This is a genomic window from uncultured Bacteroides sp. (genome assembly GCF_910585845.1).
Classification (GTDB): domain Bacteria; phylum Bacteroidota; class Bacteroidia; order Bacteroidales; family Bacteroidaceae; genus Bacteroides.
This window is the reverse complement of the sequence record NZ_CAJUHF010000001.1, coordinates 115343-168877: the sequence shown is the minus strand read 5'-3', so window position 1 is coordinate 168877 and position 53535 is coordinate 115343. Positions and strand designations below refer to the sequence as shown.

43 protein-coding genes and 4 tRNA genes (1 of these 47 running past the window's edge) are annotated in these 53535 nt (G+C 48.9%); 22 read left to right on the top strand and 25 right to left on the bottom strand.

What is annotated here, in order from left to right:
• Window positions 1-100: 100 nt before the first annotated feature.
• Window positions 101-976 (bottom strand): hypothetical protein, encoded by an 876-nt coding sequence (locus QZ323_RS00795; protein ID WP_294632004.1) that lies wholly within the window; start codon window positions 974-976, stop codon window positions 101-103.
• 236 nt (window positions 977-1212) lie between these two features.
• A tRNA-Leu gene (locus tag QZ323_RS00790) sits at window positions 1213-1296 on the bottom strand.
• A gap of 157 nt (window positions 1297-1453) precedes the next feature.
• On the opposite strand from QZ323_RS00790, the gene QZ323_RS00785 reads away from it, so the two are divergent.
• Window positions 1454-2539, top strand: coding sequence for a mannose-1-phosphate guanylyltransferase (locus tag QZ323_RS00785; RefSeq protein ID WP_294632002.1), 1086 nt, complete (start codon window positions 1454-1456; stop codon window positions 2537-2539).
• 239 nt (window positions 2540-2778) lie between these two features.
• Here the strand turns inward: QZ323_RS00785 and QZ323_RS00780 are convergent, their stop codons facing one another.
• The 3 genes from QZ323_RS00780 to QZ323_RS00770 all read right to left on the bottom strand — a co-directional run bounded on the left by QZ323_RS00780 (window position 2779) and on the right by QZ323_RS00770 (window position 5113).
• Window positions 2779-3171, bottom strand: coding sequence for an HIT family protein (locus QZ323_RS00780; RefSeq protein WP_294632000.1), 393 nt, complete (start codon window positions 3169-3171; stop codon window positions 2779-2781).
• A gap of 94 nt (window positions 3172-3265) precedes the next feature.
• Window positions 3266-3730, bottom strand: coding sequence for a transcription elongation factor GreA (greA, locus tag QZ323_RS00775; RefSeq protein WP_294631999.1), 465 nt, complete (start codon window positions 3728-3730; stop codon window positions 3266-3268).
• Window positions 3731-3961: 231 nt separating this feature from the next.
• Window positions 3962-5113: a TlpA disulfide reductase family protein gene (locus tag QZ323_RS00770; protein ID WP_294631997.1), complete on the bottom strand. Its 1152-nt coding sequence runs from the start codon at window positions 5111-5113 to the stop codon at window positions 3962-3964.
• A 204-nt stretch (window positions 5114-5317) separates the two neighbouring features.
• Between QZ323_RS00770 and pnp the strand changes: the two genes are divergently transcribed.
• On the top strand, window positions 5318-7489 hold the full coding sequence (gene pnp, locus QZ323_RS00765) for a polyribonucleotide nucleotidyltransferase (protein WP_294631995.1): 2172 nt from the start codon (window positions 5318-5320) through the stop codon (window positions 7487-7489).
• An 872-nt stretch (window positions 7490-8361) separates the two neighbouring features.
• On the opposite strand, the gene buk is transcribed toward pnp, so the two are convergent.
• Window positions 8362-9447: a butyrate kinase gene (gene buk / locus QZ323_RS00760; RefSeq protein WP_294631993.1), complete on the bottom strand. Its 1086-nt coding sequence runs from the start codon at window positions 9445-9447 to the stop codon at window positions 8362-8364.
• A gap of 53 nt (window positions 9448-9500) precedes the next feature.
• Entirely contained in the window at window positions 9501-10433 is a 933-nt protein-coding gene (locus tag QZ323_RS00755) for a phosphate acyltransferase (RefSeq protein ID WP_294631991.1), read from the bottom strand.
• A gap of 99 nt (window positions 10434-10532) precedes the next feature.
• Here QZ323_RS00755 and QZ323_RS00750 point away from each other — a divergent pair, with 99 nt between their 5' ends.
• From QZ323_RS00750 to QZ323_RS00740, 3 genes are all read left to right on the top strand, one after another.
• Entirely contained in the window at window positions 10533-11498 is a 966-nt protein-coding gene (locus QZ323_RS00750; protein ID WP_294631989.1) for an LD-carboxypeptidase, read from the top strand.
• A 141-nt stretch (window positions 11499-11639) separates the two neighbouring features.
• A complete protein-coding gene (locus tag QZ323_RS00745) occupies window positions 11640-12644 on the top strand; it encodes a M28 family peptidase (protein ID WP_294631987.1) in 1005 nt (334 codons plus the stop codon).
• Window positions 12645-12878: 234 nt separating this feature from the next.
• Window positions 12879-13307: a SufE family protein gene (locus QZ323_RS00740; RefSeq protein WP_294631986.1), complete on the top strand. Its 429-nt coding sequence runs from the start codon at window positions 12879-12881 to the stop codon at window positions 13305-13307.
• Window positions 13308-13454: 147 nt separating this feature from the next.
• On the opposite strand, the gene QZ323_RS00735 is transcribed toward QZ323_RS00740, so the two are convergent.
• The 9 genes from QZ323_RS00735 to QZ323_RS00695 all read right to left on the bottom strand — a co-directional run bounded on the left by QZ323_RS00735 (window position 13455) and on the right by QZ323_RS00695 (window position 22243).
• On the bottom strand, window positions 13455-14513 hold the full coding sequence (locus tag QZ323_RS00735; protein WP_294631984.1) for a 6-bladed beta-propeller: 1059 nt from the start codon (window positions 14511-14513) through the stop codon (window positions 13455-13457).
• A gap of 130 nt (window positions 14514-14643) precedes the next feature.
• A complete protein-coding gene (locus QZ323_RS00730; RefSeq protein ID WP_294631982.1) occupies window positions 14644-14931 on the bottom strand; it encodes a hypothetical protein in 288 nt (95 codons plus the stop codon).
• 19 nt (window positions 14932-14950) lie between these two features.
• Window positions 14951-15538, bottom strand: coding sequence for a hypothetical protein (locus QZ323_RS00725; RefSeq protein WP_294631980.1), 588 nt, complete (start codon window positions 15536-15538; stop codon window positions 14951-14953).
• 279 nt (window positions 15539-15817) lie between these two features.
• The gene (locus QZ323_RS00720) at window positions 15818-16027 is read right to left on the bottom strand and encodes a helix-turn-helix transcriptional regulator (protein WP_294631978.1); all 210 of its coding nucleotides are present in this window, start codon (window positions 16025-16027) and stop codon (window positions 15818-15820) included.
• 40 nt (window positions 16028-16067) lie between these two features.
• A complete protein-coding gene (locus QZ323_RS00715) occupies window positions 16068-16724 on the bottom strand; it encodes a DUF2975 domain-containing protein (protein ID WP_294631976.1) in 657 nt (218 codons plus the stop codon).
• 2 nt (window positions 16725-16726) lie between these two features.
• Entirely contained in the window at window positions 16727-17500 is a 774-nt protein-coding gene (locus QZ323_RS00710; protein ID WP_294631974.1) for a type II CAAX endopeptidase family protein, read from the bottom strand.
• Between the two features lie 403 nt (window positions 17501-17903).
• Complete coding sequence (locus QZ323_RS00705; protein ID WP_294631973.1) at window positions 17904-18857, bottom strand: bifunctional riboflavin kinase/FAD synthetase; 954 nt, start codon at window positions 18855-18857, stop codon at window positions 17904-17906.
• Between the two features lie 82 nt (window positions 18858-18939).
• The gene (locus QZ323_RS00700) at window positions 18940-19557 is read right to left on the bottom strand and encodes an HAD family phosphatase (protein WP_294631971.1); all 618 of its coding nucleotides are present in this window, start codon (window positions 19555-19557) and stop codon (window positions 18940-18942) included.
• A gap of 1 nt (window position 19558) precedes the next feature.
• Window positions 19559-22243: a calcium-translocating P-type ATPase, PMCA-type gene (locus QZ323_RS00695; protein WP_294631969.1), complete on the bottom strand. Its 2685-nt coding sequence runs from the start codon at window positions 22241-22243 to the stop codon at window positions 19559-19561.
• Between the two features lie 242 nt (window positions 22244-22485).
• Between QZ323_RS00695 and rd the strand changes: the two genes are divergently transcribed.
• On the top strand, window positions 22486-22647 hold the full coding sequence (gene rd / locus QZ323_RS00690) for a rubredoxin (RefSeq protein ID WP_294631968.1): 162 nt from the start codon (window positions 22486-22488) through the stop codon (window positions 22645-22647).
• Here the strand turns inward: rd and QZ323_RS00685 are convergent.
• Window positions 22644-24341, bottom strand: a complete 1698-nt coding sequence (locus tag QZ323_RS00685; protein ID WP_294631966.1) for a Na/Pi cotransporter family protein — start codon at window positions 24339-24341, stop codon at window positions 22644-22646. The two genes, rd and QZ323_RS00685, sit on opposite strands and share 4 nt — an antisense overlap.
• A 100-nt stretch (window positions 24342-24441) precedes the next feature.
• Complete coding sequence (locus tag QZ323_RS00680) at window positions 24442-26133, bottom strand: Na/Pi cotransporter family protein (RefSeq protein ID WP_294631964.1); 1692 nt, start codon at window positions 26131-26133, stop codon at window positions 24442-24444.
• Window positions 26134-26215: 82 nt separating this feature from the next.
• Between QZ323_RS00680 and QZ323_RS00675 the strand changes: the two genes are divergently transcribed.
• The 4 genes from QZ323_RS00675 to QZ323_RS00660 all read left to right on the top strand — a co-directional run bounded on the left by QZ323_RS00675 (window position 26216) and on the right by QZ323_RS00660 (window position 31295).
• Window positions 26216-27889, top strand: a complete 1674-nt coding sequence (locus QZ323_RS00675; protein ID WP_294631963.1) for a nucleoside kinase — start codon at window positions 26216-26218, stop codon at window positions 27887-27889.
• Window positions 27890-28107: 218 nt separating this feature from the next.
• Window positions 28108-29613, top strand: a complete 1506-nt coding sequence (locus QZ323_RS00670) for a HAMP domain-containing sensor histidine kinase (protein ID WP_294631961.1) — start codon at window positions 28108-28110, stop codon at window positions 29611-29613.
• A gap of 131 nt (window positions 29614-29744) precedes the next feature.
• Complete coding sequence (locus tag QZ323_RS00665) at window positions 29745-29870, top strand: hypothetical protein (protein ID WP_294631960.1); 126 nt, start codon at window positions 29745-29747, stop codon at window positions 29868-29870.
• A gap of 774 nt (window positions 29871-30644) precedes the next feature.
• A complete protein-coding gene (locus QZ323_RS00660) occupies window positions 30645-31295 on the top strand; it encodes a hypothetical protein (RefSeq protein WP_294631958.1) in 651 nt (216 codons plus the stop codon).
• Between the two features lie 264 nt (window positions 31296-31559).
• On the opposite strand, the gene QZ323_RS00655 is transcribed toward QZ323_RS00660, so the two are convergent.
• Window positions 31560-32729 carry a DUF418 domain-containing protein gene (locus QZ323_RS00655; RefSeq protein WP_294631957.1) on the bottom strand — a complete coding sequence of 390 codons (1170 nt, stop codon included), beginning with the start codon at window positions 32727-32729 and terminating at the stop codon, window positions 31560-31562.
• 85 nt (window positions 32730-32814) lie between these two features.
• Entirely contained in the window at window positions 32815-34188 is a 1374-nt protein-coding gene (locus tag QZ323_RS00650; RefSeq protein WP_294631956.1) for an aminopeptidase P family protein, read from the bottom strand.
• Window positions 34189-34357: 169 nt separating this feature from the next.
• Here QZ323_RS00650 and rpoN point away from each other — a divergent pair, with 169 nt between their 5' ends.
• From rpoN to QZ323_RS00625, 5 genes are all read left to right on the top strand, one after another.
• Window positions 34358-35842, top strand: coding sequence for an RNA polymerase factor sigma-54 (gene rpoN / locus QZ323_RS00645; protein WP_294631955.1), 1485 nt, complete (start codon window positions 34358-34360; stop codon window positions 35840-35842).
• Window positions 35843-35900: 58 nt separating this feature from the next.
• Window positions 35901-36563, top strand: coding sequence for a hypothetical protein (locus QZ323_RS00640; RefSeq protein ID WP_294631954.1), 663 nt, complete (start codon window positions 35901-35903; stop codon window positions 36561-36563).
• 60 nt (window positions 36564-36623) lie between these two features.
• The gene (gcvH, locus tag QZ323_RS00635) at window positions 36624-37007 is read left to right on the top strand and encodes a glycine cleavage system protein GcvH (protein ID WP_294631952.1); all 384 of its coding nucleotides are present in this window, start codon (window positions 36624-36626) and stop codon (window positions 37005-37007) included.
• A gap of 198 nt (window positions 37008-37205) precedes the next feature.
• Window positions 37206-37715, top strand: coding sequence for a 5-(carboxyamino)imidazole ribonucleotide mutase (purE, locus tag QZ323_RS00630; protein ID WP_294631950.1), 510 nt, complete (start codon window positions 37206-37208; stop codon window positions 37713-37715).
• A gap of 4 nt (window positions 37716-37719) precedes the next feature.
• Entirely contained in the window at window positions 37720-39567 is a 1848-nt protein-coding gene (locus QZ323_RS00625) for a 4-hydroxy-3-methylbut-2-en-1-yl diphosphate synthase (protein WP_294631948.1), read from the top strand.
• 167 nt (window positions 39568-39734) lie between these two features.
• On the opposite strand, the gene QZ323_RS00620 is transcribed toward QZ323_RS00625, so the two are convergent.
• Together QZ323_RS00620 and QZ323_RS00615 are read right to left on the bottom strand one after the other, a co-directional pair.
• On the bottom strand, window positions 39735-41408 hold the full coding sequence (locus QZ323_RS00620) for a S41 family peptidase (protein ID WP_294631946.1): 1674 nt from the start codon (window positions 41406-41408) through the stop codon (window positions 39735-39737).
• Between the two features lie 34 nt (window positions 41409-41442).
• On the bottom strand, window positions 41443-42423 hold the full coding sequence (locus QZ323_RS00615; RefSeq protein WP_294631944.1) for an adenosine kinase: 981 nt from the start codon (window positions 42421-42423) through the stop codon (window positions 41443-41445).
• A gap of 81 nt (window positions 42424-42504) precedes the next feature.
• On the opposite strand from QZ323_RS00615, the gene QZ323_RS00610 reads away from it, so the two are divergent.
• The 3 genes from QZ323_RS00610 to QZ323_RS00600 all read left to right on the top strand — a co-directional run bounded on the left by QZ323_RS00610 (window position 42505) and on the right by QZ323_RS00600 (window position 42768).
• A tRNA-Asn gene (locus QZ323_RS00610) sits at window positions 42505-42578 on the top strand.
• Window positions 42579-42599: 21 nt separating this feature from the next.
• Window positions 42600-42673, top strand: a tRNA-Asn gene (locus QZ323_RS00605).
• A 21-nt stretch (window positions 42674-42694) separates the two neighbouring features.
• Window positions 42695-42768, top strand: a tRNA-Asn gene (locus QZ323_RS00600).
• 468 nt (window positions 42769-43236) lie between these two features.
• Here the strand turns inward: QZ323_RS00600 and QZ323_RS00595 are convergent.
• The 3 genes from QZ323_RS00595 to QZ323_RS00585 form a co-directional block, all read right to left on the bottom strand.
• Window positions 43237-43941, bottom strand: coding sequence for a ComF family protein (locus QZ323_RS00595; protein WP_294631942.1), 705 nt, complete (start codon window positions 43939-43941; stop codon window positions 43237-43239).
• A gap of 55 nt (window positions 43942-43996) precedes the next feature.
• Window positions 43997-44797: an inositol monophosphatase family protein gene (locus QZ323_RS00590; RefSeq protein ID WP_294632008.1), complete on the bottom strand. Its 801-nt coding sequence runs from the start codon at window positions 44795-44797 to the stop codon at window positions 43997-43999.
• A gap of 163 nt (window positions 44798-44960) precedes the next feature.
• Complete coding sequence (locus QZ323_RS00585) at window positions 44961-45458, bottom strand: 3'-5' exonuclease (RefSeq protein WP_294631940.1); 498 nt, start codon at window positions 45456-45458, stop codon at window positions 44961-44963.
• A gap of 379 nt (window positions 45459-45837) precedes the next feature.
• Here QZ323_RS00585 and QZ323_RS00580 point away from each other — a divergent pair, with 379 nt between their 5' ends.
• The 4 genes from QZ323_RS00580 to topA form a co-directional block, all read left to right on the top strand.
• Entirely contained in the window at window positions 45838-46401 is a 564-nt protein-coding gene (locus QZ323_RS00580; RefSeq protein ID WP_294631938.1) for an NUDIX domain-containing protein, read from the top strand.
• Window positions 46402-46599: 198 nt separating this feature from the next.
• Window positions 46600-49644, top strand: a complete 3045-nt coding sequence (locus QZ323_RS00575) for a tetratricopeptide repeat protein (RefSeq protein WP_294631937.1) — start codon at window positions 46600-46602, stop codon at window positions 49642-49644.
• Window positions 49645-49676: 32 nt separating this feature from the next.
• Window positions 49677-51350 carry a TonB-dependent receptor gene (locus QZ323_RS00570; protein WP_294631935.1) on the top strand — a complete coding sequence of 558 codons (1674 nt, stop codon included), beginning with the start codon at window positions 49677-49679 and terminating at the stop codon, window positions 51348-51350.
• Between the two features lie 131 nt (window positions 51351-51481).
• Window positions 51482-53535: the 5' portion of a type I DNA topoisomerase gene (topA, locus tag QZ323_RS00565; protein WP_294631933.1), read on the top strand. Its footprint extends 301 nt past the window's final position; 2054 of the gene's 2355 nt are visible here — the first part of the coding sequence; its start codon is at window positions 51482-51484; the stop codon falls past the right edge of the window.

The window sequence follows — 53535 nt, the reverse complement described above, 5'->3', positions numbered from 1 at the left end:
CTAAACTGACGGGCTAATTCTTCGTATCCTTTGTTCTCGCTGAATAGTTACTAACCTGCATGATTATGCTAATTATCGTTAACCGTATTCAATTTTCTTATTATAGTTCATATCCTTTCGGATAGATGTTTTTCGCTTGGTCTGTCGCACTCGACAGGTCAGTACGTGTAAGCGGTTCACCTTTTATCTTCTTCAATATCAGCTTATTGTTTGCTATGACAGACTGCCATTCATAAACGATGTAATTATAACAGCTAAGTTGCATCATAAGATAGGCTAACAGACGGGTATTATTAACTTTCAATACCCCATTCAGTTTGCAGTTGAAAAAATCGGTAAGTATTTTGGCACTGACGGTAGTAGTAAACATATTCGCTTCATTCACACAGTCGGTCAGAAGTTTGATTTCATTGGCTTTCAACGTGGACTTGAAAGGATTGCTTTTGCCCACAATCTTGGTTGGATTAGTATCTGCACTTTCCTCTTTCTCTTTTGGCAAGGCTTGCTCTTGGATGGCAACCGCATCTGTATGGTAATTGCTTTCCTGTTCTTGCAGATAGCGCAAATACTTGGAAAGCACGACAAGATTAACGATAATAGACAAATAGGGAAGCCGCCCATCATAACAGGACGGTTCATGCAAATATGCGTCCATATCAAAATCAGAGCAGCGGAAACCGATATACTTTTTTCTTTCATAAGAATTCAAGTCCTCAAAATAACCGCTTTCCCACAAAAAATCGGGAATATCCATATCCAATACAATGTTACGCACGACACGGTATTTTTGTTGGATGGCTACAATATTTTCAGTCACACGGAAAATTTCTTGCCGCAAATAATCCTTTAGCTGAGCTTGCGTCAAATATTCACGTTTTAAAAATAGTGCATCTACTTTAGTTTTATAGTCATGCGCTATACAACTATCTAATATCTTCTGTATTTCTCTGAAATTGGTTTCTATATGATTTTCCATAATCGTGTGCCTTTAAACGTTCTTACTACAAATATAAGGTAAGAATCTCACTTTTCCCGAAAACATCGGCAATAATAAGGAAGAAAAGATAAGGTAATAGTTAAGAAATCATAAAGACGCAGGGAGAAAAACTATAAAAGTACACCTTTTCTTTGTATTCGTCATTCAGTACACATTTAGTACGCCCTATGAAAGTAGAAAACCCTGATAATCAAGCGATTATCAGGGTTTATTCGTACCCAGACCCGGGGTCGAACCGGGATGGAAGTGAATCCACTGGTGTTTGAGACCAGCGCGTCTACCGATTCCGCCATCTGGGCATGCTTGATTTCTCAATTGCGTTGCAAAGATACAGCTTTTTTCTAAACCTGCAATACATTTTCCAAAAAAAGGAGAAAAATCTTATAAAACTTATGCCAAACATTCTTTGTTTCCAAAATATAACGTACATTAGCAGAAACTTTAAAAACAAACTATATGACAACAAACAAGAATAATTTTTGCGTTATCATGGGAGGTGGGATCGGCAGCCGCTTCTGGCCTTTCAGCCGCAAAACACTTCCTAAACAATTCCTGGACTTCTTCGGCACAGGAAGGTCGTTGCTGCAACAAACTTTCGACCGCTTCAACAAAGTTATTCCTACTGAAAACATACTTATCGTTACAAACGACATGTATGCCGACCTCGTGAAAGAGCAACTACCCGAACTGAAACCCGAACAAATATTGCTGGAACCTACCCGCAGAAATACCGCTCCGTGCATCGCATGGGCTGCTTATCACATCCGTGCATTGAACCCTAATGCCAACATTGTCGTCGCACCGTCGGATCACCTGATTCTGAAAGAAGGCGAATTTCTTGATACCATCGAAAAAGGTTTGGCATTCGTCGCCCAGTCGGAAAAGTTACTCACCCTCGGAATCAAACCCAACCGCCCCGAAACAGGCTATGGCTACATACAGATAGCCGAACAAATCGGAGACAACTTCTATAAAGTGAAGACCTTCACCGAAAAGCCTGAACTGGAACTGGCAAAGGTGTTCGTAGAAAGCGAAGAGTTCTACTGGAACTCGGGCTTGTTCATGTGGAACGTAAATTCCATCATCAAGTCCATAGAGACACTGTTACCCGAACTCGCCTCCAAACTGGCACCGGGCAAAGACGTATATGGCACCGCCTCCGAGAAAGTCTTCATGGATGAAAACTTCCCCGCCTGCCCCAACGTCTCCGTTGACTTCGGCATCATGGAAAAAGCAGACAATGTATACGTCTCATTGGGAGACTTCGGATGGTCGGACTTGGGCACATGGGGCTCGCTGTACGACTTGTCTCCGAAAGACGAAACGGACAATGTCACTCTGAAATGCCAGTCGCTGCTGTACAACAGCAAGGATAACATTGTTGTTCTGCCACAAAACAAGCTGGCGGTCATCGATGGACTGGAAGGGTATCTCATTGCCGAATCGGACAATGTGCTGCTGATCTGCAAGAAAGACGAAGAACATGCCATACGCAAGTATGTAAACGATGCGCAGATCAAGTTGGGAGAAGACTATATCTAAAGAAATGAGAAGAGGGAAACATGAAAAAAGAGAAACACGATAAGAGAGAAACACGGAAAGAGAAAAGACGCTGATTCTCAATCACCCTGTTTCTTAATTCTGTATAAACTCTAACGGTTACTGATAACTTCTTAAAAAGATAAAATTCCCGTCACGAACATTCATTTGTGACGGGAATTTTTATGCATTGGGAGGACTGAATCACTCCCTGCTATCATTTAAAAGGAAGAATGTTAATTTCAGAGTGAAGCCTGAATCGCTTCGGCAACAGCTTTAAACTCTTCGGCAGAAAGCTTAAGTTTCGGATTGGAGAACAACATGTCCGACTCTTTCTGTATTGGAATCAAATGAATGTGTGCATGAGGCACTTCCAGACCAATCACAGCTTCGCCCACTTTCTTGCAGGGGAAAGCCTTCTCAATAGCACGTGCCACCTTTTTGGCAAAAACATGCATGGCTGCCAGGTCTTCGTCACTCAAATCAAAGATATAATCCACTTCCTGTTTGGGAACGACCAACGTATGACCTTTCACCAACGGATTGATGTCCAGAAATGCAAAGAACTTATCATCCTCTGCCACCTTGTAGCACGGTATCTCACCTGCGATAATTCTACTGAATATTGTTGCCATAGCTTTCTATTATATACAAAAACAACTTTCTATTATATAGAAAAATAACCTATATATAAAATAAGGCAAGCCCGCATGCGAACCTGCCCTTACATTAAAATGATATGTTCACTACTTCAAGGTTGATCATGCCCTGAGGCACTTTGATCTCAGCAATGTCACCTACCTTCTTGCCAAGAAGTCCTTGCGCAATAGGAGTGTTGACTGAGATTTTTCCTTCCTTCAGATTGGCTTCACTTTCCGAAACAATGGTGTAGGTCATCTTCATCCCATTCTTCACGTTCTTCAGTTCCACCTTATTCAATATCTGCACGGTATCTGTCTTCAGCTTGGATTCGTCGATGATCTTGGCATCGCCGATCACCATTTTCAGCTTGTTGATCTTCATCTCGAGCAATCCCTGAGCCTCTTTGGCTGCATCGTACTCTGCATTCTCCGACAAATCGCCTTTGTCGCGCGCCTCGGCTATTGCTGCCGAAATCTTAGGACGCTCTACCGTTTCCAGTTCTTTCAGTTCGGCCAACAATTTCTTGTAGCCTTCTTCTGACATATAAGCCATAGTTTTTTCCTCCTTTTTAAGTTTCTAAATGATATTATATAACAAAAAAGAATTCCAACATGGTCAGCATGCTGGAACCCTCTTTTAAATTTCTTTGCAAAGATAACCTTTTAATCAATGCGTGTCAAGCAAAAAATTACTGCTATGTAACATATTTACATTTTAAAAGGATATTTATGAAGGAGTTACCGGACAATCGCGTTGTTTTGCAGGACCGACTCCTTGAATACACTACAGCAACGCTTTCACCGCAGCATCCAGATCCTTTATCGTCTCTCCGCGTGCACTCAGTTCGCTATTGCGGTTGATCAGGAAGAGTGAAGGTACCGCTTGTACATTGTACATGGCGGCTACACTCGAATAAATTCCACTGGCATCACGCACGCAAATCCAAGGCAGGTTGTCGGCGGTCGTCTTCCAGAAATGCTCGTCAGCATCCAGCGAAATCTGATAGATGACGAGACCTTGGTCTTTATACTTGGTATAGAGGTCGTTCAACAGGAAATTGTGGGGGGCGGAAGCGGCGCTCTGATAGATGGTGAAGTCCAGCAATACGACTTTTCCCTTCAGCTCGCTCAGCTTATGGGTGTTACCCTTCATGTCGCGAAGGCTGATGTCGATGATACCAGTCTCCGATACGACTTCCTTCGGTATCTCCAGCACTTTCTGCTGGGGCGTACGGGTGTTCTTCATGCCCTTTATCACGATGTTATACAGGTTTTTGGAACGGTCGGCATGCGGATAGAGATTGTTCAGACTGGTTGCCACTGCCGCAAAGCACTTGATATCGTCCTTGTTGTTCAGCGGATCGAAGATAAGGTAGTTGTTCAGCTTCTGAAACAGGGCGAAATAAGCGGCGGTCTCGGTAGGAGCGGCGAAGATGTATTTTGCCTTTACCTCATCTTTATAGTCTTTCATCAGCGTGGCCAGTTCTTCATCGAAGACATCGGCGGCTATCTGGTGGGCCTGCATTTTCTTAATCAGCGCGTTCACTTTTGCCTGCAACTGCGCCTGCATCAGGGTCAGTTCCTTAATCTTGGTGCTATTCGCCGAGCCTTCCACCGTGTAGGAAGTGGCGAAATCGGCATACGAGGCTTTCACTCCGATGGTTTCCGTAGAGTCTACTGCCAGATTCACTACCTTGTCTTCTACGCGCAGGCGGTAGAACTCGGGAGTCTCCGGACGGGTTTGCCGGAAACTGAAAGAGCCGTCCCCTTTCAATTTGACAGAGTCCAGCGGCACGATACCTTCCAAAGCGGCGGTTTCCAGATAGAGCATTTTGCCGTCGGCACCGGACACTTCACCCTCTACTTTGAATTTCGGTTCAGAATTGCAAGCACTCAATGCCAAGGCGGCGAGTGCAATAAAACAGATCTTCTTCATATTTTAACGTCTTATATTTCTCTTTGAAAGAACGTGCAAATATAGTTCTTTTCAAGTTTAGTCAAAGCATTTTCGAAGTATCTTCCGCTCGAAAACCCAAAAAAACGGTCATTTTGCAACATTTTTAGCTCATACCCACCTGATTACATGAATAAATCGCTATCTTTGCGGGAATTTTGAAAGAAAATATAGATAAAAGATTTTATGATTAACCCAATTGTTAAGACGATCGAGCTTCCTGATGGCAGAACCATCACGCTCGAAACGGGAAAGCTGGCAAAACAGGCAGACGGTTCTGTAATGCTTCGCATGGGCAACACCATGCTCTTAGCTACTGTTTGTGCCGCCAAGGACGCAGTTCCCGGAACAGATTTCATGCCGCTACAGGTAGAGTACAAAGAAAAATTCTCCGCATTCGGACGTTTTCCCGGAGGTTTCACCAAGCGTGAAGGACGCGCTTCGGATTATGAGATCCTCACTTGCCGCCTCGTAGACCGTGCTCTCCGCCCCCTCTTCCCCGACAATTACCATGCTGAGGTATACGTAAATATCATCCTCTTCTCTGCCGACGGCGTAGACATGCCGGACGCGCTGGCCGGGCTTGCTGCTTCTGCGGCTCTCGCTGTTTCAGACATTCCCTTCAACGGACCGATATCGGAGGTACGCGTAGCGCGCATCGACGGAGAGTTCGTCATCAACCCGACCTTCGAGCAACTGGAAAAAGCGGATATGGACCTTATGGTAGGAGCCACGTACGAGAACATCATGATGGTGGAGGGCGAAATGGACGAGGTGTCCGAGCTCGACCTGCTGAACGCCATGAAGGCTGCCCACGAGGCTATCAAGGTGCAATGTAAGGCGCAGATGGAGCTTGCCGAAGAGGTAGGCTCGACCGTGAAGCGCAAATACTGCCACGAGGTGAACGACGAGGAGTTGCGCCAGGCCGTACACGATGCCTGCTATGAGAAGGCATACGCCATCGCCGCTTCCGGAAACAACAACAAGCACGAACGCATTGCCGCTTTCGAGGCTATCCGCGAAGAGTTCAAGGCTCAATTCAGCGAAGAGGAGCTGGAAGAGAAGGCGCCGCTGATAGACCGTTACTATCACGACGTGGAAAAAGAGGCTATGCGCCGCAGCATCCTCGACGAAGGCAAGCGCCTCGACGGACGTAAGACCAACGAGATCCGCCCCATCTGGAGCGAGGTCAGCTACCTGCCGGGGCCTCACGGCTCGGCCATCTTCACGCGTGGCGAGACGCAGTCGTTGTCTACCGTCACCCTGGGTACGAAGTTGGATGAGAAGATCATCGACGACGTTCTGGTACATGACAAGGAGCGCTTCCTGCTTCACTACAACTTCCCTCCCTTCTCTACGGGCGAGGCTAAGGCACAACGCGGCGTAGGCCGTCGTGAAATCGGCCACGGACACTTGGCTTGGCGTGCCCTGAAGGGACAGATTCCTGCCGACTATCCGTACGTGGTGCGCGTGGTATCCGATATCCTCGAGTCCAACGGTTCTTCTTCGATGGCTACGGTATGCGCCGGAACGCTGGCACTGATGGATGCGGGTGTGAACATCAAGAAGCCGGTGTCGGGTATCGCTATGGGATTGATAAAGAATGCAGGCGAAGACAAATATGCCGTATTGTCCGATATCTTGGGCGATGAAGACCACCTGGGCGATATGGACTTCAAGGTGACGGGTACGAGAGACGGTATCACGGCCACTCAGATGGATATCAAGGTGGACGGTCTGTCGTACGACATCCTCGAACGTGCCCTGAACCAGGCTAAAGAGGGACGCCTCCACATACTGGACAAGATACTGGAGACCATCCAAGAGCCGCGCGAGGATCTGAAACCGCACGCTCCGCGCATCGAGATGATGACGATTCCGAAGGAATTCATCGGTGCCGTGATCGGCCCGGGCGGAAAAATCATCCAGGGTATGCAGGAGGAGACCGGTGCCACGATCACGATCGAAGAGGTGGACAATATCGGACGAATCGAAATCTCCGGAACCAACAAGAAGAGCATCGACGATGCTATGCGCCTGATCAAGGCTATCGTAGCCGTGCCGGAAGTGGGCGAAGTGTACAAAGGCAAGGTGCGTTCCATCATGCCCTACGGTGCATTCGTTGAGTTCTTGCCGGGCAAAGACGGTCTGCTGCATATCTCGGAGATCGACTGGAAGCGTCTGGAGACGGTAGAAGAGGCCGGAATCAAGGAGGGTGACGAGATCGAAGTGAAACTGCTCGACATCGACCCGAAGACCGGAAAGTTCAAACTCTCACGCAAGGTATTGCTGCCCAAACCGGAAAGACCTGAGAGACCGGAAAGAGGCGAAAGAAGAGAAAGACCGGAACGGAGATAAGAAGCAAGCGTCCGCTTATACCTTATTATAGAGTATCGCGCGCGTGATCATATAATATAAGGTGAAGAAGAAGTGCCGGAAACCGAATGGCACGCAGATGGCGCTGACTACATACACGGGTGACCGCAGATTGTCTGTTGACAGATTCAATAAGACACTTCTGCGGTCATCTGTTTTTTTATCCCTTCCGATTCCCTTCCGCTCAAAGATCCCTACAAAAAAAGATCGGAAAGTACCCCCATACTCTCCGATCCGAAACAGTCAAAAATCGACCTTAATCAATTTATTAACTTAACACATCGCAAAGATATGATAAAAAATTCTTTGAACGGGTTTTTCACCGAAAAAAGTTTGACTACTACGTAAGATTGTGATGCAGACAGAAATAAATGGGTCGCCAGACTACGTGTGCGGCATGGCGGAAATGCCCCGTTTCATCCGGTCATCCAATCCGCTCCCGATGCGCGTATCACCCAAGGCTACGGCAAGTCCTTTTTCAGGTTACGACAAGCCCTTTTTCAGGTTACGATAAGTCCTCTTTCAGGCTACGACGCCCTCCTTTTCAGGCCACTGCCCGAAAACCGGTTCACGGAAACCGGTTAAATAAGCTTAATATCTCGGCCGAAATTTCGCCGTTTTTTTGCCACTCTGCCTTCGTTCTGCCTTCGCTCTGCCTCCAGTGTCCCTCCAGTGTCCCTCCAGTACACCTCCACTCCTTATGACTGGAGTTAAAACGGAGCCGTAGCGTTAACACACTGGCGCGATAGTGTTACCGTACGTTAATCAGGTGTTTTTTGCCCCCGTTATACTTGCGTTAGTGAAGTTGCATACTTACACCCCTCCTTTAGCCCGCAACTTCCGCAGCCCGCCGCTCACCTATAGACCTGCACCGGCAACTCTCCGCGCAAGGCGGCAAGGACATTCAGCGCAAGCGCCTCCAGCTCGTCCTCGCCGGGATACACATGCACCGGAGCGAGGAAGGAGACACGCTTCTTCAGGCGCGAGATGACGTAATCGGAATGGGCGATGCCCCCCGTCAGCAAGATAGCGTCCACCTCGCCGTAGAGCGCAACGGCGGCGGCACCCACACTCTTCGCCACCTGATAAATCATCGCCTCCAGCACCAGCTCCGCCTGCCGGTCGTCCGCCTCTATGGAGCGAACAATGGCAGGAATGTCCGTAGTGCCCAAGTGAGCCGCCAGTCCGGCATGTCCGGAGATGCGCTTCTTCAGCTCATCCTTGCGGAAGCGGCGGGAGTAGCAAAGGTCTATCAAGGGTCCGGCAGGCAGCGTCCCCGCCCGTTCGGGCGAGAAAGGCCCCTCGCCGTCGAGGGCATTGTTCACGTCGATGGCACGCCCGTGCCTGTGGGCGCCGACGGATATGCCTCCGCCCAAATGGCAGATGATCAGGTTCAAATCTTCGTAGCGCACAGGCGGCTCCTGCGGAGCGGCAGCCGTGCGCTCGGCAGCATAACGGCGGGCGATAGCACGCTGGTTCAGCGCATGCCAGATGGTGATGCGCGGCATCAGGGGAGAACCCGTGATGCGTGCCACCTCATCCAACTCGTCCACCACCCCGGGGTCGGCAATGAAAGCGCGACAACCGGGCAACAACGCCGCCAGCTCGGCGGCAATCAGGCATCCCAAATTGCAGGCATGGCTGCGCATGGCGTGGGCAATGTCGTCCAGCATGGCATCGTTCACCTCGTACACTCCGCCCGGGATAGGCTTCAGCAGCCCGCCCCGCCCCACGATCGCATCGAACCGGAAGGGGATGCCGTTCTCTTCCAAAGCCTCCAGGACAAGGTTCTTGCGAAACTCGAACTGGTCGATGATGCGCGGAAAATGAGAAAGCTCTTCCACCGAGTGGCGGATGTTGCGCACAAGAAGCGGAGTCTCGTCAGCGTACACCGCAATCTTCGTAGAAGTGGAACCGGGATTGATGGCAAGGAGAAGCATAATTTCAGGATTTAAGGATTACGTAATTAATGAATTAAGTATAGATTCGGAATCTAAAGAACCGGATTGTCACACCTATCGGATGCGGTGAGGCATGCCATGGCGATACTGTAGTACTTGGACAGTCCGGAGTCGCTCCGCGAAGGCAGCACTACGGGACACACGGGCCCCTGCAGCAGTCCCGCCATATCGGCGTGCGAGAACAACGACACCGCCTTATAGAAGGCATTCCCCGACTCGATATTCGGAAAGATCAGCACATCCGCCTCCCCATTGATGGGCGAAGCGATGCCCTTGATGTCGCCACTCGTCTTCTCGCAGGAAGTCTTCACATCCAGCGGCCCGTCGATGATCACGTCGCCGAACTCTCCCGCTTCCGCCAGTTCCACGATGTTGACGTAGTCCAACGAATGGGGGAACTTGGCGCTGACCTTCTCCGTGCAGTGGATGAGCGAGATGCGGGGCTGAAGGATGCCGAAACTACGGCAGGCGCCTATCGCATACCAGATCATCTCGATGCGTTGCTGCAACGTGGGACGCGGAATCACCGCCGCATCCGAGAAGAAGAGCAGCTTGTCATACGTCGGAATCTGCATCACGGCAAGATGCGTCAACACCTTCCCGCGGGGCAATAGCCCACGCTCCTTGTCCAGGATGGCACGCAGCAGGTTATCGGTATTGATGATGCCCTTCATCAGGATGTCCGCCCCACCCTCGCGCACGATGCGCACGGCTTCGCGGGCAGCCTCGTCGGGATCCTCCACATGTATGGTCTGCACATATTGCGGATACTTCTTCAAGGCAGGATATTTCTCCAACACAGCGGCGTCGCCAATCATCAGGAATTCCGCGATTCCTTCTTCCAGCGAACGGGCAATGGCATACTCCGTATTGGGGTCGTTAGCGCAGACCACTGCAATACGTTTCCTATTGTTCAGGGACTTCAAGTGAGAGGTCAGTTGATCAAAACTTCGAATGGGTTCCATAACGTTAGATTTTTAGCAAATATCAGAAAAAATGTCGAAAAAAGCATCATGATGGCAAGGAAATGTGTACTTTTGCCCCATACACCAAATGTAGAATCAATGAGCAGCCTTATTTTTCCGCCATACGTAGAAAAAGGAGATCGCGTCATCATCCTCTCTCCTTCCAGCAAAATAGACAAGTCATTCCTGAAAGGAGCCAAGAAGCGCCTGAAGTCGTGGGGGCTGGAAGGCGTGGTGGAGAAACATGCCGGAAGCGCAAACGGAACCTACGCAGGCAGCATCAAGCAGCGGACAGAAGACCTGCAGAATGCCTTGGACGACGAAAAGGCTAAAGTCATCCTATGCAGCCGCGGCGGGTATGGCGCCGTCCATCTGGTGGACAAACTGGACTTCACGCTCTTCCGCCGGCACCCCAAGTGGCTGATCGGATTCAGCGACATCACAGCGCTGCACAACGTGATCCAGCAGAACGGTTTCGCCTCACTCCATGCCCCCATGGCACGCCATCTGACCGTAGAACCCGACGAAGACTTCTGCACATCCGCCCTCAAAGACATCCTGTTCGGCCACTTCCAACCGGAAACAGCAGACGCCGTACAGACCTCGAAAGAGGGTTTCAGCTACGTCTGCCCGGGACATAAGCTGAACCGTAAAGGCACAGCCAAAGGCATCCTTCGGGGCGGTAATCTCTCCGTCTTCTACGGACTCCGCGGCACCCCCTACGACATCCCCGCCGAGGGCACCATCCTCTTCATCGAAGACGTGGGCGAACGCCCCCATGCCGTAGAGCGCATGATCTACAACCTGAAACTGGGAGGCATACTGGAGCGGCTCTCCGGCCTCATCATCGGGCAATTCACGGAGTACGAAGAAAACCGCTCGCTGGGAAAAGACCTCTACGGCGCCATTGCCGACCTCGTGAAAGAGTATTCCTACCCCGTCTGCTTCGACTTTCCGGTGGGGCACGTCACCATGAACCTGCCCATGATCAACGGCGCGGAAGTCACTCTGGAAACAGGTAGGAAAGAGGTGAAACTAAGTTACACGATTCAAACCTTGACATAGACTTGCATCTATATATGAATTTAGATTTTGATTCAGACTCAGATTTAGATATAGATTATAGATACAGTCATTAGATACAGATATAGATTATAGATACAGACATTAGATTTAAATATTAGATTTAGATATCAGAAAATGAAAATGAAACAGAATTATACGCTCATCCCCTTATGTCTGATGCTGCTCGCCTTCATAGCCTGCAGCAACAACGTCAAGACGACAAGTAAGACAAGCGACGGCAAGACAGAAACCGAAAAAACCGTCATCAACGTCCCGCAATTCAATGCCGACAGCGCCTATCAGTACGTGAAGGCACAAGTGGACTTCGGCCCGCGCGTTCCCAACACGAAAGCCCACATCGACTGTGGAAACTATCTGGCAGACCAACTCGCCCGGTTCGGCGCCCAAGTCACCAACCAATATGTAGACCTCCCCGCCTACAACGGTACCCTGCTGAAAGCACGCAACATCATAGGCTCCTACAAGCCCGACACCCGAAAACGCATCGTCCTCTTCTCCCACTGGGACAGCCGCCCGTGGGCAGATGCCGATCCCGATCCCAAGAAGCACTACACCCCCATCCTCGGTGCCAACGATGGTGCCAGCGGCGTCGGTGTACTGCTGGAAATAGCCCGACACCTGCAACGGCAATCACCGGAAATGGGTATCGACCTCGTCTTCCTGGATGCCGAAGACTACGGTGCACATCGCGAATACAACGGTCCGCACAAAGAAGAATACTGGGCTCTCGGCTCGCAATATTGGGCACGAAACCCGCATGTGCAAGGCTATAATGCCCGCTTCGGCATATTGCTGGACATGGTAGGTGGCAAAGATGCAGAGTTCCGCTACGAAGGCCTGTCGCACGAAGTAGCCCCCGACATCAACAAAAAGATCTGGAAAACAGCCAATGCCTTAGGCTTCGGCCACCACTTCGTACAGAAAAGCGGAGGCTTCGTAACCGACGACCACACGTTCATCAACAAATATGCCAAAATCCCGACCATCGACATCATCCCTTACAACCAGGAAGGCGATTTCTTCGAGTTCTGGCATACCGTGAAGGATGATATGGGCGCCATCGACAAGGCCACCTTGCAGGCGGTCGGGCAGACCGTGATGCAAATCATCTACACGGAGAAGTAGTCCCCTATAGATAAACCTTTTATGCATAACTCTTTATATATGATTTTTTATACAAGCCCTTATATATGATTCTTTATATAAGTCCTCATACATGGTTCTTATATACATGATTCTTAAATACATGGCTCTTATATACATAATCCGTTATATACAGTTCGTTATGCATTTATATACAGTCCATTATGCATTATCTTTCAAACATAATCCTTAACCCTAAAAAATGCTTTATAAATCATGAGTATAAACGAATTACAAGACGAAGTCATCGCTGAATTCAGCGACTTCGACGACTGGATGGACCGTTACCAGCTCCTTATCGACTTAGGTAACGAGCAGGAACCTCTCGACGAAAAATATAAAACGGAGCAGAACCTGATTGAAGGCTGCCAGAGCCGCGTATGGCTACAGGCAGACGAAGAAGATGGGAAAATCGTCTTCAAGGCCGAAAGTGACGCCCTGATCGTGAAAGGCATCATCGCCCTACTGATCAAAGTGCTCTCCGGACACACACCGGACGAGATTCTGGGTGCCGACCTCTACTTCATCGACCGGATAGGTCTGAAAGACCATCTCTCTCCTACCCGTAGCAACGGTCTTCTGTCTATGGTGAAGCAGATACGGATGTATGCCCTTGCCTTCAAAGCAAAGGAATGCGATAAATAAATGCCTACCCAAAGACATAACTCCCATAGATATTGCGGGAATTACACGAATCATCACAGATTATCTTTAAAGCAGACTGATTTTCTTTAAGAAATGAAAGTACAAAGAAGGTAATCTGTGTAATCCGTGGTGTCCAAGTATGGGTAATTAATGCAGACCACCGATCACATTATAGAACGCGATAATCGGATTGTCCGTATCAGGATTATAGTTACGAAATATATCAGGATAGTCTTTCCCAGGTTCTTCTGACAGTGCATAATCAACAGTTTCAGGAGTGATAACTCCCCAGAACCCGTCTTTGTATACTCCATCTATCAATCGGAAAACCGGAACAGCCCTGCCCGCTTTATCTGCCAATCTCCTGCCACAATAGATTTGTTTCTTACGAGCTAAATCATAAAGTCCCAACTGCAAGAAGCCATCTTTAGAAAACTGAAAATAAAGAAGGGAACCACATCTATAGATTTTCTCCAAACCTATGGAATACTCCGACTTTATCAAGTCCCACTCATTCGCTTTATCCTTTATCTTAGAAAACGGCAAAGGGGAGGGCAAGTCTATCTTATACAAGGCATTCACCCGCTCCGGACTCAATTCATAAACCACGTTGTCAAAGGTTCGGCAATAGTACAAAACCGAATCATTATAACTGAACGGCCCCCCCGGAGTAAAATGATAGGAAGACTCTGCTTCACCGTGCGGGAAATAGCGTTGCTGCATGTGGGTTCCATCCTTCGATATCAATAAAGAATAGTGCAAATCCGCATCATTGGGATAATTATTATGGTATCTATTGTCATAATAGTAAACTCCTCTTAGCGAAGCCATTGCTGTGGGATCGGGTTTCCCCAACTTTTGTGTCCTGATATATGCTCCATTATCCGCATTATAATACAAAAGAGATTGCCTGAAGTTATCAAATACAACCAATTCTCTGCTTATTTCATTCACAACAAAAGTATTGACATCTGTATATTCGCCGGGGCCGTTTCCTTTAGCATCTATTTTATAAAGGACATTACCCTGCATATCATAACAGATAACTCTATCAAGTTTATCCTGTACATAAATCTTTTCGTTTTTAATCTGCACTTCCTGTATGGTAGTAAGCAATGGTTCGGCAGCCAGTTGGATATAAGAAGCCGTTTCAAGAAAGTCTCCCAGGTTCTCAAAATCAGAACTTTCCACTTCCACCTTTATCATTTGCAGATTCTCCGTAACAATATTCCCTACTTGAGAAAATTCACATTCTTTCTTACTCTTGCTCTGGCAAGAATAAAAAGAAAGAAAAAGTATTATAATGTAAGAGATATGTTTCATAATAGATCACATGCTAAAAAACTTCTCCACATTCTACAGGGGTACATGAATAAGGAACCGCACAAAATACACAAATCCTCTCTACACTACTTGTAAACCAACCACCTCCCAATTGAAGCATACAGCGCTTCGTTTCAGGTTGTTGCCAACTATCAGCTTCAAACTCATCCTGTGCAAGAGATTCTATACTTGTCAATGCGGAATCAATAATGCATGATAACTCGGAACTCCGTTTAAAATACTGTTGCATAAAGGCAAACATAAAACAAACTACAAATAAGGCAATTACTTTCTTTTTCATAATAACTAATAATCAAACATTAATTCAGATATTTGTCTTGCAAAATTTGACAAAATTCAACGGTCAAATCCGGTAGCCCTGATATTGGAAAAAATAGATCCTTAATATACAATTCTCTATTCGTAACAAAATAGAAAGGCGGTTCTGATTCTTCCAATATTGGTTCCCTTATTTGAAACACTTTGGTTGTGTCAATATGATTAACAGTCACAAAAACTTTAAAATCTCTCAAACTTTGAGTCTCAATAAGAACATTAACAAACTTCATCTTCTCTTTAATACTCTTCAATTCAGACTCAATACAGCTACTGCAATCTGATAGAGAAAACTTATAGAAAAGCCTACATTCATCATTAAGTTCCATACTAAATGGTCGCTTTTGCTTCTTAATTATCAGGTCTAAATCTTCAATTCTCTTGTTAATGTATTTATGACATTGAGTCACTGACCAAATAGCAGAACCCAACATAACATTTTTCTCTAACAGATTCAGATTATCTTCCTTTAACTTGCTACTCATTTGATAGTTACTTTTGATCATTATTATTAATCCTATTGAAAGAACAAACAATAATGTCATTAAAATACCATGCAGTTTTATTCTCATCCATTTATTAATTTATCAATGGCAAATATGAACATTTCTCCTCGACAGACAATCTGTATCAAGATGGATAAATTCAATTTACACTATAGAGACAACATATTATGTATCAAATAGATAAAATACTATACATATATATCAAGTGGACATATACCCTCATATCTGTTTTATGGAACCAGCAGTGATGATAGAATTTACGGTACCAAAAAGAGGGAGGACTTGGAAACTCCCAATCCTCCCTCTCTTTCCAATAGGAACTTAACGATACTCTTGAAAGCCTTCCTATTCCTCTCCTTCCCGATATTCCAGAATATCTCCCGGCTGACACTCCAGCACTTTGCAGATAGCCTCTAATGTAGAAAAACGTATGGCTTTTGCTTTCCCTGTCTTCAGAATGGACAGATTGGCGGGCGTGATGTCCACTTTCTCTGCCAACTCTCCCAAAGATATCTTACGGCGAGCCATCATTATATCAAGATTTACTATAATCATATAATCAAATAAAAATTGAACAATTATTCCTTATCAACAATCAGATGGTCAAGTCCTGCTCCTCCTTCATCCTCAATCCGATAGCAAACACTTCCGCCACAATCAAAGCAGAAAGCCCCAGCACCAGCGAAGTGGTGTGCACCATATCCGTCATGCTCAACGAATAGCCCGGCACGGCAAACACTTTCTCCACACTATGGAGCGTGAGGTATGCCCCAAAGAGGCTACAGCTGAAACTGACCACAAGCAGTGTCCCCATGCTGCGCAGACGGCGGACATTCTTCCAGTTGAATATATCGGAACGGTTGATTGCGGCAATCAGACGGATGAACAAGACTACTGCCCAAATCATCACCACGAAGTTCAGCAACGAAAGAAGTGCCGAAGATATCTTCGAAAGAATATCTTGCGAAGTATCCACGCTTACAATGAGTTGCCCGTATGATGCAGGCACATACGCCCCCGACTTCTTATTATAGACGGAATCCGTGAAGAAAACGTCGCTCAGGTCTTCCGGCATCAACTGCACCACCTGCATGTTACCTAAGTTTTCCTTCTCCTTTTTATTGACCGCCTCATTGAATCCTTTCCGGAATCCGGTCACTACTCCCATGCCTACATAGTAGGTGGTCTCCAAAACCGAATAGCTCAACACAAGCAAGACAATGACACACAGTATATTCAATCTTTTTTTCATACCTAATCAGTTATATCAGACAGTTTATAGACATTCATCATTCTCCAGGATAGAACGAACAGCAGTACGGCAAGCACCAAGCATATCGGATAGGCAGGAGTACCTATCAGCTCAGATGTATACTCTACATCGGGAAACGACCGACTAAGGTAGACCGAAAGGCTGTTGTTCAGTATGTGAATCAGAATGCAAGGCACAAGACTGCGTGTCCTGTAATAGATCCATGCGAGAAGAAAACCAATCAGTGTAGCCCCTACCACCTGCACCGGATTAATGTGGAATATACCAAATACCAAACCGGATATCAGAATAGCCTTCTTCGGGCTATACTCCTCCAGCAGGACCTTGGTGATTGCTCCCCGAAACAACAATTCCTCCAAGACGGGACCTAATATACCCACGCAGACAATCCCCAGCCAACCGGATTGAAGGACATCGAACGTATCATCCAACCAATCAGGTAGAAACGTGAGATAGGACATCAGAAAATCAATCATAAAGATAACAGAAATCCCCATCACACCGCTCCAAAACAGATAAGAGACGGAAACAGAAGAATACAACCGCTTGTCACCGGTCAGGTAACCCTTCCGCCACAAATAAGCTAACATAAAGAGAAAGCCCACCAATAGAGTAGGTGTCGTAGCAAACTCATTCGACCGTTCGATATTACCGTACTCAAGATATGCGTAAATCATGGAAAATGGCATCACCGCCAAAACTGCAAATAGCTGCATGAGAAAATAAATCAGAACCAGTTTTATTGTTGTTTTCATTTTCGACTACTTCTTTTAAAGTTCATCACTCCATTCTCCTCCGGCTTGTTCAGACAGCAGTACCTATGCCACAAAGAACAGCCATCAACATAAAGAGAGAAATCACCAATACCGTGATACTCATAAATGACTTTTTCATACCTAATAAACCTTTATACACTTTGTTATTCAATAATAATTTATCGTTTTTCGATATGCAAATAAAGAAGTATTTTTTGATATGAACAAGAAAAACAGAAAATAATTATCGAAAAACGATAAAAATAGTACGTTTTTCAATAAAACAGCAAGAGAAGAATAAGAAAAAACCGAAGATAAGCAATAAAAAAAGGAGCTGAAAAGAAATTGAAAAGGAGTTGAAAAGAAGCTGAAAAGGAGCTGAAAAGGAGCAAAAAAAATATCACTATAGGTAGCGGGATGCATCTTCCGCATCCTTACGAAGCTGGGCAACCAACCCATCCAACGAATCGAACTTCAGCTCTGGACGAAGGTAACGGACAAAAGAAAGACGAATGGGCTGACCGTAAATATCGGCATGGAATCCGAAGATATGCACTTCGATACTACGGTCTGTACCATTGTCCACCGTAGGGCGGTAACCAATACTAAGCATTCCTCCGTAGACCTGACCAGCCACTCTCACCCGAACAGCATATACGCCATCGGAAGGAATCAGTTTGTCCGGCTCGTTCACACGCAGATTAGCTGTAGGATAACCTATCGTACGACCTACACGATGCCCGCCCACAACTGTGCCATTCAGGAAATAATCGTATCCCAAACCCGCCGCCGCTTCCGAAACATTACCCTGCGACAGCAACCGACGAATGCAAGAGGAACTCACAGCCATTTCTCTGCCTGCTCCGGCAGAAGAACCCGGCACAACATCCTTGCTCATATAGGCATGGGCAAGAATGACCTCCATTCCCAATGCCTGCCCGTAGCGCACGTAGTCGTCGAAACCTTCGCTGCGGTTGTGCCCGAAACGGTGATCGTAGCCCACGACAAGGGCACGTATGTTATAGTGGTCGCGAAGAAAAGCCATGAACTCCCGTGCCGAGAGTCCGGCGATTTCAGGAGTGAAATCGAGCAACAGGCAGCAGTCCAAAGCGGCATCGGAAAGCAGAGAGAGTTTCTCCTCACACGTAGTCAGCAGTTCGGGACGATACTCCGGCTGCACCACCTTGCGCGGATGCACCGGAAAAGTGACCACGCCCGACGCCAATCCACGCACAGCCGCTACCTCGCACACCTGCTCCATCAGACAGCGATGCCCAAGGTGCACCCCATCGAAAAAACCGATAGTAGCCACACAAGCACGAGGCGGATTCTCCGGTATGTCACAAAACACCTGCATCTTTATATTCTCTTTCTGTTTTTATTACGGCTTAACAACCTGTTCTAATTCTTCTGCATCCTGCCGTCTCAATGCTCAATGCTCAATTGAACAGATGACTCCAATCTTCACCTGCCTGTGGCGTATAGGTGGAAATGCCCAGGGTCTCGGCAGCCCGACAGTTTGCGGCAGAATCATCTATGAAGAACGTCTCTTTCGGATCGATGCCGGTATCGTCCAACACTTTTCGGAAGATTGCCACATCAGGCTTCGCCATTTTCATCTCATAAGAGAGGAAAATCTTCTCGAAGAAGTCTTCCACCCGGAACGCCCGATAGCGGAAAGCGTGTTCGCACGACCACCGCCAGTGAATGTCGTTGGTGTTGCTCAGTAAATAGACCACATACCTCTCCCGTAACTTCAGCAAAAGGTCCAGCTTATAAGCAGGGATAGTCACCAAGAAACTGTTCCAAGCAGCATCGATGTCGGCATCCGTCGCCGGTTTCTGCATCCGTTCGCGGATAGCGTTCCTGAACTCCGCGCTGGAAACCATCCCTTGCTCATATTGCAGGAAAATTCCCTGCTGATGGCAGACATCGAGCATAGCCTCCGTATCGGGTACGCCCAACTTTGAAAAATTCTCAATACAACGCTGGCGGTCCAAATCAATCAATACACCGCCAAAGTCAACAATAAGGTTTCTAATTCCTTTTTCTTTCATCTCACTTCTGTATTAAACGCCGGATGAAGCGTATTGCCTCGCCTATCCACAAAACAAGTGACGTAGAGGCTATGATGATTATCCACGTAGACAAATCAAGCGGAGTGGTGCGGAATACGGCACCACCAAACTGTACGATAAGAAACTGCCCGACCAATATAGCAAAGATGATCAGCTCCATGCCATACGACTTGGAAAGCCCCTTGAATGCCGAATCCGTAGTGCCGAACACACGGGCATTGAAAAGATTCCAGAACTGCAACATCACGAAGAAGGTAAAGAATATGGTCAGACGCTCCGTTGTCATGCCGCCATCGGCATGATGGAAACCGTAGAGTATCCCCATCAGCAAGGCCAAGAAAACGCTCCCCACACCCAGTATATGGTAACGCATCGCCTTGGAGATGATAAAGTCATTGCTGCTGCGCGGCCGCTCTTTCATCACGTTTTCACTGGGCGGGATGGAAGCCAATGCCAAGGCGGCAAACGTATCCATGATCAGGTTCACCCACAACATCTGTGTCACCGTGAGCGGTAACTCCGTACCCACCAACGCACCCAGCAACACAATCAGCAGAGCTACAAAATTGATTGTCAACTGGAAGACGATGAAACGCTGGATATTCTTATAGAGCGAACGCCCCCACATCACGGCAGTACCAATACTATTGAACGAATCATCCAGCAGAGTGATGTCGCTTGCCTCTTTTGCCACGGAAGTTCCCGTACCCATCGAAAGCCCCACTTGTGCATGGTTCAGTGCAGGTGCATCGTTGGTTCCATCGCCCGTCACAGCCACAACCTCGCCTTTCCGCTGCAACAACTGCACAAGGCGCTGCTTGTCCGTGGGACGTGCACGAGACATGATTTTCAAGTCTGTCACACGGTCAAGTGCCTCTTCGTCACTCAGTTCCGCAAAAGCAACACCCGTAATGCGGTTGCGCTCCGTATCTTCCGGTTTCCACAGTCCTATCTGGCGGGCGATTTCCGTAGCTGTACCCGGAGTGTCACCTGTCACAATTTTAATATTGATGCCTGCCGACTGGCACTTTGCCACTGCCGCAGGCACATCCTGACGGATAGGGTCACTAATAGCCACCACACCGAGGAAAGACAGGTCTTCATCGGCAACCAGTTCCGAACAGTCACGCATATCCGTATCCTCCACTATCTTGAAGGCAAATCCCAAAGTACGCATCGCCATATTCTGATAGCCCAGCAACTGCCTTTCGACGGTAGGACGATATTCGCCCGCATCCACCCGACTGCCGTCGAGCACTACATCCCGGCACTTACCCAACACGATCTCTGGAGCTCCTTTCACATAAAGCACCTTCTTGCCTATCACTGCCGAATACACCAGTGTAGCCATGAACTTCCGTTCGGTAGAGAATGTCAATTGGCGGACGACCGGAGCTTTCTCGCGCAGCTCCAAGTAATCACAGTGCTGCCCGTTCAACCACAACAGCAACGCCACTTCCGTAGGATTCCCCACACCTTTTGGCTTTTCTGCTTCCGATGTCTCTTCCAGGAAGGCTGTGGAGTTGGCGCTGATACCTTCTGCTACCAGCTTACTGATGTCATCGTCACCAATCTTCCCCCCATTCTTCAAGGCATAGAAACTGGGTTCATACACCTGCATCAAGTTCTGCGTCAGTGTACCGGTCTTATCCGTACAGATTACGGTGATGGCACCCATCGTTTCGCAGGCATGCATCTTGCGCACCAGGTTGTTGGTGGAAAGCATGCGGCGCATATTCAGTGCAAGACTTAACGTCACACTCATCGGAAGCCCCTCGGGTACAGCGACTACAATCAGCGTCACTGCCATCATGAAATAGCGCAATATGGCTTTCAGCGCCGGAAGCCAATCGGCAAAAGTATGGAAAGAGGAGAAAGAATAGACAAACAGCACATCCTTGACAAAAAAGATGGCAAATGCCAATCCGGCTACCGTGAAACCGACTTTGCCAATCAGGTCGGCAAGTCTGGAAAGCTGTATGTTGAGCGGAGTAGGCTCCACGTTCTGTTCTGTGCTCTGGCGTGCCACCTTACCGATTTCCGTTTCATCGCCCACAGCAAGCACACGCATGACGCCATGTCCGTCAACAACCGTCGTACCGCGCATCACCCGATTGGAAGCATACGTGGCTTCTTGGTCGAAATCCGCCTCTACAATAGTCTTATCCACCACCGGTTCTCCGGTCAGGTTCGATTCATTGACCTGCAGGGAGATCGCTTCCAGCAGTTCGCCATCGGCAGGGATCTCTTCTCCTGTCTCCAATACGACGATGTCTCCCACTACCACGTTTTTCCGTGCAACCTCCTGCACTCGTCCGTTACGGATCACTTTCACCTGGGTATCTTCGTTTACCGCATTCAGCAGGTCGAACTTCCGGTTGGCGTCATACTCAAAATAAAAGCCTATGCCCGTGGCAAGCAGCACAGCAGCAATAATACCGATAGTCTCGGCATACTCGTTCTCGATGACGGATATGCCAAGAGAAAGTATCGCTGCAAACAGCAACACCCTAACTACAGGGTCTTCAAATTTCTCAAGATATAGTTTCCACAGAGAGGGACGCTTTGGAGGCGTTAAGAGATTGGTTCCATACCTTTCGCGGCTTCGCAGCACTTCTTCGTCGGTAAGCCCGCTATGATAATAATCATCTTTGGTTACAATCATACAAAGTGTTAAGTTTGATTAGGTGGGCAAAAGTACAACATTAATTCGGTATAGTGAATGTTATTAAATCTTTTTATAAGTTTGAGACACATTATCCACAACACGATTCACACGGGAAAAGATACCTTGAACAGAATGTCTACAACCTGTCTCACGGGAAGATTCCCAAAAAGCGTTAAGGCAGCAAACAAAACCGTTGCTGCCTACGTTATCAGAGAAGAAAACCTAAAAATGCATAGATTATGGATAAGTACATTTGCACCGTTTGTGACTACGTCTACGATCCGGAAAAAGGCGATCCCGAAAGCGGAATCGAACCGGGCACACCATTTGAAGAACTACCCGACGACTGGGTATGCCCCTTGTGCGGAGTAGGCAAGGATGAATTTGAGAAAGCGTCTTAAGACGCTTTCTTTTCCCTTACGTCGCTGCTTGCTTCTACGACATTCACCACATAATCGCCCAGTTTCTCACACTCGGCTATGATGTCCATATAGTAAACGCCCATCTGGTAGTCATACTCCTTGTTATTGACATCCAGAATATTCTGGTTCTTCAACTGGTTACGATAGTTGTTTATCTCATTCTCAATGTTGAATGACTTGTTTACCACGGCACTTTGATGTTCGGAACGTTCCACTACAACAATCATTTGTTCCAAGGCATCATCCGTCAGCTTCATCATAAGCTTGATATGCTCGTACTGTTTCTCCGTGAAGTCCTGATTCGTCTGGCGTTTACGATTGATGGTACGTGCCAAATTATAACAACTGTCACCAATACTTTCTATCTCTGTCACCTCACGCAGCATGGCACGTATCTGTAGCTTACTTTCCGAACTCAACCGTCCTTCCGACACCTGGTTCAAGTAGTTGGCTATCTCCAATTCCATGTTATCGCTGATGTTCTCATACTTCTCAATCCGGCTGAAGAGCTTGTTGAAATCATTCTCATTTGCAGTGTTCAACAGGTCGCGCACCATACCAAACATACGATGGGTACGCTCGGCAAAAAGATTAATCTCCTTACGTGCCTGGACAATGGACAACTCGGCGGTGGACAACATACCGCTCGAAATAAAGCGCAAGCGGAACTCCTCTTCGTCCTCCTTGGGCTTGATAACCCAGCACACCACTTTCTCAATGGGTTTGATAAACCATATTAAAATCAGCACGTTGCAAATATTGAAAGCGGTGTGGAAAGCCGAAAGTTTATAGGTGATTGCCACTTCGGGCGATACTCCGGGAAAGATAGAGTCCACCACCCCGCTCACCATATCGACAAAAGTGTGGAAGATGCACAATATCCAACAGACACCAAACATATTGAAGATGAAGTGTGCCAAAGCTGCACGCCGTGCCTGCGCGTTGGCAGTGAGCGCGGCAATATTGGAAGTGACAGTAGTACCGATGTTTTCACCCATCACCAATGCGATACCCAAATACAAATCGAGCACGCCGCTGGAACAGAGAATCAGCGTGATGGCCATCACTGCTGCCGACGACTGCGCACACATGGTAATGATGCCGCCTATCAACAGAAAAAGCAGAATAGAAAGTCCGCCCCATTCCTTACAGGAGGTAATGAAATTGATGACTGCCGCATTGTGTTCAAGATCCATCTGCAAGGCATTCTCGCGCAGGGTGGTCAGTCCCAAAAACATGAACGCAAAGCCGAAGACAAACTCTCCGAAAGACTTCTTCTGGCTCTTGCTTGAAAAGGCAAGGGGCACAGCCAAGGCAAACAAGGGGAAAATCAGATTGTTCATGTCTATTTGGAAACCAAAGACAGACATGATCCATGCCGTTACCGTCGTACCGATATTGGCACCCATAATAACGGATATGGCTTGCCCCAAAGTTAGCAAGCCGGCATTCACAAAGCTAACGGTCATCACCGTCGTCGCAGTAGAAGACTGTACGGAAGCTGTCACAAACGTACCAGTCAGTAGTCCGGTGAAGCGGTTTGTTGTCATGGCACCCAGCACATGACGCAAATGCCCACCCGTCAGTTTTTGCAAGGCTTCGCTCATGGTCTTCATACCATACATCAAAAGCGCCAGTGAGCCAATCAGTTTTAGAATCACAAATACAGACATGTCGGTTTTTCCTTTTAATTATATTTTTAGCTTGGCAAGCTCTTCCGGCTTGCTACGGTTTTTCAAAGTTGTCTACAACGTCCTGTGCATCTCTGCCTGTTCAGGCTTTCTTTTCTTTCACAAGACTACCGGCTTCGACCACATTGACCACGTAGTCTCCCAGTTTCTCACATTCACCGATAATGTCCATGTAGTGTATGCCCATCTGATAATCATACTCCTTATTGTTCACGTCCACTACATTTTGGGTTTTCAGTTGGTTGCGATAGTTGTTTATCTCATTCTCTATGTTGAACGACTTATTCACGTCCACCGCATGGTGGGTGTCTTCTACCAGAAGGATCATCTGCGACAAAGCACCGTCTACCAGCTTGAACATCTGATGGATATGTTCGTATTGCTTCGGGGTGAAGTCTTTGTTGCTAAGGTGCTTCCGGTTGATGGTACGCGCCAGGTTATAGCAGCTGTCGCCAATACTCTCTATTTCCGTCACCTCGCGCAACATGGAGTGTATCTTCGTCTTACTGTCGGTACTCAGACGACCATCGGACACACTGTTCAGGTAGTTGGCAATCTCTACTTCCATGCTGTCGCTGATATTCTCGTACTTCTCGATACGACTGTAGAGACTGTTGAAATCATTCTCTTCGTCCGTGTGAAGCAGATCACGCACCATACCGAACATACAATGGATGCGTTCGGCAAAGAGGGTAATCTCCTTACGTGCCTGCACGAGTGAAAGTTCCGCCGTAGAGAGCATACCGCCCGAAATGAATCGCAGGCGATATTCCGCTTCCGCCTCGTGCGAAGGAATGAGCTTGCATACGGTGGTTTCTATCAGTTTCACGAACCAGATCATCACCAGTACGTTGCAGATGTTGAATGTAGTATGGAAGGCGGAGAGCTTGAAAGATACCGCCACAGCAGGATCGGTGGTTTGCATCACGTTGTCGACGAACCAAGCCACACCCGCCGTAAAGGGATTGAACAGGCACAACACCCAAATCACGCCGAATACATTAAAAACCAAATGCGCCAATGCCGCACGTCTCGCCTGTGTGTTGGCAGTCAGTGCCGCCAGGTTGGCGGTGATGGTGGTACCGATGTTCTCGCCCAGTACCAATGCCGCACCCAGCTCGAAGCTGATCCAACCGTTGGCACACATGATGAGGGTGATGGCCATTGTTGCCGCCGATGCCTGCACGATCATGGTCAGCACCGTACCGATGACTACAAACAGGAGGACAGAAGCAAAGCCCATATCTACATAGTTCTGGACGAAAGAGAGCATTTCAGGATTGCGTCCCAAGTCAGGCGCGTTAGCCTTCAGCAACGAAAGTCCCATGAAGAGGAAGGAGAAACCGAAGATAAATTCACCTGCGGACTTGCGGTTGTTCTTGCCGGAGAAGAGGAACGGAACACCGACGGCAAGCAGCGGAAGCGCCATAGCCGCCATGTCTACCTTGAAACCCAATGCCGATATGATCCATGCCGTGACAGTAGTACCGATATTGGCTCCCATAATCACACCGATGGACTGGGAAAGCGTAAGTAGTCCGGCATTTACGAAACTCACCACCATGACGGTAGTGGCAGAAGAAGATTGGATAAGTGCAGTAATCAGCACACCGGTCAGCACACCGGTCACCCTATTGGTGGTCATTGCAGTAAGAATGCGGCGCAACTTGTCGCCTGCAAACTTTTGCAGCCCCTCACTCATGATTTTCATTCCATACAGAAACAGTGCCAATGCTCCCAGCAACTTTAAAAAATCATAAAAAGAATATTCCATCTTTAATTAATTAACAGGGTTTTGCGTTACATTTATTATTATCTCTATATTTAACGTGTATTCACCCTAAAATAAAGACATCATGAAACACATGTTACAAATTTGTTGCAAAAATAACAATATTTCCAAGAATTTCCCTATTGGAAGCTCACTTTTGGATATTTATTACGGCTTTAATCTTAATTTCCCTTATCAGGTGGTCAGCGCTAAGGTCAACAACCGCTCCGAAGGGCTGAACTTCAGGGTGTATAACAACAAAGATGTGGAGTTTCTCGACATTCGAGACTCTTCAGGGTTGCGCACCTATGTGCGAAGCCTCTGCTTCGTACTCTACAAGGCAGTCAGGGAGTTATTTCCGGAGGGCAAGCTGTTTGTGGAACATCCCGTGTCCAAAGGTTACTTCTGCGACTTGCAGCTCGGACGCCCCATCACACTGGAAGACGTCGCCGCCATCAAGAAGCGCATGCAGGAGATCATCGCCCAAGACCTCACGTTCCACCGGACGGAGTGTCACACCACCGGGGCCGTACGCCTCTTCAGCGAACTGGGAATGATGGACAAAGTGAAACTGCTGGAGACCTCCGGCTCTATCTATACTTATTATTATACGCTGGGCGACACCATTGATTCCTACTACGGAAACCTGTTGCCCAGTACCGGTTTCATCTGGCTGTTCGACCTGGTGAAGTATTATGACGGGCTGCTGCTGCGCATCCCCAACCGCGAGAATCCTAACGTGCTGGAAGATGTCGTGAAGCAGGAGAAGATGCTCGACGTCTTCAAGGAGCACCTGCGCTGGAACCACATCATGGGATTGAGCAATGCAGGCGACTTCAACCTTGCCTGTGAAGCCGGACATGCCACTGACCTGATCAACGTAGCGGAAGCCTTGCAGGAGAAGAAGATAGCCCAGATAGCCGACACCATCTACAACCGTAACGAAAACGGCGACCGCGTGAAGCTGGTCCTCATCTCCGGCCCCTCTTCATCGGGCAAGACCACATTCAGCAAACGCCTCTCCGTGCAACTGATGACGAACGGCCTGCGCCCCTATCCCATCGCGTTGGACAACTACTTCGTCAATCGCGAAGACACCCCGAAAGACGCCGCCGGGAACTATGACTATGAATCGCTCTACGCGCTCGACCTCAAGAAATTCGAAGACGACCTGAAAGCGCTGCTCCGCGGTGAAGAGATTGAGTTGCCAAGCTTCAACTTCACCACCGGAAAGCGTGAATACCGGGGCGACAAACTAAGGATTGACGAGCACACCATCCTCATTCTGGAAGGCATACACGCGCTGAACCCCGAACTGACGCCGCAGATCCCCGCAGCCAACAAGTACAAGATTTATGTCTCCGCCCTGACCACCATCTCCCTGGACGACCACAACTGGATTCCCACCACCGACAACCGCCTGTTGCGACGCATCATCCGCGACTACAACTATCGGGGCTACTCAGCACGAGAAACCATCTCCCGCTGGCCCAGTGTGCGTGCAGGCGAAGATAAATGGATATTCCCCTATCAGGAGAATGCCGACGTGATGTTCAACTCGGCACTGCTGTTCGAGTTTGCCGTACTGCGCAGCCACGCCGAACCCATACTGACTAGCGTGCCGCGCAACTGTCCGGAGTATGCCGAGGCATACCGCCTGCTGAAGTTCATCAAATACTTCACTCCGGTACAGGACAAAGAAATCCCCCCGACTTCGCTGTTACGTGAGTTCCTGGGCGGCAGCAGTTTCAAGTACTGAGACTGCGCCTCCACGACATTTTTTTCCGCTTCCGGAAGCACTTCCCTCCGTACCCCTTCCATGCCCATGCGCCTGGAGGGGGTACGGAGTTTGGTATATAGTCGGAATGGAGTGGATAGTGATACATCTGATAGGGGTACGTAACTTTTTATTTGCCTATTTTATACAATCTACCAAAGAATGTCTTAACTTTGTGAGCGAATAAAAAGAATCATTATATGAGAAAGATAATTACTATCCTTTTTTTAGCTGCTTTTTGCACTTGCTATAAAGCATATCCGCAATCCCGTGCCGAAGAACAAATGAAACAGGCACAAGGACATCTTGCCCAAAAAGAATACATCAAGGCACGCTACCTGTTCCTGCAAGCCTACAACGCTTTCTCTTCGCAGGGAAAATATGAACAGGCCGTAGAGTGCGGCATCAACGCCTGTGCACTCTATCACCGCGAGAACTACTACAAAGAGGCATTCGAACTGCTGCGCAGCGCCGACCTGCTGGTGAGCGACGGCGAACAGAAACAAAGCAAACCCATGCCCGCCCTGCACTTCCGCATCAGCAAGGAACGCCTGCAAATGTATATCAACCTGAAAAATCCCGCCCGCGCCAAAGAGCAGCTGAACAAACTGGAGGAGACTGCCAAGGCGGCACGTAACGATTCGCTGAGCAATGACCTGCTCTACACCCAAGCCAACTATTACTACACTTTCGGAATGAACGCCCAAGGCGACGCCTGCATCAACCGTCTGATCGGTCAATACAAAGAGCAGAAGAACTATGCCAAAGTGGACGAATCGTACAAGAACCTGATCACCATCGCCCGCAAGGCAAACAACGCCGGACTGGTGGCACGCACCTACGACAAATACATCCTTTGGACCGACTCTGTCAAAGCCCTCACCGCACAAGACGAACTGAACATCGTCACGCGCAAGTACGAAGAGAGCCTGGCAACCATTCAGGAGAAAGACGACTCGCTGAGCACCAAGCAATACATCATCATCGGCCTTTGTGTACTTGCCGGTGTACTTGCCGCTGCACTGGTGTTAGGAGCTATTGTGTTGATGCGTTTCATCTTCCTTACCCGCAAGCAAAAGAAGGCGATCCAGATAGCCAACGAGCATAACGAACTGAAGAGCCAGTTCATCCGCAACATCTCCGCCCAGATGGAGCCGACGCTGAACACACTGGATGCCAACCAGCCGGGCGTACAGGCATTGAAGACCTTTGCCGAGCACATCCAAGAACTGTCCGAACTGGAGAGCACGCTCGCCGAGACCTACGAAATGCGTGAAATCAACATCAACACCTTCTGCGAAGGCGTGATGGACAAGATAAAAGCCGGACTGAAACCGGACATCACCGCCACGGTCAACGCCCCGAAGCTCAGCGTAAAGACAAATCCCGAGCAATTGGAACGTATCCTGCTCCACCTGCTGAACAACGCCGCCCAGTTCACTCCGGAAGGCGGAAAGATCTGGCTGGACTTCAAGAAACGGGGTGCGCACACCCAGCAACTCATTGTCAGCGACACCGGATGCGGCATCCCCGCCGAAGCGCAAGAGAACCTCTTCAAGCCCTTCACCGAAGTGAAAGACCTCACGCAGGGCGACGGATTGGGACTGCCTATTTGTTCACTGATTGCCACCAAGATGAATGGCAACCTGACCCTGGACAACAGTTACACCAAGGGGTGCCGTTTCGTACTGGAATTGCATACCTGAACAGACAGACATCACATACCTTGAGAATAAACACATCCTATATCCACCACGTCACGCGTAATCCTATCGCGGACGTGGTGGATTCGTTTGTAGTGTATTCGGGAATTCCAGGGTGGCTAAAGTTCACGTTTATGCCGCTAAACCTTAACTTTGTGATGCCAAACCTTAGCTTTGGCATCACAGAAACAGCCAACACTGATAACAATCCCGACGATCACTCCCTGCAGAACGACCGCCTGCAACATTGGGAGCCGTAATACGGGTAAAAAGCCGCCGCATTTGCCACCAAATCCCCTGGGGTTTGCCGGAACGTTGCCCCGCATTTGTCCGGAAAACCCCAGGGGAATTGGATACAAACCCCAGGGGAATCCGACACAAAGCCCAGAGAAATCCGGCGATTTGGAATTTAGAGTTAACAGCGAACAAATCAACCTATCAACTAATTAATAATTAATACTTATCAGATATTTCAAGTGATAGATTACCGGATCACTCAATGCGCTTTCAACCCACCGGATAATAAAACGAATAGAAAAGTAGACCATCACTCCAAATGCCGGAGGAACCAGATGTCTCACCATAAACATTTGTGTTTTATAAGATTAGCAAATGGGTGAAAGATGTGATGGTGAAATATGGCATTTATTTTCGATTGTTATTTTAGTTCGGAGGAATGCATCACACCATACAAAGGAATAAAGATAACTCAAGTTGAGCTTGCGAAACTTAAAGAGGTAATGAAAGGCATCATTAGATTATTTGTTATGAGACAGCCTGTTGTCCCAAGTATACAAAAAAAACATGTTCTCGAACATACTTTGAAAAAAAATAAAGAAAAAGCTGGTGGAATCAGATTTATTAATCTATTTTTGTATATAAAGAGATCACAAATTTCTATTTTCCATTCCTCATTATGAATTAATTAAGCATAAATGCATCAATATAAGAACACAATTTCTGAAAAACAATAGCAGTTTTGGCATCTGTTTTAAAAGCCGAGTCAACATATATTAATTAAACAAAGTATTATTATGAAAAAGTCTGTCTTTTTTGTTTTGTGCCTTTTCTTCGTGGTCTTGAGTTATGGGCAGTCGGCAAGTAACGAACGTTTTTCCGTATCCGTCGATTTGGGTGCCGGACAGTTATTCGGGAAATCCAACCTCTCTCCCTACGGCGTCGGCTATCGTGGAGAATATAAGAATGGTTTCAGCGGAAACATCAAAATGAACTACCTGCTGGGGAAAGCATTCCAGGCAGGATTGAAGTTCAACCTCTTCTCCGATGCCGCAAACTATGGCATTGACTCGGATACACAGGCAGCCGACAATCTGGATCTGACCTACATCGCCCCGCAAATCGGTGTCCGTGTTCCCGTCTCCGACAAATGGCACTTCGACTGCATGATAGGTGCCGGCTACATGAACTACCGTTGCGAAAGCCTCTACAACTCGACGGAACAGACCTTCAAGAAAGGTTTCTTCGGTGCCAATGCCGACCTGTCCCTCTGTCGCCGTATCTACGGGAACCTCTTTTTAGGAGCCAATCTTTCGGTTATGGGTGGCCATGCCTCTTCACTGAAAGCAACCGCAGGCAACGATAAGAATACCCTGAAATTGGACAAATGGAACCGCATCAACGTACTCAGAGCAGACTTCGGCCTGTCGGTAAAGGTAATGCTATAATCGATAAAGGAGATACTATAAAATAGTAAAATGGTGCAGGGATGACACATTGAAACAACCAGTGTGCCATCCCTGCTATTTTCTTCTGCTTTTCCACAAGCTCTTCCGCTGAGAACTGACGAAAAGCGTGAAATGCCTTGTATTCTGAGTATGTTTACATAAATGGCCGAGTATCTTTACATAAATGGCAAAGTATCTAAAGATAAATGGCAAAGTATCTTTAGATACTATGAATTAGGGAAATCGTTTACTTCAGCCATCGGTTTACTTCAGCCACGTCGCCCTCTTCCACAGATATTCCAACGGACCATGACTATGATGGCGCAACCACCAGCGACAGAAAGTCAACTGTAGCACGAAAATCAGCGCACCGACCAATACACTTGCCGTAATACCCAAATCATCATGCAGGCTGAATCCCCAGTTATAAAACAGCATAGAGCCAATGATACTCTGTGTGATGTAGTTGGTCAGGCTCATACGGCCGTAAGGAATAAAGGTGTTCATGCGTTGCTGCAAGTTGGTGCGATAGTAAGCATTCAGCACAGCCGAAACAAGCAGCAGCATAAAAGCAAACTTATACAATGAAGAGACAACGAGCAACAGCGGCGTACGCACCGCAGGGTTCGACACAAAGTCGGGCAGCATATTACCCAATCCGTAGAGCGGGAAGAAAGCGACCAGAGAACCACACAGCACCTTGTTCCAGAACTTCAGGTTCTCCTTCAAGAACAATCCCCGACGGCCTATCAGATACCCGAAGAGGAAAAGAGCCGCCGTCTGAAATACTCGCCCGTGATCCCATGCCCAAGCCAGACTTGCCAACTGTCCTTCCCACAGATTGACACGCAGCGTCTCAAGGAAAGTTCCGTGCCCCTGCACTTCGAACGTAGCTGCCCACAGGCTACCCGTCGGCAAAACAGGTGCGGCGAACTCCGGATCGAGGATGGTACGTGCTATGTAGTAAAGCGGCAACGGCTGAACAAGCAGCACGCATGCCAAGACGAATATCCATTTATCACGCAACCGGCACGCTAACGGCAGGATGAAGCCCACCAACGAATAGAGCACCAGCACTTCGCCCGTAAAGAAGACCGCATTGATGTTACCGAGGATGAACAGCAGCACCAACCGCCAACAGAAACGCAACCGGAAGTCCCGCCCACGCAGGCGCTGGTTGTCATACTGGATGAAGTAACTGAAACCGAAGAGCAGGGCAAACACGGCATACGCCTTGCCGCCAAAGAGGAAAAAGAGCCCGTCCCATATCGCCTTGTCCGAAAAGTTAAGCCATACGCTCTGAGTGGACGCATCGGGGAAGGAATAGAAGTTGAAATGTTCAATTGAATGCAGCAAGATGATACCCATCACTGCCAGTCCGCGCAGCACGTCTGCCACATCGACCCGTGCATGTCTTTGTATTGGTTGTTCCATGGAATTATTTATGATTAAAATTAGTTGAGAGTTGGGAATACCTACTCCTCCAAACTCTCAACTCTCAATTTTCTATTTCTTAAGATTATCTCAGCGCCTCAACCTCTTCCGGTGTCAAAGGCACCTTCTTGCCCAGGCGGCGTGCACCGGTTTCGGTGATCAGATAGTCTTCCTCATTGCGGATGCCGCCAAAGTTGCGGTACACTTCTACCTTATCATAATTGATAAAGTCCGTGAACTTCTTCTCTCCCTTCCAGAGGTCAATCAGTTCGGGAATGAAGTAAATGCCCGGTTCTACAGTATGCACGAATCCCGGTTGCAGCGGAATGGCAAGGCGCTGGCTCTTACGGCCGAACTGCGTACTCTTCGGCTGACCGTCGTAACCTACCCAGAGTTCGCCCAGGTTCTCCATATCGTGCACATCCAGTCCCATCATGTGTCCCAGACCGTGAGGATAGAACAGGGCATGCGCCCCTTCGCGCACGGCATCTTCGGCATTACCTTTCATCAACCCAAGCGACTTCATACCTTCCACCATGACACGGGCAGACAGTTCATAGACCTCCATATAAGGAATGCCGGGACGGAGCGCTTTCACCGACTCCAGATGCATGGCATTCTGAATTTCATAGACAGCACGTTGCTTCGGTGTGAAGGTCTTGTCGGCAGGTACGGTGGACGACATGTCGCCGCAATAGCCCGAAGGAAGCTCGGCACCTGCATCAATCAAGAACAGGTCGCCCGGCTTGATCTTATTGCCGTGGTAATGGTTGTGCAACGTCTGACCGTTGACGGTGGCAATCGTGGCAAAAGAGAGTTCGCAGTTATTCCTCTCTGCCACGTGGTTCATTGCTGCCACGACCTCATATTCGTACATACCGGGACGAATCACTTCCATCGCCTTGATGTGCATGTCGGCTGTCACGTCGCACGCCTTCTCTATCTCGGCAATCTCCTCTGCCGACTTGTAGTTACGCTGTGCCACCACCGCACGGATAAACGGTACAGAGCCCTCCTGTCGGGCAGGCGGAATGCCCAGCCAATCCATCAGTTTTAATTTATGCTCGGCACGATAAGGGGGAAGATAGTGTATCGTCTGCCCTTTCTGCACCGCCTTGTGCAGATAGCTGACAATCTCAGCAAAAGGACAAGTCTCGGTGATGCCCACCATAGCCGCCTTCTCGTGCAGCGTAGGCTGGGTACCCATCCAGACAATGTGGTCGATGGTCAGCTCATCGCCGAAAATGATCTCTTTATCTTCATCCACATCGATGATTGCCGACAACCCGGCAAACGACAAACCGAAATAGTAGAGGAAAGTGGAATCCTGACGGTAACGGAAGGCATTGTCTTCATAGTTCAACCCCTGGTCGTCGTTACCCAAAAACAATAATACTCCGGAGCCGATATTTTTTTTCAGCTGGGCCCTGCGCTGCACATACGTTTCTTTAGTAAACATAACATTCCAGTTTTTTTAGTAGTTTGCCCCCAAAGATAGGAACAAAAATGCAACCAAGCCCCCGGTTTCTTGTTAAATATCGTATGAGAAGGTTTCGCGTTCCCGAACTATTATGTATTTTTGCGGTAGGAAATCTTCCATAGTTGTAACTCAATATAGCAAAAGAAGTATGGCACAAAGTTCCAGACAAGTACAAACGCAGGCGCAGCAGCAGATACAGACGCTGTCACCGCAGCAAATTCTGGTAGTGAAGCTATTGGAGCTTCCTGCCGTGGAATTGGAAGACCGCGTGCGCGCCGAGCTTTTAGAGAATCCGGCACTGGAAGAGGGCAAAGAGGAGTCTGCGGGAGATGAATATACCGACGCTACCGATACGGAACCTAACTCGGAAGATGGCGGAGACACCAACTACGACTCCCTGAGCGACTACCTGAACGAAGACGACATCCCCGATTATAAATTGCAGGAGAACAACCGCAGCAGAGGCGAACAGGCAGAAGAAATCCCCTTCTCCGACACCACATCTTTCTACGAGACCCTGAAAGAGCAGTTGGGTGAACGAAACCTGAGCGAACGGCAACGCGAACTGGCGGAATACCTGATCGGCTCACTGGACGACGACGGCCTGCTGCGCAAATCGCTGGACAGCATCAGCGACGAGCTCGCCATCTACGTCGGCATCGACGCCACCATCGGAGAACTGGAAGAAGCTCTGAAAACCATTCAGGACTTCGACCCCGCCGGACTGGGAGCACGCAACCTGCAAGAGTGCCTGCTCATACAGATACGACGCAAGATAGAGCAGCAACCTTCCAGCCCGCTGCTCCACACGGAAGAAGCCATCATCACCGAATGCTACGAAGAGTTCACCCGTAAGCATTGGGACAAGATACAGCAGAAACTCGGCCTGGAAGAGGAACCCTTCCGACAAGCCATCAACGAAATCTGCAAACTGAACCCTCGTCCGGGCGCATCGCTGGGTGAGACCATCGGAAGGAATATGCAGCAGATCGTGCCCGACTTCATCGTAGACACTTACGACGACGGCACCATCAACCTGACACTGAACAATCGGAATGTACCGGAACTGCGCATGAGCCGCGACTTCACCGAAATGGTGGAAGAGCATACCCGCAACAAGGCAAACCAGTCGAAGGAATCCAAAGAGGCCATGATGTTCCTGAAACAGAAGATGGATGCCGCACAAGGATTCATCGACGCCGTGAAGCAACGCCAGAACACCCTGATGACCACCATGCAGGCAATCATCGACCTGCAACGTCCTTTCTTCCTCGAAGGAGACGAATCCCTGCTACGCCCCATGATACTGAAAGACGTCGCAGAGCGTACCGGACTGGATCTCTCCACCATATCACGCGTCAGCAACAGCAAGTATGTGCAGACCAACTTCGGCATCTACTCGCTGAAATACTTCTTCAATGACGGCTATGTCAACGAAGAGGGCGAAGAGACCTCCGTACGCGAAATACGCAGGCTGCTGAAAGAGTGCATCGACAACGAGAACAAGAAAAAGCCCTATACGGACGACGAACTGACGGAAATGCTGAAAGAAAAAGGCTATCCCATAGCACGCCGCACCGTAGCGAAATACAGACAACAGATGAATATACCCGTAGCCAGGCTCCGAAGATGACAGATAAAACGGAGAGAACGGCAAACAGGAAACTAACTTATTTATCAATCTTGCAAAAATGGAACAACATCTCATAGCAGACAAGACCCTGATCAGAGTGTCCCGGGTGATTTCGGCCATATTCACGCCGTTCTCCATCCCCTTTCTGGCATTCCTGATCCTATTCCTCTTCTCATACCTGCACATCATGCCCATGCAATACAAGCTGATTGTGCTGGGAGTGGTATACTGCTTCACCATATTCATGCCTACGCTCACCATATTCCTGTTTCGCAAAATCAATGGATATACCCCGCAGGAACTGGGCGAACGCAAACGCCGCTTCATGCCCTTCCTGCTGACAATCATCTCTTATGCATTCTGCCTGATGATGATGCATAGGCTCAACATACCTTGGTACATGACCGGCATCATACTCGCCGCACTCGTCATGATGATTATCTGTATCATCGTCAACCTGAAGTGGAAACTGAGTGAACACATGGCAGGCATAGGTGCTATCATTGGCGGACTGGTCTCCTTCAGTGCGTTGTTCGGTTATAACCCCATCTGGTGGTTGTGCCTGTTCATACTGGTTGCCGGCATACTGGGCACGGCACGCATCATCCTGCAACATCACACGTTAGGAGAGGTACTTGCCGGCTTTGCCGTCGGACTGGCATGTTCCCTACTGGTGCTACACCCGCTAAGTAACATCCTGTTCCGCGTCTTTCTCTTTTAGAATGATGAATCATGAATATTACCAATTAAGATAAGTATTAATCCTTAAAAACTAACAATTATGAATTTTCCGGAGAACGTAAAGTACACCAAAGATCACGAGTGGATACGCCTTGAGGGCGATGTAGCTTATGTAGGCATCACCGATTTCGCACAGGAGCAACTGGGCGACGTCGTATTTGTAGACATTCAAGCAGTAGGCGATACACTGGAAGCCGGCGAAGCATTCGGTACCATCGAAGTAGTGAAAACCATTGCAGACGTCTTCATGCCCGTAGGCGGAGAGGTACTGGAACAGAACGAAGCTCTTGCCGACCAACCGGAGTTGGTCAACAAAGACCCCTACGGCGAAGGCTGGCTCATCAAGATCAAGCCCAATCCTGAAAACAACTTCGACGTATTGATGGATGCCCAAGATTATCAAGCACGCATCAATGCTGATTAAGATTAAGATCAAGAACATGAACGAACAGGAATGAAGGATGAAGATCTGTGAGTGGTGTGTTGCCTCTCTCTCTTCTCCCCTTCATTCTTAGAGCCTGTTTAAATTTTGTTCAGTCTTCTTTTGAGAGTTCTTTTTGAAGAAAATTTAAACAGGTTCTTAATTAAACCATAAAACATAACCAATAAACAGTAATCAACCATGTCACCATTAGTAAGCATCATCATGGGTAGCACCTCCGACCTTCCCGTCATGGAAAAAGCCGCCCAACTGCTGAATGATTTACACGTACCGTTCGAAATGAACGCCCTCTCCGCCCACCGTACACCGGAAGCAGTGGAAGAGTTTGCCCAAAATGCCCGTCAACGCGGCGTGAAAGTTATTATCGCAGCAGCCGGCATGGCAGCCGCACTGCCCGGAGTCATCGCAGCCAACACCACACTGCCAGTCATCGGAGTACCCATCAAAGGAAGCGTATTGGACGGCGTAGATGCCCTCTACTCTATCATACAGATGCCTCCCGGCATCCCCGTAGCCACAGTAGCCATCAACGGTGCCATGAACGCCGCCATCCTCGCCATACAGATGTTGGCACTGAGCGACAAGAGCCTTGCCGAGAGCTTTGCCGCCTACAAAGAGGGATTGAAGAAGAAAATCGTAAAAGCTAACGAAGAGCTGAAAGGCGTGAAATACGAGTACAAAGTCAATTAAAAAAGTGGATTTATTCAACTATTCCCGTCGGGAAACATCAGAAGTAAATATTGGAGCCACCCCAATGGGCGGCTCTAATCCCATACGCATACAAAGTATGACGAACACCGCCACACAGGACACGGAAGCCAGCGTGGCACAAGTCAAACGAATTGCAGATGCAGGAGGCGAATACGTCCGCCTCACAGCACAGGGCATCAAGGAAGCAGACAACCTGATGAACATCAACGCTGCCCTGCGCCGCGACGGATATATGGTTCCGCTGGTGGCGGACATCCATTTCAATCCGAAAGTAGCCGATGTGGCGGCACAATATGTAGAAAAGGTGCGCATCAATCCCGGAAACTATGTAGATGCCGCACGCACCTTCAAGCATCTGGAATATACGGATGAAGAGTATGCGCAAGAACTGCAGAAGATCAGAGACCGCTTCGTCCCCTTCCTCAACATCTGCAAGGAAAACTACACCGCCATACGCATCGGCGTAAACCACGGTTCATTGTCCGACCGAACCATGTCGCGCTACGGCGATACACCGGAAGGCATGGTGGAGTCGTGCATGGAGTTCCTGCGCATCTGTGTGGAAGAGCACTTCACAGACGTGGTCATTTCCATCAAAGCCTCCAATACGGTGGTGATGGTGAAGACCGTGCGCCTGCTGGCTGCCGTGATGGAGAAAGAAGGCATGCACTTCCCCCTGCACCTCGGCGTGACCGAAGCCGGCGATGGCGAAGACGGACGCATCAAGTCTGCCCTTGGCATCGGGGCCTTGCTGGCGGACGGGCTGGGCGACACCATCCGTGTATCGCTGAGTGAAGCTCCCGAAGCGGAAATACCCGTTGCCCGCAAACTGGTGAACTACATCATGCAGCGCCAAAACCATCCCTATATCCCCGGAGCAGAAGCAACCGGTTTCAACTACCTTTCTCCCACCCGACGCAAGACGGTTGCCGTGCGGAACATCGGCGGAGACCATCAGCCCGCCGTGATCGCAGAACGCTTAGACGGGGAGTATGAAACAAATCAGCAGTTCGCTCCCGACTACATCTACATGGGACATACGCCGCTAAAGATGCGTGAACCGGGCATCGCCTACATCCTCGACGCCAATCTCTGGCAGGGTGAAGAGGGAACATACCCGGCCTTCAACCACCAGCAACTGTATCTTCTCAGTGCTTGCCAGGCGGATATGAAGTTTCTGTTCCTGACCTACATGACACTGAACGAAGAGGTGATAGCCTGCCTGAAATACCATCCCGAAATAGTGATCGTATCGCAAAGTAACCATCCCAACCGACTCGGAGAACACCGTGCCCTGGTTCATCAGCTGATGCAAGAGGGATTGGAAAATCCTGTTGTCTTCTTCCAGCATTATGCAGAGAACGAGACAGAAGACTTCCAAATCAAGGCCGCCGCCGACATGGGTGCATTGATACTGGACGGTTTATGCGACGGTATCTTCCTTTTCAATCAAGGGAACAACATCAGCCATGCCACAGTAGACGCCACCGCCTTCGGCATCCTGCAAGCCGGACGTGTGCGTACCAGTAAGACGGAGTTCATCTCCTGTCCCGGTTGCGGCCGTACCTTGTTCGACCTTCAAAGTACCATAGCCCGCGTAAAGGCGGCGACTTCGCATCTGAAAGGTTTGAAGATAGGTATCATGGGGTGCATCGTGAATGGTCCGGGCGAGATGGCGGACGCCGACTACGGCTACGTGGGTGCCGCACGAGGAAAGGTCAGCCTGTACAAGAAGAAAGAATGCGTCGAAAAGAACATCCCCGAAGAAGAAGCTGTAGAAAAACTGATTGCACTGATCAAGGCGAACGGGGATTATACGGACCCGCAATAACTTATTTATATAAAGAGAAAAGAAACGTAGGCGGAAAAGGAAGTCTGCGTATTTCACATTGAAGTTCCGTATACACCACTTTACGAAACGGAATAAACAAAGCGGATAATCACAGATTAAAGTTTCCTGATATGAATACTTTCATCTGCGATTATCCGACCACCAATCTACTTTGCTGCAACCGGCACGCCAAGCATCTCTTTATATTTCGTAAGATCGCCCAACACTTTCACCGCCTCATTCAAGTCATTGTCGTCCTTCAGTTGCTGAACGATGCCGCCACGCTGGAAATAATAACGCTTCACGATCTCTTGTGCAATCATATTCTTAATCTCCTTTGCGAAATAATCAAGATCGCGGTCCAGGTTATGGGAGAGCTTTTGCTCAAGCGCGGTGAACTCTTCGGAAGCATCGGCAAGGTATCCTTCAAATTCAGCCATCTCTTTCAGGCTCTTCAAGATCTTCTCACTCTGCTGGTCGTACTTGAAGTCCGCCTTCTTCACCATCTCTTTAAAGTCGGCGTAATCGGCGTCGGTCACTTCAAACTTCTCAGGAGGAGCGATCGAAGTATGCTTCAAGCAATATTGCGTTGCATAATTGAATATCAGATTATCGTTGACCAGATAGAACAGGATGTTCGGCAACTTGTCCTGTTTCACCGATACATCGGGCGTCACACCACCACCGTCACGCACTTCACGACCGGCAGCCGTATGGAACACCGTGGTCAAGCTGTCGGGGATACGCCCTACACTGCCGTCCGGATTACGGTGTTTGTAGTCTATCGCCTGCACGCAGCGGCCACTGGGGATGTAGTACTTAGAAGTGGTCACCTTCATCGTACCGCCGTATGGCAACGGACGAGGCACCTGCACCAGTCCTTTTCCGAACGTACGATTACCTACAATCACTGCCCGGTCATAGTCTTGCAAAGCGCCAGCCAAGATTTCCGAAGCCGAAGCCGTGCCACTGTTCACCAGTACAGCCAGCGGGATGTCCGTATCCAGCGGTTCGCGCAAAGTCTTGTAGCTGTTGCTTGCCTGCTTGATCTTACCCTTCGTGGTCACAATCATCTTGCCGCGGGGCAGGAAGAAATTGGCTATCTCCACAGCCTCTTCCAGCAGTCCTCCGCCATTGTTGCGCAGGTCGATCACCAGTGAAGTGATGCCCTGCTTCTTCAGATCGAGAAAAGCATTCTTGAAATCCTTGGAGGGATTGCCCGAGAAAGTGCTCAGATTGATATAGCCCACCTGACCGTCCAGCTTGCCATAATAAGGGATAAGCGGCAACTGGATACTCTTACGCACCACTGTAAACTCCAGCGGCTTCTCCTCTCCCGGACGCTCTACCTTCAGCTGGAAGCTCGTGCCCACTTGTCCGCGCAGCATCTTGCTTACATCCGTGTTTCCCGTCAAGTCCTGCCCGTCTATCTCCAGCAAGATATCGCCGGCTTTCAGTCCCACTTCTGCGGCGGGCATATTCTCGTAAGGTTCCGCGATCACCGTATGTTTCAACTTCGGCTCGTAACGGATGATGGAGCCTATGCCTCCGTACGAACCTTTCAGCATTTGTTCCAACTCGCCCCTATCCTCTTCCGGATAATACTCCGTATAGGGATCCAACGAATATAGCATGGCGTCGATGCCTTCACGTATGGTCTTGTTCGGATCCAGCGTATCGACGTAGAACATATCCAGTTCTTTCACTATGGAATTGAATATATCTATGTTCTTCGCAACCTGGAAGTTGCGGTCATCTCCACTTTTGAATCCCCAAAAAACGACCGCCGCCACAGCCAGCGCACAGGCAGCAATCCAACGTATTTTCAGAAATCTCTTCATAACTCACTGATTCTTAATTTACCGATTTATCCGTTTATAGTTCGCCGATTCTTGCCTTGATGCCTTCCCACCAATCGGCAGGCATCTCTGCTCCAATCACCCGGATGATGTTTCCCGACAGGACGGCACCCGTCTTGCCGCATTTCTCCAGAGAATAGCCGCAGGTCAGTCCGTAGAGGAAACCTGCCGCGAAGTAATCGCCCGCTCCGGTGGTGTCCGCCACCTTGTCTACGACTACCGCCTCCACCTGCACTTCTTCCGTACCCTTGCGTATGAGTGCTCCTTTTGCTCCCATCTTCACAATGGCTATGCTGCACATCTTGGCTATCACGTCTACAGCCTCTTGCGGTTCTTTTCCGGTGAAGGCGCGCGCTTCCTCCTCATTGGCAAACACGATATCGACATATTTGTTTATTAATAAGGAGAAGAAATCATGATCCTGTTCCACAATGTTATAGCTTGACATGTCCAGGCACACCTGCAAACCCGCTTCCTTTGCCAGTTCGATGGCGCGCAGTATCATGTCGTGGTCTTGCACCAGGTACCCCTCGATAAACAGATAGGTATATCCCCTGAACATCTCTATCGAGAGTTCTTCCGCCTTCAGCGTAGAAGCAGCACCCAGATAGGTTCCGAACGTCCGCTCTCCGTCGGGCGATATGAAGGTAGATGCCACACCCGAAGGCAGTTCGGCAGAAACCAGCAGTTCCGCTTCCGTCTCCCGCTCCAGCAGGCTCTCCTTATAGAACTTTCCGTATGCATCATTGCCTACTTTGCCAATGAAACCCGTCCCTGCCCCAAGACATGCCAGTCCGCGGATGACATTTCCCGCCGATCCTCCGGTGGCAAGATGGGTTTCCATCCGGCTGAAACATTCGTTTATTATCTGCAGTTTATTCTCGTCTATCAGTGTCATGCTGCCTTTTGGCAAATCCATTTCTTTCAGGAGATGGTCGTCGTTCAGCGTAGCAAGAACGTCAACAAGGGCGTTGCCCATACCAATTATTTTATCCATTTCGATTTTTTTTTTGCAAAGATATTGCATATTTCAAAATATCCTATTACTTTTGCAGCGCATTTGAGAAAAAAACAAGATTCTTCCTTAGCTCAGTCGGTTAGAGCATCTGACTGTTAATCAGAGGGTCCTTGGTTCAAGTCCAAGAGGAAGAGCAAAAGAAATCAAATGTATATTCTTCCTTAGCTCAGTCGGTTAGAGCATCTGACTGTTAATCAGAGGGTCCTTGGTTCAAGTCCAAGAGGAAGAGCAAAAGAAATCAAATGTATATTCTTCCTTAGCTCAGTCGGTTAGAGCATCTGACTGTTAATCAGAGGGTCCTTGGTTCAAGTCCAAGAGGAAGAGCAGAAAAGGTTCGTCATGCAGACGGACCTTTTTCTTTTTCCTCCTCTCCGAAAAGAAGAAGACGGCAGATTCCGTTGAAGAGGGTCAGCCGATTTAAAAAGTCCACGTAGACCCACAGTTTCATAAGGGCGGAAGTTTCAGGAAGGCGGCGGACTTTTTGTATGGCAAGCCGGACTTCTATCGGGATTAGAAGAAGTCGCCGTTCCACCGCAAGAGAAAAGAAATCGGTTTGTAAGGCAAAGAAAACCATTCCATAAGATGAAAGAAACCAGCCCGTGAGGCAAAGAAAATCAGTTCAAGCCGAAGAAAATCAGCTCGTGAGACAAATAAATCCGTCTCGTGAGACGATTTTTTTCGGCTCATGGGACGAATTTTTTCAGCTCGTGAGACGAAAATATCCGTCCCGCGGAACAAATCAACCGGTTCCGCAAGAGGAGCTATCCGCTCCTTGGAAGAGGGTCTTCAGACTCACGCCTCCGCCTTTGCCAACGTCAGTATGCTGATGCGTATCCCTTCTACTCCACGGAAAGCATCGGCACAGGCGGTAGTGGTAGAACCGGTGGTCAGCACATCATCCACAATCAGCACATGTCTTCCCACAAAGGCCTCCGGATGATGCAACCGGAAGACTCCTCCAACGTTTTCCCAACGCATGTAGGCGGACTTATGCGTCTGCGTTTCCGTATTCCGCTCACGTATCACGGCAGATGCGTCCACAGGGATTCCCGACACGCGAGATATTCCGCGGGCTATCCATTCGCTTTGATTGTATCCGCGGACTTTCTGCTTGCAAGAGTGCAAGGGGACGGGAACGATGACATCAATGCCCACGAAGAAGTTCTCAGACTGCAACTCCGCCGCCATGAAACGCCCCATTATCTCTCCCAGCTCTTTCTGCCCGCCATACTTGAGCCGATGTAGAACTCGGCGGAAATCTCCTCCCTTGCGGTAAAAGAAATAGGAGGTGGCGCGTTCTAAGGGTATCTTCCCCCAGAACATGCGTTCTACGAGATTGTCTTTTATCTTATGGTAATCCGTACGCGGCATGTCCATGTTGCAACGGGTGCAGATTGCTTCTTCGCTCTCTGCAAGCGGTGTCCCGCAAACGACGCAATGGCACGGGAAGAAGAGATGCGACAGAGTTTTCAGATAATTTCGCATTGTGCTTTTCATGGAATGGACTTGTTTCATTGGATAAGTGGTTTCATTGGATAAGTTTGTTTCGAATTCACATTCCCAGCGGATAGGCTTGGCGTATCAGTTCCTGCAATTCCTGATGTAGCAAACCGTTCGTGGCAATGATGTGATGCCCTTCAATGAAGTTCTCGCCGCCATAGAAGTCGGTCACTTTGCCGCCTGCTTCCTGCACAAGCAATGCCGCAGCCGAATAGTCCCACTTGCCGATGAAGGCCTCTGCCCACGCATCAAACCGTCCGGCAGCCACGTAACAGATGGCCAAGGCTGCGGAACCGGTCATGCGTATGCCGCCTACCTTGCCATATAAGTTGTGTATCAGATGTTCGCCCGTGCGGGCATATTGCTGCGAGTTGTAAGGCAACTCGACCACCAGAAAGGCATCTTCCATCTGCCCGACGGCGGAGACCTGCATCCGCCTGCCGTCTACGTAGGCACCACCGCCCTGCCAACCGTAGAAACATTCGTTGCGACAAGGGTCGTAGACTACACCCAGCAGCAGTTCTTCTTTAGAGCGAAGGGCTATGGATACGCAATAGGGCGCATTGTCATGAATGAAATTGGTCGTCCCGTCCAGCGGGTCCACAACCCAGCAGTAGGGTTCGTCGCGGTAGGTCGCCGAGCCTTCCTCCGTAATGAACCCGGCTTCGGGCAACAGTGCCGAGAGTGCGGCAACGATTTGCTTTTCCGATTCCTTGTCTACATAGGATACATAGTCGTGCGCATGTTTCTTTTCCACGCTCTCAAGGCAGAAGTTCTTCCGCTCTTCCTTCAGAAATCTTCCTGCATCCATCGCGATACGTCGGACTTCGGTGGTAAGTTGTGCTAAATCCATATTCATTATCTGTCTTTCTTTGATGATTCTGTTGTTCTTCATGATTCTGTTGTTCTCCTTGCCAGTCGGTAGTGTCTTTGCCGTCCCGAAATCTCCTTCTGCCAACGAGGAGCACACTTCTTGCAAGCAGGATTCTTCTCTTGCGGATGGGACTGTGCACCCGTCACGGCTCTATAATCTCCCTTGCAATCCATGCGCAGGCTTCTGCATCTGCCAATGCATGGTGATGGCATTGCAGGTCGTAGCCGAAATAAGCCGCCACGGTGTGCAACTGGTAGTTGGGTAAACCTTTCACCAGCCGGCGTGCCGTGCTCAGGGTGCAGTGGAAGTCATAGTCGGGATAATCCATATTGTAAGTCTTGAAGACTGCCTTCAGGCAACTTTCGTCGAATCCCTTGTTGTGGGCAACGAGCGGCAATCCTTCGATAAGCGGCTCTATCTCCTGCCAGACAAAGGGGAATATGGGGGCTTTTGCCGTATCCGCCAGTGTGAGTCCATGCACGCGGGTGTTCCAATAAGTGTAGTATTCCGGTTCGGGACGGATCAGGCTGTAGTAGCTGTCTACAAATTCGCCTTCGCGCACAATCACCACACCGACGCTACAGACGCTGGTGCGTTGTTCGTTGGCTGTTTCAAAATCTATAGCGGCAAAGTTTTCCATAGCTCAGAGAGTGTTTTTTATACCTGTTTGGTGTTCTTCACAGTTTGCCTATAGAGACAAGGAGGCGTGTTTGGCAAGACGGTCCTTCCGCTGTTTCGCAGGCATTCTGTGTCTTAAGAATCACTGATTTATATTTCTCACGCCAAAAATACAAATAAATACGCAGCCAGGAAAACATTCGTCCATACGTTTTTGACATTTTGTTCTTTCAGGATTAGGGAATGAGGCTTTACCGGATTGCCGAAGCGGAGGAAGTACACACCTATTTATATATACCTCTGCAATTATCTCCTTCCCCGATTGCCATATCAGGAACATTTCGTACTTTTGCAAAGAAGTCATTTCCACGAAAGTATAAACTATGGCATTCACAAACTTTATGGAACATCCCCTATCCCAATTCAAACATTGCCCCAAGTGTGGCTCAGCGCATTTCGAGGTCAACAATGAGAAATCAAAACGTTGCTGCGACTGTGGCTTCGTGTACTATTTCAACCCCTCTTCCGCTACTGTGGCGCTGATCATGAACGAACGGAACGAGTTGCTGGTGTGCCGCCGTGCCAAAGAACCTGCCAAAGGGACACTGGACTTGCCCGGCGGCTTCATCGACATGGCGGAAACTGGCGAAGAAGGCGTAGCGCGCGAAGTCAAAGAAGAGACTGGCATGGAAGTGAAAAAGGCTGAATATCTCTTTTCCTTGCCCAATCTGTACGTATACTCCGGATTTACCGTCCATACGCTGGATATGTTCTTCCGCTGCTCGGTTGCCGACACGCTCCACTACAAGGCAATGGATGATGCCGCAGACCTTTTTTTCCTGCCGATAAAGGAGATTCATACAGAAGACTTCGGACTGGGTTCCATTCGGAAAGGACTGGAGATATTCCTGAAAAGAGTGGAAATGCCACAGGAAAAGGTAGAAAAGATCACAGAAAAACAATAAATCTTTCACAAGAAAACATTCAATGTTCTGCAAGAAAACATTCAATGTTCTGCAAGAAAGCAATGAATCTTTCACAAAAAAAAGAGGGAAACAGATCGATCGGCAAATCGGTAATCACCCCCCATATATCATAAAAAAGACAAACGAGTGCAACATTTTATGTCCAAAACCCGTACTTTTGTAAAAACACGTTGCAATATGAAGAATAATTTCTCACGAATATTGTGCACGGCACTCTGCTGCGCACCCCTGTTCGCAGCGGCACAGACCAGCGAACGAATCACTTCTCATCAACGATTGTATCAGGAAGGACAATCCCTGTTCCAACAGAAAGCATACGCAGCAGCTATTCCGCCCCTGACGTCATTCATACGCCAGACTGATGCCGAAGGCAATCCCGTGCCCGACGCCGGCGAACGAATGGAAGCGGAATATATGCTGGCATGCGCCGCCTACGAACTGAAAGACGGCAAAAGCCTCGACATCCTGCAAGCTTATCTGGACCGATACCCCGACAATCCTTACGCCAACCGCATATATGCACTGATGGGCTCCGTCTACTTCTTCCGGAAGGATTATGACGCCGCCTTGGCATTGCTCAACTCCGCCCGCCTCGACCTGTTAGGCAGCGAAGAGCGCGACGACATGACGTACCGCCTCGCCACCTGCTACCTGAAAACGGGCAATGTGAAAGAAGCCGCGATATGGTTTGAAACCCTACGCAGCACAAGCCGGAAATATAATGCAGACTGCACATACTACCTCTCTTACATCCGTTACACGCAGCAACGCCACGACGAAGCCCTCAAAGGATTCTTGTCCTTGCAGGACAATGGCAAATACAAAGACCTTGTCCCCTACTACATCGGCGAAATCTACCTCTTGAAGAAACAGTACGACAAAGCGGAAATCGTGGCGCAGAATGCACTGTCCGCCCATTCCAGCAGCATGAGTCATGCGCACACGGCAGAAATGTACCGCATCCTCGGCACAGCCCAATACCATTTCGGAAAATATCACGAAGCCACCCAATCCTTCGAGCAGTATCTGGAGCTTGACACCGAATCCGACTCTCACCGAAGGGATGCATTATACATGCTGGGAATGTCCCGCTACCAGTGTGGCGTATATTCGCAAGTCGCCGCAGCCCTGGGCGAAGTGACCACCGAGAACGACGCCCTCTCGCAGAATGCCTACCTGCACATGGGTTTGGCGTATCTGCAAATGGCAGACAAGGCAAAGGCGCGCATGGCATTCGAACAGGCTGCCGCCTCCAGTGCCGACCTGAAAATCAAAGAGCAAGCCTCCTACAACTACGCCCTTTGCATCCACGAGACCTCCTACTCTGCTTTTGGCGAGTCGGTCACCGTCTTCGAGAAATTCCTCAACGAATTTCCCAATTCGCAATATGCGGACAAAGCAAGCAGCTACCTCGTAGAAGTCTACATGAACACACGCAGCTACACCGCCGCCCTCGCCTCCATCGAACGCATCGCCCACCCCAGTACCGCCATACTCGAGGCTAAACAGAAGATCCTCTTCCACCTCGGCACGCAATCCTTCGCCAACACTCAATTCCGCGAAGCGATCGACTACTTCAACCAGTCGGTTGCCTTGGGTAAACATAACCGACAGACGCAAGCCGATGCCATCTACTGGCGCGGAGAGTCTTACTACCGCCTGAACCGGATGCAGGAAGCCGCCGCCAACTTCAACGAATATCTGAGCCTCACCCCCGACCGCGACACTGAGACGTACGCATTGGCATACTATAACCTGGCGTACATCGCCTTCCATAAAAAAGACTATCCCCTTGCCCAAAGTCGTTTCCAGAAGTTCATCCAACTGGAAAAGAGCGGAAATGCCACCGCACTTGCCGATGCCTGCAACCGCATCGGCGACTGCTACCTGCATGTACGCCGCTTTGATGAAGCCAAACAATACTACACCAAAGCAGAGAATATGGAGACCCCTGCCGGAGATTATTCTTGCTATCAGCTGGCACTCGTAGCCGGCCTGCAAAAAGATTATAGCGAAAAGGTATCCCTGCTGAACCGGTTGGCAAGCAAATACCCTACCTCTCCATACGCCGTGAATGCCCTCTACGAGAAAGGACGTTCGTACGTGCAGACCGGCAACAGCCGCCAGGCAATAGCCACATTCAAGGAGTTGATGGAGAAATATCCCGAAAGCCCGGTCAGCCGCAAAGCCGCCGCCGAAACCGGACTGCTCTACTATCAGCTGGATGAATACGACCGCGCAATAGATGCCTACAAGCAAGTCATAACCCAATATCCGGGCAGTGAAGAAGCACGCCTCGCCATGCGCGACCTGAAGTCCATCTATGTAGATGCAAACCGCGTGGACGAATTTGCCGCTCTGGCAGCCCAGATGCCGGAAGAGATCCGCTTCGACGCCAGCGAGCAAGACTCGCTGACCTACATCGCCGCCGAAAAGGTGTACATGAAAGGAGATATCGCCAACGCCCAGTCGAGCTTCACACGTTACCTGCAAAGTTTCCCCAACGGTGCATTCAGCCTCAATGCGCACTATTACCTCTGCATCATCGGTAAAGAGCAGCAGGACGAAGAAGCCGTACTGCAACACGCCGGCAAGCTGCTGGAATATCCCGACAACCCCTATTCGCAAGAAGCCCTCATAGCCCGTGCGGAGATCCTCTTCAACCGCAAACAGTATGACCAGGCACTTGCCGACTACAAGCAGTTGAAGGCCAAAGCCACAACTGCCGGACGACGCCAACTGGCAACGACCGGCATGCTTCGCAGTGCCGCCCTGATGCAGGACGACATTGAGACCATAGCCGCCGCCACCGACTTGCTTGCCGAAGCCAAGCTGTCACCGGAGCTACAAAACGAAGCCCTCTATTTCCGCGGTAAAGCCTACCTGGCCCAACGCGCCGACAAAAAAGCGATGAACGACTTCCAGACATTGGCAAAAGACACCCGTACCCTCTATGGAGCCGAAGCCAAGTATCTGGTTGCCCTCCAGTTATACCATGCGGAAGAATATACTGCCGCCGAAAAAGAGATACTCGACTTCATCGAACAGAGCACACCGCATGCCTACTGGTTGGCACGCAGCTTCGTACTCCTTGCCGATGTGTACATCGCAACCGACAAGAAACTGGATGCCCGCCAATACCTGTTGAGCCTGCAACAGAATTACCAAGCCGACGACGACATCCAGCAGATGATCAACGAAAGACTGGAGAAACTGAAATAAGAAAGTAGTTAGTAGCAAGTAGAACAATCGTTATGAAAAAGATACAATATCTCTTCGGGATGTTAGCCATCGTAGCCTTCCCGAACCGGGCAGAAGCCCAATCGCAAGCCAAAGACAGCACCCTAAGCCGTACGGTCACGGTAGAGCAAAAGTATAATCCTGACATTATGGATGCTTCCAAAGTAAACGTATTGCCCGAAGTGGTTCCTCCCACGGTCAGCAAGAAAAGCGTGGAGTATGACGCCACCCTCACACCTGCCGAAAACATACCGGCGGGCCTCATGCAAGCCTATACCGAAACAGAAGAGCAACAGAAGGCCCAACGCGGATATGCCCGGTTAGGCTATGGGAACTATGGCAATCTGGATGCCCGTGCCAATTACCTATTCATCCTGCCCAACAGCGACAAGCTGAACCTCAATCTCCATGCAAACGGTATGAACGGGAAACTGCACCTTCCACAATCAGAAGAAAAATGGAATGCCCGCTACTACCGGACGCACTTCGGCATGGATTACATACATGCTTTCCGAAAAGTAGATTTGGACATAGCCGGCAACTTTGGCGTGAGCAACTTCAACTTCCGCCCCCATAGCACGGACTCCAAGCAGAAGTTCCTGTCGGGTGATGTACACTTCGGAGTAAAATCGACCAGTGATGAGTTGCCCCTTCAGTTCCACGCCGAAACCAACCTGATGTTCTACGAACGCCAGCATGACACCAAATATAAGAATACCCAAGAAGCAATGGTACGAACTAAAGCCGGTGCAAGCGGTACCATCTCCGAGGAACAATCCGTAGGAGTAGATCTGGCGATGGACAACGTGTTCTACAAGAACAACCGGTTCGACGACTACACATCAGTAGAACTGAATCCTTATTACCTCTACGAGAACGACGAGTGGAAGGTCCGCCTTGGTGCGCATGTAGATTTTGCCTTCGGGTTCGGCAAGAAAATCCAAGCAGCCCCCGACATAACCGCCCAATACACCTTCTCTGATAGCTACACGCTCTATGCCCGTGCCACGGGAGGACGACGTTCGAACGACTTCCGCACATTGGAAACCTTTTCTCCATACGGTCAGACAGACACGCAACTGGATGCCACCTACGAGCAATTGAATGCCACGCTCGGATTCAAGGCAAGCCCCATGACAGGACTGTGGTTTAACCTCTATGGCGGATATCAGGATTTGAAAAACAATCTTACCCATAATATAGGATATTACATGTATTCCGATGGAACACAGATGGACTTCACCGACTCATCATTTTATCTGTGGTTATATCAGGGAAACATGTACAACTTTTACGCAGGCGCAGAATTAAGCTACAGTTATAAAGACATCGTTTCTTTCTCCCTGTCAGGGACGTATCGCAACTGGGAGACACCCGACAAAGACGGCCTCAGCCAGAAATGGATGCTTGCCTATATGCCCTCTTTCGAAGCCAAAGCCAACGTAGACATCCGCCCTATTCCTTCCGTACTGGTGAACTTCGGCTATCAGCATGCCACACGCGAAAAGGCGACAAGCACACGCGAAGCTCCGGTCAGCAATTTGTACCTGGGCGGCAGTTATGAAGTTTTTAAAGACATCTCCATTTATGCCCGTGCAAATAATTTATTGAACAAAGAGTATCAGTATTATCCAATGTACTCCACTGAAGGCATTAATTTCGTAGGGGGAGTGAGTTTTCGTTTTTAACAAATAAGCAGGCAAAAAAAATCATTTTTGCTAAAAAAGAATATATTCTCCATATATTATAAGGAGGAACAATTGTTTTTTCCTACTTTTGCGGCAAATTCAGTGCAAGAGTCACTATAAAACAGAAATTTATGCCAAAAAACCTTGTCATTGTCGAATCACCGGCAAAAGCCAAAACCATCGAGAAGTTTTTGGGAAAAGACTATAAAGTCCTTTCCAGCTACGGTCATATACGCGATTTAAAGAAGAAAGAGTTCAGTATTGATGTTGAAAAGAATTTTGAACCGGATTATGAAATTCCGGAAGACAAAAAAGCACTCGTAAAGACACTGAAATCCGAAGCCAAAGAAGCTGATACCATTTGGTTGGCTTCCGATGAGGACCGCGAAGGAGAAGCCATCGCATGGCATCTGTACGAAGTCCTGAAGTTGGAACCGGAACATACCAAACGTATCGTATTCCATGAAATCACCAAAACCGCCATACTGAGAGCCATCGAACAGCCGCGCGACATCGACATCAACCTTGTCAATGCGCAACAGGCACGCCGCATCCTCGACCGTATTGTAGGTTTCGAATTGTCGCCCGTACTTTGGAAGAAAGTAAAACCCGCACTCTCTGCCGGACGTGTGCAGTCGGTAGCCGTGCGCCTCATCGTGGAACGCGAGCGCGAAATACATGCTTTCCAAAGCGAGGCTTCCTATCGGGTCAGCGCCATATTCCTCGTTCCCGATGCCGACGGCAAAATGGTAGAGATGAAAGCCGAACTTGCCCACCGCCTCAAGACCAAGGCAGAAGCCCTGAAGTTACTGGAAAGCTGCCAGTCGGCCACATTCACCATCGAAGATATCATAACACGCCCGATAAAGAAAAGTCCGGCTGCACCATTCACCACCTCTACCCTGCAACAGGAAGCCGCACGTAAACTGGGTTTCACTGTGGCACAAACCATGATGGTGGCACAGCGTCTCTACGAATCAGGACAGATCACCTACATGCGTACCGACTCTGTAAACCTGTCTGAATATGCCATCAACGGCAGTAAAGAAGCCATCACCAACATGATGGGCAGCAAATATGTGTACTCGCGCCACTTCAATACCAAAGCCAAAGGAGCACAGGAAGCACACGAAGCCATCCGTCCCACCTATATGGAAAACGCCCAGATAGAGGGCAGTGCACAAGAAAAGAAACTGTATGACCTGATATGGAAGCGTACCATCGCTTCGCAAATGGCAGACGCCGAACTGGAAAAGACCACTGCAACCATCAGCATCAGCAATGCCTCCGAGACCTTCAACGCATCGGGAGAGGTCGTGAAGTTCGACGGTTTCCTGCGTGTCTACAGAGAGTCTTACGACGATGATGTAGAGCAGGAAGACGAAAGCAACCTCCTGCCTCCGCTGAAAAAAGGACAGACCTTACAGTATCAGAATATTACAGCAACCGAACGCTTCACCCAACATCCGCCCCGCTACACGGAGGCAAGCTTGGTGCGCAAGCTGGAAGAACTGGGCATCGGACGCCCTTCCACCTATGCCCCCACCATCTCCACCATCCAGCAACGCGAGTATGTAGAGAAAGGTGACAAAACCGGAGAAGAGCGTTCCTACAACATCATTACCCTGCTGAAAGAAGGAATTACAGATGACACCCGCACCGAAATCACTGGAGCCGAAAAGGCTAAACTGCTGCCTACGGACACAGGTACGGTGGTCACCGACTTCCTGATACAATACTTCCCCAGCATCATGGACTACAACTTTACGGCAAGCGTAGAGAAACAGTTCGATGAAATCGCTGAGGGCGATACCGCATGGACCACCATCATGAAGAAGTTCTACCAGACGTTCCATCCCTCGGTAGAGACCACCCTTGCCACCAAGAGTGCACACAAGACAGGCGAACGTTCGTTAGGAAACGACCCGGTCAGCGGCAAGCCTGTCTCAGTGAAGATCGGTCGTTTCGGTCCCGTGGTACAGATAGGTAGTGCCGAAGATGAAGAGAAACCCCGCTTCTCTCCCCTGAAGAAAGGACAATCTATCGAAACCATCACACTGGAAGAAGCAATGGAACTGTTCAAGTTGCCCCGTACCCTCGGCAAGCATGAAGGAAAGACAGTGACCGTCAACTCCGGACGTTTCGGACCGTATATCTACTATAACGGCGGTTATACCTCACTTCC

Coding starts and splice junctions, on each gene's coding strand:
- QZ323_RS00770 (WP_294631997.1), bottom strand. CDS start 5,113: ATGAAGAAGATCTGTTTTATTGCACTCGCCGCCTTGGCATTGAGTGCT.
- purE (WP_294631950.1), top strand. CDS start 37,206: ATGTCACCATTAGTAAGCATCATCATGGGTAGCACCTCCGACCTTCCC.
- QZ323_RS00675 (WP_294631963.1), top strand. CDS start 26,216: ATGAAACACATGTTACAAATTTGTTGCAAAAATAACAATATTTCCAAG.
- pnp (WP_294631995.1), top strand. CDS start 5,318: ATGATTAACCCAATTGTTAAGACGATCGAGCTTCCTGATGGCAGAACC.
- QZ323_RS00655 (WP_294631957.1), bottom strand. CDS start 32,729: ATGGAACAACCAATACAAAGACATGCACGGGTCGATGTGGCAGACGTG.
- QZ323_RS00660 (WP_294631958.1), top strand. CDS start 30,645: ATGAAAAAGTCTGTCTTTTTTGTTTTGTGCCTTTTCTTCGTGGTCTTG.
- QZ323_RS00795 (WP_294632004.1), bottom strand. CDS start 976: ATGGAAAATCATATAGAAACCAATTTCAGAGAAATACAGAAGATATTA.
- QZ323_RS00665 (WP_294631960.1), top strand. CDS start 29,745: ATGCCGCTAAACCTTAACTTTGTGATGCCAAACCTTAGCTTTGGCATC.
- QZ323_RS00705 (WP_294631973.1), bottom strand. CDS start 18,857: ATGCAGGTGTTTTGTGACATACCGGAGAATCCGCCTCGTGCTTGTGTG.
- QZ323_RS00750 (WP_294631989.1), top strand. CDS start 10,533: ATGAGCAGCCTTATTTTTCCGCCATACGTAGAAAAAGGAGATCGCGTC.
- QZ323_RS00755 (WP_294631991.1), bottom strand. CDS start 10,433: ATGGAACCCATTCGAAGTTTTGATCAACTGACCTCTCACTTGAAGTCC.
- QZ323_RS00650 (WP_294631956.1), bottom strand. CDS start 34,188: ATGTTTACTAAAGAAACGTATGTGCAGCGCAGGGCCCAGCTGAAAAAA.
- QZ323_RS00615 (WP_294631944.1), bottom strand. CDS start 42,423: ATGGATAAAATAATTGGTATGGGCAACGCCCTTGTTGACGTTCTTGCT.
- buk (WP_294631993.1), bottom strand. CDS start 9,447: ATGCTTCTCCTTGCCATCAATCCCGGTTCCACTTCTACGAAGATTGCG.
- greA (WP_294631999.1), bottom strand. CDS start 3,730: ATGGCTTATATGTCAGAAGAAGGCTACAAGAAATTGTTGGCCGAACTG.
- QZ323_RS00620 (WP_294631946.1), bottom strand. CDS start 41,408: ATGAAGAGATTTCTGAAAATACGTTGGATTGCTGCCTGTGCGCTGGCT.
- QZ323_RS00685 (WP_294631966.1), bottom strand. CDS start 24,341: ATGTCTGTATTTGTGATTCTAAAACTGATTGGCTCACTGGCGCTTTTG.
- QZ323_RS00595 (WP_294631942.1), bottom strand. CDS start 43,941: ATGAAAAGCACAATGCGAAATTATCTGAAAACTCTGTCGCATCTCTTC.
- QZ323_RS00725 (WP_294631980.1), bottom strand. CDS start 15,538: ATGAGAATAAAACTGCATGGTATTTTAATGACATTATTGTTTGTTCTT.
- QZ323_RS00715 (WP_294631976.1), bottom strand. CDS start 16,724: ATGAAAAAAAGATTGAATATACTGTGTGTCATTGTCTTGCTTGTGTTG.
- QZ323_RS00695 (WP_294631969.1), bottom strand. CDS start 22,243: ATGATTGTAACCAAAGATGATTATTATCATAGCGGGCTTACCGACGAA.
- QZ323_RS00575 (WP_294631937.1), top strand. CDS start 46,600: ATGAAGAATAATTTCTCACGAATATTGTGCACGGCACTCTGCTGCGCA.
- QZ323_RS00580 (WP_294631938.1), top strand. CDS start 45,838: ATGGAACATCCCCTATCCCAATTCAAACATTGCCCCAAGTGTGGCTCA.
- QZ323_RS00700 (WP_294631971.1), bottom strand. CDS start 19,557: ATGAAAGAAAAAGGAATTAGAAACCTTATTGTTGACTTTGGCGGTGTA.
- QZ323_RS00740 (WP_294631986.1), top strand. CDS start 12,879: ATGAGTATAAACGAATTACAAGACGAAGTCATCGCTGAATTCAGCGAC.
- QZ323_RS00745 (WP_294631987.1), top strand. CDS start 11,640: ATGAAACAGAATTATACGCTCATCCCCTTATGTCTGATGCTGCTCGCC.
- QZ323_RS00780 (WP_294632000.1), bottom strand. CDS start 3,171: ATGGCAACAATATTCAGTAGAATTATCGCAGGTGAGATACCGTGCTAC.
- QZ323_RS00720 (WP_294631978.1), bottom strand. CDS start 16,027: ATGATTATAGTAAATCTTGATATAATGATGGCTCGCCGTAAGATATCT.
- QZ323_RS00730 (WP_294631982.1), bottom strand. CDS start 14,931: ATGAAAAAGAAAGTAATTGCCTTATTTGTAGTTTGTTTTATGTTTGCC.
- gcvH (WP_294631952.1), top strand. CDS start 36,624: ATGAATTTTCCGGAGAACGTAAAGTACACCAAAGATCACGAGTGGATA.
- QZ323_RS00670 (WP_294631961.1), top strand. CDS start 28,108: ATGAGAAAGATAATTACTATCCTTTTTTTAGCTGCTTTTTGCACTTGC.
- rpoN (WP_294631955.1), top strand. CDS start 34,358: ATGGCACAAAGTTCCAGACAAGTACAAACGCAGGCGCAGCAGCAGATA.
- QZ323_RS00680 (WP_294631964.1), bottom strand. CDS start 26,133: ATGGAATATTCTTTTTATGATTTTTTAAAGTTGCTGGGAGCATTGGCA.
- QZ323_RS00735 (WP_294631984.1), bottom strand. CDS start 14,513: ATGATAAAGGTGGAAGTGGAAAGTTCTGATTTTGAGAACCTGGGAGAC.
- QZ323_RS00570 (WP_294631935.1), top strand. CDS start 49,677: ATGAAAAAGATACAATATCTCTTCGGGATGTTAGCCATCGTAGCCTTC.
- rd (WP_294631968.1), top strand. CDS start 22,486: ATGGATAAGTACATTTGCACCGTTTGTGACTACGTCTACGATCCGGAA.
- QZ323_RS00640 (WP_294631954.1), top strand. CDS start 35,901: ATGGAACAACATCTCATAGCAGACAAGACCCTGATCAGAGTGTCCCGG.
- QZ323_RS00785 (WP_294632002.1), top strand. CDS start 1,454: ATGACAACAAACAAGAATAATTTTTGCGTTATCATGGGAGGTGGGATC.
- QZ323_RS00585 (WP_294631940.1), bottom strand. CDS start 45,458: ATGGAAAACTTTGCCGCTATAGATTTTGAAACAGCCAACGAACAACGC.
- QZ323_RS00590 (WP_294632008.1), bottom strand. CDS start 44,797: ATGGATTTAGCACAACTTACCACCGAAGTCCGACGTATCGCGATGGAT.
- QZ323_RS00710 (WP_294631974.1), bottom strand. CDS start 17,500: ATGAAAACAACAATAAAACTGGTTCTGATTTATTTTCTCATGCAGCTA.